Origin of the sequence: Bradyrhizobium sp. RT6a, assembly GCF_040547675.1 — a bacterium.
Classification (GTDB): domain Bacteria; phylum Pseudomonadota; class Alphaproteobacteria; order Rhizobiales; family Xanthobacteraceae; genus Bradyrhizobium.
This window is the reverse complement of sequence record NZ_JBEPQC010000011.1, coordinates 57672-113558: the sequence shown is the minus strand read 5'-3', so window position 1 is coordinate 113558 and position 55887 is coordinate 57672. Positions and strand designations below refer to the sequence as shown.

Genomic DNA, 55887 nt, shown 5'->3' with positions numbered 1-55887 from the left:
CATCCGGCTCAGCCGCCGAAGCTGCATGTGTGGGCCGAGAGCAAATGTCGCTGCAATGGACAACGCCCGAGATTTCGTGAGAGCGGCACGGTCGCCCTCCAGCTCTCATTTGACGCTCGAGAAAACATCCGCTGCGTAGACGACCTTGCCGCCCACGACCGTCAGCAGAGACGCCGTGGCGCCGATTTGCTCGACGGGGACGGACATGAAATCCCGATCAAGAATCGCGAAGTCGGCGAGCTTGCCGGGCTCTAACGTGCCGCGTCGCGTCTCGTCGAAGCAGAACCACGCGCTTCCCACGGTGTAGAGGCGCAAGGCATCTTCGCGGCTGGGTGTTTCGTCCGGGCCGCGCGTTGAGTGTCCGCCGACGGTCTTGCCGTCGAGCATCCATTGCAGCGCCGCGAACGGATTGTAGGATGCGACCCGATGCGCATCCGTGCCGGCCCCGACATGGACCCCAATGCGCAACGCCGTGACGATGGGTGGCATGCTGCGCGCGGCTTCGCCGACCTGCGCCACGATACGGTCGCCTCCGAGATACATCGCGTCCTGCATGGTCCAGCCGACACCGAGGGCTTTCATGCGCGCCAGTGTTTCGGGCGAGGTGTTGTCGAGATGGGCGATGGACCAGCGCAAGGGCGCGAGCGGCGTCTCCTTGTTGACCTCGTCATAGAGGTCCAGGAGGTGATGGACGGATTTGTCTTCCTGCCAGTGGATGGTGACTGTCAGCCCTTGCTTGGCCGCCCAGCGAATGATCTCGCGGAACTTGTCCTTGGCGGCCGCGTCGGGCGCATTGTTGTTGTACATGGCGCCGGTGATCCGCTCGCCTAGTCCGTTGAACCGCAGCATGTCGTCGCCGAATCCCATCGGCAGGAACGGCGTGAGAGTCTTGTACTCCTCGAATTCCGCGCCGACATTCTGGGCGAACAGGCTGTAGGCAACCCGAACCGAAAGCGATTTGTCACGCCAGAGCTTTTGCAAGGCGGCGTAATGGCTGGGATAAATGCTGAAGCCGCCGGGATCCACGATCCCGGTCACGCCAAGACGATTGAGCTCCGTGAAGAACTGCCGGGTCCCGGCGACATTCTCTTCGAAATTCGGCCTCGGCAGCCGATCGAACAGCGCGGAGATACTGACAATGGAGCCGTTGAGCCAGCCCGTGGTGTCGCCCGATGCGGCTGTGATACCGGCCGGCAACTGATCCGCGGAAATCCCGAGCGCTTGCTGCGCTTTGGGCGTCATCAGCACCGCCGAATAGAACAGCTGGATGTAAGCCGGATTGTCGGGAACGGCCGACATCACCTCGGCGAGGGTTGGCCGCCGCCTCTCCGCAAATTGCAATTCGCTCCAGCCACCGGCCACGATGATCCAGGACGCCGGCCGCGCTTGTGCCGCCAGGCGCAAGCGTTCCATGGCCTCGGGAATCGTCTTTGCGCCGATCCAGTTGACCTCGGTCGCGTAGGTCAGGCCGGCGCGCACCGCGTGAATATGGGAATCGATCAATCCCGGAATGATCGTGCGTCCACCTGCGTCGACACGGCGCGTCGCGGGCCCGATCAGGCCTTCCATGGCATCGTTGCCGCCAATTGCGACGATCTTGCCGTCGCGAACTGCGAGAGCCTGCGCAATCGTCGATGCGGGATCCAGCGTCACGAGCTTTGCGTTCGTGACAACGAGGTCGGCTTTTTGCGCGTGAGCCAAACTGGCCCAGCACGAGATCACCAAAATCGCCAGAAGCTTTCGCATGTTCAGTCCCGACATGAGAGAGGCCGAAGCGCGCCACACATCCGCCGCCGGATGGGCTCACCTTCCTGGCTTTCGACCGTTTGACGACACTCTTTTTTGCGCGCTTGGCGCTCGCTTTTGAAGGCTTAACGGCGACTGTTTTGGCGCGCTTGGGCCTCTAAGTTTCGCGCGAGAACACCTTGTAGTTTACGATGCGGGCAGAGACCCTAGTCGATCGAGCAGGGAACATCAGCTTGCCTAGCATTGAGCCAGGGTAATGAGCTCGAAGGGGCGGTTCTGATGCGATGGCTCAGCAGGCAACGAAACGATACGACTAACTCATCGACCGTTATGGTGGGCCCGGCAGGACTCGAACCTGCAACCAGACCGTTATGAGCGGCCGGCTCTAACCATTGAGCTACAGGCCCCGCCGCGAGACGGCCCGCGGGACTGCGCGGCCGGCAACGGTGCGCGGTTCGTTTACAGGGACGGAGGCGGGGGTGCAATGCTGGCTCGGGCGGATGGAAACGCCGGTGCGGCAAGGTCTTGTGATTTTTGAATAACCGAAATTGGCGATGATGCCCTTATAGTCCTGTTTTGCCCGACGGCGCAAGCCCACCTCGCCGAGCCTTCGCCCTCACCCCCTGGCAATCGCGCCAGGGGGCTCGGTTTTCGATTCTGTAACCCATTGTGATCGCTCGATCTTTCTACTGTGCATGGGGTTGTTTTCGCACATTTATTGGGAGGGGTCTTCCGATCCCCTCCGATGTCGCGTGGCGAGCTGTCGGCTCGCGGCAGTTCCGCAGGCCTAGTCCACCGACACGCCGGCGAACTCCACCACCTTGCGCCACTTCTCGGTCTCGTCGGTGACCAGCTTGCCGAACTCGGCCGGCGTCATCGGCTTGGGGATGCCGCCTGTCTCGGTGAGGCGCGTGACCAGCTTCGGGTCCTTCAGCGCCTCGTTGACGGCCTTGTTGAGGATCTCGATCACATCAGGCGGCGTGCCCTTCGGCGCGGAGATCCCGTAGAAGCCGACCGATTCGAAGCCCGGCACGGTCTCGGCGATCGCGGGCACATCAGGTACGCTCGGCCAGCGCTGCGGCGAGGTCACGCCGAGCGCGCGGACATTGCCGCCCTTGGCCTGCTCCATCGCGGAGGGGAGGTTGTCGAAGATCAGCTGCACCTTGTTGGAGATGATGTCGGGGAAGGCGATCGCAGATCCCCGATAGGGCACGTGCACCATGTCGCACTTGGTCATCACCTTGAACAGCTCCGCCGACATGTGCACCGAGGTGCCGTTGCCGGACGAGGCAAAGGAGATCTTGCCGGGATTGGCCTTGCAGTAGTCGATGAACTCCTGAACCGTCTTCGCCGGGAACGCGTTGGAGACGACCAGCATGTTGGTGAGCTGCATGATGCTCGCCACCGGCACGGTGTCGCGCAAAAAGTCGAACGGCAGCTTCTTGTAGAGCGAGGTCGAGATCGCGTTGTTGGGCGCGACGAACAGCAGCGTGTAGCCGTCCGGCGGCGAGGTGATCGCGGCAGCGGCCGCGATGTTGCCGCCGGAGCCGGTGCGGTTCTCGACGATGAATTGCTGGCCGAGGCGGTCCGACAGCCACTGCGCCATGATCCGCGCCACGATGTCGACCGGGCCGCCGGCGGAAAAGCCGATCAGCCAGTGCACGGGACGGTCGGGATAAGCGGCGGAGGCGGGAGGTGCGGCGCCCAACAGCGTTGAAAGGAAAACCAGCCCGAAAACACTGTTACGCAAAATTCGCAACATGACGCCTCCCATTGTTCTATTGTCGTTGAGCTGCATGCTTTCACAAAAACGGGGCGCTGCCTACATCGCCGCAAGTCGATGTTGACGCGCCCCCGCCGGGACCGACCATGAGATTCGCGATCACCCTTGTTCTCGGCGCGGCGCTGCTTTTTAGCCCCGCCGCCGCTCAAACCGGAGGCAACGCCATTCCGACCACGACACCCAGCCTGACGATCAGCTTGGGCACCGCCACGCCCGGCGGCGGCTTTCCGCTCTATGGCAACGCCTTTGCGCAAGCGATGAACGCGGCCGATCCGCAAGTCACCATCGCCCCGCGCAACACCAAGGGCAGCAACGAGAACATTCCGCTGCTGGAGAAGGGCGAACTCGATCTCGCTCTGGTCGCGGGCGAGCCGGCCTATGAGGCCTTCGCCGGCATCGGCCGCGCGCCGGTACGGTTGAAGATTCTCACGGCGATCTATTCCAACCCCGGCATGTTCGTGGTGCGCGCGGACAGTCGGTACAAGACCATTCGCGATCTCGTGGGTCAGCCCGTTGCATTCGGCGCCAAGGGCTCCGGCCTGCCGATCCTGGCGCGCTACGTGCTCGATGGTCTCGGCTTGAAGCAGGACGAGGACTTCAAGGCGATCTATCTCGACCGCGCCGGCGACGGCCCTGCCATGGTCGAGGATGGCCGTGTCGCAGCACTCTGGGGCGCCGGCATCGGCTGGCCCGGCTTTGCGGCAGTGGCCTCGAGCGCCTCAGGCGCGCGCTTCATCGCGCCTGATACCGAGGAGATCGCGCGCATCCGCGCCAAGCATGCGTTCCTCAAGCCGCTCACCGTGCCGGCCGGCAGCTACCCGACACAGTCCGAGCCGATCGCCTCGCTGGGGTCCTGGAGTTTTGTGCTGACGCGCGAAGATCTGCCCGACGATGTCGCCTACCGGCTGGCGAAGACGCTTCACGCTGTCGAGCCGACATTCTGCAAGCAGCTCGCCCAAGCCTGCGAGACCACGGCCGCGAACACGGTCGCGGCCGCGCCGAAGCCGGAGCTGATCCATCCCGGCGCCGCAAAATACTTCCGGGAAATCGGAGTGCTGAAGTAGCGAGCGGCGGCCCGCTTACTTCCTTCTCCCCTTGCGGGAGAAGGTGGCGCGAAGCGCCGGATGAGGGGTATCTCTCCGCGTATTCAGCGAGAGCTGGTCAAGCGGAGACAACCCCTCACCCGGCTTCGCTTCGCGAATCCACCCTCTCCCGCAAGGGGAGAGGGTGCACCGTCAGCGCGACTTCGCTACGCGGTCACTTCTTCACCATCGCACACGCCGGGTCCGGTGGGCCGAACGCCTTGTCGCCCGAGATCGTCGTGAGGATCTTGTAATAGTCCCACGGATATTTGCTTTCCTCCGGCGTCTTCACCTGCACCAGCCAGAGATCGTGCACCATCAGATTGTCATCGCGTAAGCGGCCGTTGCGGGCGAAGAAATCCTCGATCGGCTTTTCCCGCATCTTGGCTGCGACCTTGAGCGGATCGTCGGTGCCGGTGTCCTTGATGGCGTTGAGATAGTGCATCACGCTCGAATAGACGCCGGCCTGCCACATCGACGGCATCTTGTTCATCTTGGCGAAGTAGCGCTTCGACCATTCGCGGGTCTTGTCGTCCAGGTCCCAATAGAACGAGGTCGTCAGCAACAGCCCTTGGGCCGCCTGCAAACCGAGGCCATGAATGTCGGTGATCAGCGCCAGCAGCGCCGCCATCTGCTGGCCGCCCTTGAACACGCCGAACTCGGAGCCGGTCTTGATCTCGTTCATGTTGTTGGGCGGACCCGCCGCAATGCCGATGATCTTTGCCTTGGAGGACTGCGCCTGCAGCACGAAGGAAGAGAGATCGGGCGTTGCCAGCGGCGGCTTCACCGAGCCCAGCACCTTGCCGCCATTGGCGGTCACGACCGCCGAGGCGTCGCGCTCCAGCGAATGGCCGAAGGCATAGTCGTCGGTGATGAAGAACCAGCTGTCGCCGCCGCGCTTGACCACCGCGTCCGCGGTACCGACCGCGAGCGCGCGGGTGTCGAACACCCACTGGATCGCATAGGGCGAGCAGAACTTGCCGTGGAAATCCGCGGTGCCGGTGGAGTGGGTGATGAACAGCCGCTTCTTCTCGTTGGCCATGTTCTGCACCGCGAGCCCGACCGCGGAGACCGGCACGTCGACGATCAGATCGACCTGGTCGACGTCGTACCAGCGCCGTGCAATCGCGCCGCCGATATCGGCCTTGAGCTGATGGTCGCCGACGACGATGCTGATCGGCTTGCCGAGCACGGTGCCGCCGAAATCGTCGATCGCCATCTGCGCCGCCGTCACCGAGCCCTGGCCGGTCGGCGCGGAGGCCGGACCGTTCATGTCGGTGAGCACGCCGATCTTGACGACGTCGTCGGACACCTGCGCCAATGCGGCGCTCGGCAGCAGTGTTGCTGCCACGAACGTCGCTGCAAAGCCGGCAGCGACCGGCAGTCCAAATCTCGTTGGCTTCACGTTTGTCCTCCCCTGATCCGGCGCGTTGGCCGGTATGCCCCGGGTATGGCCCGGCTGAATTGGTTTCTTTTGCAACTATTTGGGGGCGGGCGTCAACGTCAGCCGGCGAAGCGGATCTGTCCGGCCGGCGAGGGATCGTAGCCGGTCAGCTCCTCGGCGCGCTGGAGCAACCGCTTTTCGCTGAGGAACCGGATCAGGCCCTGCATGGCGGGGCGGAAATAGCTGCGCTGCCGCATCGCGAGGTCGAAGTTCTCCCAGACCAGCGGCACGAAATCGAGGCCGGCCGAGCGCGCCGACGCACGCGTCGCGATTCCGCAATCGGCTTGTCCCGCGCGGACGATCTCGGCGAGATCCGGCCCGGTCAGGGCCGGCGTCTCGATCCGGCGCAAATCGCGCGTCGAGGCGCCGGCGCGCTTCAGCAGCACATCGAGCAGCATCTGCGCGCCCGTGCCCTGCTGTCGCATCGCCATCCTGGCCCCGAGCGCGAGCACCTCGGACAGGCCGCGCAGCCGCTTGGGATTGCCCGGCGGCAGCACGAGACCCTGCTCGCGGCGCACGAACGCGACCAGCAATGCATCATGCAGGTCCGGAGCATCTCGCAGGACCGTCGCATTGGCGTCGGCGGCGAGATTGCCGCCAGCATCGAGGCTGTGGAAGTGCATTGCCACGGCCATCACCTCGTCCCGCTGCAGCCGCTCGAGCCCGCGCGCGCTGCCCTCGCTCATCGATCCCAGGCCCGAGCCGGATTCGCGCAGACCCCAATCCAGAAGCTCGTCCTGGCTGCCGCCGACGACCGGCGGCGGCTCGGCGATCAGCATGCCGGCCGGACGCGCCAGTCCGGACAGCACCCAGAGGTCGAGCTCGTGCCGCGGGAAGAGCCACTTTCCGGTCACCTTGGTGCAGGGGATCGCACCGGTGGTGACGAGTTCGTAAAGCTTGCGTTCGCCGAGCCGAAGATAGTCGGCGGCTTCGCTGGTCGTCAGGAATTCCATCCTGCATTCCTATGCAAATTCTTGCTTCTTTTTGACGTTCGACGCAGGTGGAATTCTGCATTTCAAGTTTTGTCCGCCACGACCATGCCCGATCATCTCGTTGCTTTGCAACACATCCTCACGCGCGATCTCTGCTTTGGTGAACGATCCTGAATCGCTCGCGCGATGCCAATCTTGCGGGCAGTCGCTCGCGCAACTGCAATGGACATTTGCCGCCCCGCGCGTTGCCGAGATTTCCCGAATCGTCGGTGCCCGACGCGGAGGGTAAAGTCTGTCGCCGGTAGTGGTTTGATCCGCGCTCCATCTGTTGTTGTTGGCATCCGGCGCTGCAACGAGCAACAGCGTCACGAGTGCGGCGCAATCGATCATCATCATGATCGCGTCATAGCCAGTGGGAACCCGATCATGGCCGTCCGCCGCCTCTCCGTTGCATTTGCGCTTGTCTGCGGCCTCACCGCAGGCGTTGCTGCGTCATCCGCGGAGGACCGCGCGATCGTGCTCGCCACGACCTCAGCGACGCAGGAGTCCGGCCTGCTCGATTACCTGCTGCCGATCTTCCGTGACAAGACCGGCATCGAGGTGACGGTGATCGCGCGCCGCGCCGACGAGGTGCTCGAGGGGGCACGAAGGGGCGAAGTCGACGTCGTGCTGATGCATGCGCGGCCGCAGGAGGAGAAATTCGTCGCCGACGGTTTTGCCGTGAAGCGCTTCGACGTGATGTACAACGACTATGTGCTGATCGGTCCGAAGAGCGACCCCGCCGGCGTCAAGGGCAAGGACATCGCGACCGCGCTGAAGGCGATCGAGGCCAAGGGCGTACCGTTCGTGACGCGCGGGGACCGCTCGGGCACGCATGCCGCTGAGCTCGCGCTCTGGATCGTGGCCGGCATCGACATCGCCCGCACCAAGGGCGCCTGGTATCGCGAAGCCAAGCAGGACATGGCCTCCGCCCTCGACGCAGCGCGCGCGGCGAACGCCTATGTGCTGTCCGACCGTGGCAGCTGGATCGCTTTTCGGGAACGCGGCGATCTCGACATCGTCGTCGAAGGCGACAAGCGGCTGCTCAATCAGTACGGCGTGATGCTGGTGCACCCTTTGAAGTTTCCGAACGTGAAGAAGGAGCTCGGGCAAGACTTCGTCGACTGGCTGATCTCGCCCGACGGGCAGGCGACGATCGCCGGATACAAGGTCGACGGACAACAGCTGTTCTTCCCCAATGCGGACAAATCGGGCGGCTGACGTTCGCATTGCCAGCGGTTGCCAAACCGGGCGATGCATGGTCCATCATGACGCATGACCCAGCGCCTGCCGCCATCGCTGACGCCGCTCGACACCGCGCTCGCCGCGTTGCTGACAGGGCTTGATCCGCTCGCGCCGGTGGAGTTGCCGCTGAGCGAAGCGGCCGGCTGTATCGCGGCGGGCAATCCGCTGCTCGCGGCCCGACCGTCGCGTGACGTCGCCGCCGCGGACGGCTGGGCGCTATGCGCAAATGATCTGGTCGGCGCGTCCTCCTATTCACCGCTGCCTCTCGCAACAGCGCCCGCCTGGGTCGATGCCGGCGACGCCATGCCGGCGGGATGCGACTGTGTGCTCGATGCCGACGCAGTCGAGCTGTCTGGTCCGCTCGCCCAGGTGTTGGCGGAGGGCGTGCCGGGGCAGGGCATCAGGCGCGCTGGAAGTGACATCGACGGACGCAGGGCTGCCGCGGAAGAGGGGTATCCGGTCGGTCCTGGCGCTCTGCTGCTCGCACGCGCCGCCGGACTGGACCGACTGCGCGTGCGCCGTCCGCGGCTGCGCATTGTCAATGTACCAGGCGCAACGGGGACCATGCACTTGATTGCGGACATAGCACGCGCCGCAGGACTGGATGTGCAAACGAGCGAGGCCGGCGCGCGCGATGCGGGATCGATCGCGGCGGCGTTCGGTGCGCACACCTGCGATCTCCTGCTGACGATCGGCGGCAGCGGTGTCGGTCGCAAGGATGCAGCGGTCACGGCGCTGGCCCAGCATGGTGACGTGATCGCACATGGTCTTGCGCTCCAGCCCGGACGCACCGCCGCGGTCGGGCGGCTCGGAACCATTCCTGTCGTCGCCTTGCCCGGATTGCCCGATCATGCGCTTGCGGTCTGGCTCGCGCTCGTGCTGCCGCTCGTCGACCGGCTGGCGGCGCGGCTGCCGCGCCGACAGATAACCTTGCCGCTCGCGCGAAAAATTGCATCCAGCGTCGGCATCGCCGAAATGGTCCTGCTGGCCGAGGAACATCATGCGTGGGTGCCGCTTGCGGTAGGAGAATGGCCGCTCCAGGCAATTGCCCGCGCAGATGCATGGCTGCTTGTTCCCACCAGTCACGAGGGATTTGCAGCGGGCGCGCCGGTCGATGCTTATCTGATGCGGGAATGATATGGGTTTGGCATGACCATGATCCCGCAATCTCAAGTCCGCAGCGCGCTCGAGCAGGAGCAGTTCCTCAAAATCCTTTCCCGCGAGGAGGCCCTGGCTCGCTTCGAGGCCGCGCTGTTCCCGCGCGCGATCCCAAGCGAAAGACGCAAGCTCGCCGATGCACTCGGCGCGTCGCTCGCTGAAGACATCACTGCGCCAATCGACGTACCGCCGTTCGACCGTTCCAATGTCGACGGCTTCGCGGTGCGCTCAGCGGACCTTGCCACAGCCGGCGAAGGCGCGCCGGTTCGCCTCGGATTGAATGGCGAGACCATTCACTGCGGCACCGTACCGGTGCTGCAAGTGGCGGCGGGAACGGCAACGCCGATTGCCACCGGCGGTCCGCTGCCGCGCGGTGCCGATGCCGTGGTCATGGTCGAGCATACCCAGCCGGCCGGATCGGGTGCGATCGAGGTCCGTCGCGCGGCCTCGCCCGGGCAATTCATATCCTACGCAGGATCCGATATCGCGCGCGGCGAGGCGCTGCTGCGCGCCGGCCCGATCATCGGCTCGCGCGAGGTCGGCATGCTGGCGGCTTGCGGCGTTCCCGAGGTGCGCGTCGTGCGCAAACCTCGTGTTGCCGTGATTTCCACCGGTGACGAACTGGTTCAGCCGGGCGAGGTGCTCGCGCCCGGTGCGATCTTCGACACCAACGGCGCGATCGTCACTGCTGCGATCGACGAGAACGGCGGTGAAGCGGTTTTCCTCGGCGCCATTCCCGACGATGAAGCCCAGCTCGAAGCCGCCATGCGCCGTGCGCTGGCGGATGCCGATATGCTGGTGCTCTCCGGCGGCACGTCGAAGGGCGCGGGCGACCTGTCCCATCGCATCATCAGCCGGCTCGGCCAACCCGGCATCATCGCGCATGGCATTGCGCTCAAGCCCGGCAAGCCGCTGTGCCTTGCGGTGTGCGACGGCAAGCCGGTGGTGATCCTGCCGGGATTTCCGACCTCGGCGATGTTCACCTTCCACGACATGATCGTGCCGGTGCTGCGCAAAATGGCCGGACTGCCCCCGCGCTCCGATGCCAAGGTGAGCGCAATCGTGCCGGTGCGCATTGCTTCCGAGCTCGGCCGCACCGAATTCGTCATGGTCTCGCTGGTCGAAGGCAAGGACGGCTTGATCGCCTATCCCTCCGGCAAGGGGTCCGGTGCGATCACGTCATTCGCGCAGGCCGACGGTTTTCTGCGCATCGACGCGCTCGCCGACCAGATGCCGGCCGGGACCGAGGCCGACGTGACGCTGTTCACGCCGCATGTGCGGGTGCCCGATCTCGTCATCGTCGGCAGCCATTGCACCGGCCTCGATCTCGTCACGGCGCAACTCGCGCATGCCGGCCTGACCGTGCGTTCGATTGCCGTCGGCAGTCTCGGCGGACTTGCGGCGGCACGGCGCGGCGAATGCGATCTGGCGCCGATCCATCTATTCGACGACAAGACCGAGACCTACAATACGCCTTACCTCGTCGAAGGACTCGAGCTCGTGCCAGGCTGGCGAAGGATGCAGGGCATCGTGTTCCGCAAGGGAGACCAGCGTTTCGAAGGCCACAGCGCGAAGGACGCCGTCGTCGCGGCGCTCGCTGATCCCTCCTGCATCGTGGTCAACCGCAACCAGGGCGCCGGCACGCGCATCCTGATCGATCGCTTGCTCGGTGGTGAGCGCCCGGAAGGCTATTGGAACCAGCCACGCTCGCACAATGCGGTGGCCGCGGCGGTCGCACAGCACCGCGCCGACTGGGGCATGACCATTGCGCCCGTCGCCCATGCGGTCGGCCTCGGTTTCATTCCCCTCGCGGAGGAACATTACGACTTCGCGCTGGTCACAGCGCGCAAGCAGCGGCCAGCAGTGCAGGCCTTTCTAGATGCGCTCGGCTCGGACGAGGCTCGCGCGGCACTGGAGGGGGCGGGATTCCGGCCGGCGTAGAGCTTGATTAAGACGCCGCATCCAACGCGGCCAGCCGCTCGGCTTCCGCGATATCCTCGACCGTGTTGGCATTGAAGAACGGATCGAGCGGCTCGGTCGGCCACGTCACCGTCGCGAGCGGGTAGCGCGCGGTCCAGCGGTCGATCTTGCGGAGGTCCTCGACCACCAGCGCGTGACGCAGTTCGTCGCGCAAGCCAACGCGCCACAAGCCGATCACCGGATGCGACTGGCCGCCTGATGCCGCGACGGCGAGCTCGGCATTCGCGGCGAGGCGTTCTTCATGCAAGCGCGCGACCAGATTGCGCGGCAGGAACGGGCAATCGCCGGCGGCACTGAGCACCCACTCCACCTCAGGCCGGTTCGCCGCGGTCCAGTCGAGCGCGGCCAGGATGCCGGCGAGCGGACCGGCAAAGCCGGGCACGTCGTCGGCGACGACCTGCAAACCGAACGCGGCGAAGCGGGCGGGATCGCCGTTGGCATTGAGGATCAGCCCGCTGCATTGGGGCGATAGGCGCGCGATCACGCGTTCCAGGATGGTGCGGCCACCGATGGTGCGCATCGGCTTGTCGCCGCCGCCCATGCGCCGCGCGAGGCCGCCGGCGAGCAGCACGCCTTGCGTGGTCGGAAAGCTAATCGTCACCACCTTCACCCTTGCGCTTGTGCTTGGCCGATTCCTCCTCGACATAAGCGAGGTTCTGGTCGTAGACGATGCGCTCTTGCCCCGACAACGCGATGAACCGTTTGCCGCGTGCGCGGCCGACCAGCGTCAAGCCCACCTGCCGGGCGAGATCGACGCCCCAGGCGGTGAAGCCGGAGCGCGATACCAAAATTGGAATTCCCATGCGGACCGTCTTGATCACCATCTCGGAGGTGAGCCGTCCCGTGGTGTAGAGGATCTTGTCGGACGCATCGACGCCGTGGCGGTACATCCAGCCCGCGATCTTGTCGACGGCGTTGTGACGGCCGACATCCTCGGTGTAGCAGAGCGGCTCGCCCTCCCTGCAGAGCACGCAGCCGTGGATCGCACCGGCCTCCAGATAGAGCGAGGGCATCGTGTTGATGGTCTGAGTCATCTGGTAGAGCCAGGAGGTACGCAGCTCCGCCTTCGGCAACGCGACGCTCTCGACCGCCTCTAGCAGATCGCCGAAGGCGGTGCCCTGCGCGCAGCCCGAAGTCTGCGTGCGCTTCTTCAGCTTGGCTTCGAAATTGGTGTGGTGCTCGGTGCGCACCACCACCACCTGGAGGTCGTCGTCGTATTCGACCTCGGTGACCGCGTCGTTATATTTCAGCATGTTCTGGTTGAGCAAATAGCCCAGCGCCAGATATTCCGGATAGTCGCCGATCGTCATCATGGTGACGATCTCCTGCGAATTCAGGTAGAGCGTCAGCGGGCGCTCCACCGGCACCTTGATCTCGATCCTGGCTCCGGACTGGTCGGTCCCGGTCACGCTCTCGGTGAGGCGCGGGTCCTCGGTGTCGGGGACGATCAGGGGCGCTGGGGCTTTGTCGATCTTCATCATGGCCGCGACGTTAGCATGACATTCGGGTCAAGCCGATATAAGCATGCTAGCGAGAGAACGAAATGCCGCCTATTCGTCATTGCGAGCGAAGCGAAGCAATCCAGGCTGCCGCCGTGGATGCATTCCTGGATTGCTTCGCTGCGCTCGCAATGACGGAGGAGAGACTGGTTCCATCAAGGACCGGGTCGCTCGCGGAGACGGAGCTGGAATGAAAGTCATCGGCCTTGCAGGCTGGAGCGGTGCGGGCAAGACCACGCTGTTGACGCGGCTGATCCCGCATTTCAATGCGCTTGGCTTGCGCGTCTCGGTCATCAAGCATGCGCACCACCGGTTCGACGTCGACGTTCCCGGCAAGGATTCCTGGCGCCATCGCGAGGCCGGCGCAGCCGAGGTGCTGGTTGCTTCGTCAAATCGCTGGGCGCTGATGCACGAATTGCGCGGGGCGATGGAGCCGCGTCTGCCGGAACTGTTGAGCAAATTGTCGGCCGTCGATCTCGTCGTCGTCGAGGGTTTCAAGCGCGAGCCGCATCGCAAGATCGAAGTGCATCGCGCCGCCAACGACAAGCCGTTGCTGTTTCCCGATGATCCCGGAATTTTCGGGATCGCGGCTGACGTTGCCATTGAAACCCGACTGCCGACCGTCCATCTCGACGATATCGCCGCAGCCGCGGAATTGCTGCTTCTCGCGGCGATGCCGGTCGAGGAAGCGGTCGCGAAAAGCGCCGCGATGCGCTGACGAGGCACCATGGCGCAACTGTCGGACGATTGTTTTGCCTTCGGCGGACCGATGATGTCGGTCGACGAGGCCGTTGGTCTGATCACGACGCGCGTCAACGCGATTGTCGATCTCGAAACCGTGGCGCTCATCGATGCTGATGGGCGCGTGCTGGCCCGCGATATCGCGGCGCCGCTGCCGCTGCCGCCGTTCACCAATTCCGCTGTCGATGGCTACGCCGTGCGCAACGCAGATATTCCGGACGGCGTTGAACGGGCACTCCCGCTCGACGGCCGCATCCAGGCCGGAGGTCTGGCACTGGCGCCGATCAAGGCCGGCCACACCGCGCGCATCTTCACCGGCGCGCCGATGCCGCCGGAGGCTGAAACCGTCTTCATGCAGGAAGACGTCCGCGTCGATGATACCGGCCGAATTGTGCTGCCGCCGGGGCTGAAGCCGGGCGCGAATGTCCGCCCTGCGGGAGAGGACATTCCCCAAGGCCACATCGCGCTACGCGCAGGCCAGCGCTTGCTGCCGCAACATGTCGCGCTTGCGGCGGCGTTCGGCCTTGTCAGGCTCGACGTCGTCAGGCGCATCCGCGTCGCAGTGTTCTCGACCGGTGACGAACTCGCCTCGCCCGGCGAGCCGCGCGCGGCCTCGCAGCTGTTCGATTCCAATCGCTTTATGCTAATGGCGATGCTGCACCGGCTCGGCTGCGACGTCAGCGATCTCGGCATCTTGCGCGACGAGCGGGCGTTGCTCGCGAATGGCTTGAAGCAAGTCGCAGGCACGCATGATCTGATCCTCACCACCGGCGGCGTCTCGACCGGGGAAGAGGATCACGTCAAGGCGGCGGTCGAGAGCATCGGCTCGCTGGTGTTTTGGAGGATGGCGATCAAGCCGGGACGGCCCGTGGCGATGGGCATCATCGAGGGCACGCCGCTGATCGGATTGCCGGGCAATCCCGTCGCGAGTTTCGTCACCTTCGTGCATGTGGTGCGGCCCACGGTGCTGGCGCTTGCGGGCAGCCTGCCGGCGCGGCCGTTGCCGATCCCGGTGCGTGCGGCATTCACCTACAAGAAGAAGGCGGGTCGACGGGAATATGTTCGCGCCTCCTTGCGGCGCACGCAGGACGGCGCACTCGAGGCAATCAAGTTCCCACGCGAGGGGGCTGGGCTGTTGTCCTCACTAGTCGACACCCACGGCCTTATCGAGCTCGATGAGGAGGTCACGCATGTCGAGCCGGGGCAGAGCGTGGGTTTCTTGTCCTATGCCGATCTGCTCTGAGTCGGGGCGTTGTGCCTTGGCGTTGACGCCATCGGCCCCTCCCGCCATGTTGCGTCGATGACCAGAACGACGCTCGATCTCACCGGACTGAAATGCCCGCTGCCCGCCCTGAAGACGCGCAAAGCGCTGAAGCCGCTGCAGCCGGGCGATCAGCTCGAAGTGTACTGCACCGATCCCTTGTCGGTGATTGACATTCCGAACCTGATCCGAGAGACCGGCGACACGGTGGAGATCACCGAGCGCAACGATGCGCGCATCGTGTTCTTGATAGAGAAGGCCGATCGCTCGATAGAAAACATCAATGGTGCGCTGCCCACTTAACCGGCGGTCACTCGGTTGATACCTACCTTTTGTCTATCGACATCGATCATCACTTCTGCCCCAATTGACGTTCTCCGCCGAGATGCGGAGGTCGAGTCTTGCCTGCGATCCGCGGAGCAAATGGGCCGTCGAAAGAAGCCCGGCCGTGGCGTCGGGCATAGTCCCCACGGTTAGGGGTTAAACGTCTCGGATGCGCGTGATGATCCTGGCGCGCGTCGATCATTATGCGGGGCAGCAGGGACAAAGGCTGCGCTGCAGGCTGAGGAACAGGACCGTCGTGGCAGGCCGCTCAGAAGGGCGGCTTTAGGGGAGGAATGCATGTCTACCATCGAGAGCGCGGGAACACTTTCGGGTGCCGGCGCAGGTTTTCTGGATCGCGAGCGGACCATCGCGACCGCCGGGTTCAATCGCTGGCTGGTGCCGCCGGCTGCGCTGTGCATCCATCTCTGCATCGGCATGGCCTACGGCTTCTCGGTGTTCTGGCTGCCGCTGTCGCGCGCGATCGGCGTGACCGCGCCGAAGGCGTGCGCAGAGATGTCGCTGTTTCAGGAGCTGTTCACGACCAGCTGCGACTGGAAGGTCGCCAGCATGGGGTGGATGTACACGCTCTTTTTCGTGCTGCTCGGTATCGCGGCTGCGGTCTGGGGCGGCTGGCTGGAGCGCGTAGGCCCGCGCAAGGCCGGCTTCGTCTCGGCGCTGTGCTGGTGCGGCGGCCTCTTCCTTGGTGCGATCGGGGTTTACACCCATCAGCTCTGGCTGTTGTGGCTGGGTTCCGGCGTGATCGGCGGCATCGGTCTCGGCCTTGGCTATATCTCGCCGGTGTCGACGCTGGTGAAGTGGTTCCCGGATCGCCGCGGCATGGCGACCGGCATGGCCATCATGGGCTTCGGCGGCGGCGCCATGATCGGCGCGCCGCTGGCGAACCTCTTGATGAACTACTTCAAGACCCCGACCTCGGTCGGCGTCTGGGAGACCTTCGTCGCGATGGGCGTCATCTACTTCGTGTTCATGATGATCGGCGCGTTCCGCTATCGCTTGCCGCCGCCCGGCTGGCAGCCCGAGGGCTGGACCGCGCCGTCGAAGGCCAACGCGATGATCTCGAAGGCCAACGTCCATCTCAACGACGCGCACAAGACGCCGCAATTCTGGCTGATCTGGTGGGTGCTCTGCCTGAACGTCTCGGCCGGCATCGGCGTGATCGGCATGGCCTCGCCGATGCTCCAGGAGATCTTCGCCGGCAAGCTGATCGGCCTGCCGGAGGTGGGCTTCAACGCACTCGATGCGGGGCAGAAGGCGCAGATCGCCGCGATCGCCGCGGGCTTCGCCGGATTGCTGTCGCTGTTCAACATCGGCGGCCGCTTCTTCTGGGCATCGCTGTCGGACAAGATCGGTCGCAAGAATACCTACTATACGTTCTTCATCCTCGGCATCGTGCTTTACGCGCTGGCGCCGACTTTTGCGGCGATGGGTTCGAAGCTCCTGTTCGTGCTTGGCTTCGGCATCATCCTGTCGATGTATGGCGGCGGCTTCGCCACCGTGCCGGCCTACCTCGCCGACATGTTCGGAACCCAGTTCGTCGGCGCCATCCACGGCCGGCTGCTGACGGCGTGGTCCACCGCGGGCATCATCGGCCCCGTCGTCGTCAACTACATCCGCGAGTTCCAGCTCGCGGCCGGCGTGCCGCGCGATCAGCTCTACAACACGACCATGTACATCCTCTGTGCGATGCTGATCGCAGGTTTGATCTGCAATTATCTGATCAAGCCGGTCGATTCGAAATGGCACATGAAGGAGGCCGATGTCGCCAAGTTGCAGGCTGCAAGCGCCAACGCCGCCGCCGCTGGGCCGCACGGCTCCTACGGCATCGGATTTGGCGGGCTTGACGCCAAGGCGGCGCTGTTCTGGGCCTTCGTCGGCGTTCCCCTACTTTGGGGTGTCTGGAAGACATTGGAGAGCGCGGTCAAAATCTTCTGACCGCCGTTGAGACAGAGGCGGGATGCTCATCAGGCGTCCCGCTTCGTTGGCCTTTCAGACATCATAAGGAATGGGACTTAGGGGGATTGAAATGATTCGCACTCGAACTTGCCTTCGCATTTGCCTTGCGGCCGTGCTGCTCGTCGCTGGGCTTCATACCGCATCCGCGCAGACGACAACGACACCGGCGGCGCCTGCTGCAACGACCGAAGCAAAGCCTGGCAAGATGAAGCTCACCATGCAGAAGCTGAAAGACATGAAGGCGAAATGGGCAGCCAACAAGCCGAAGCTCAAGGCCTGCCGCGCCGACGTGAAAGCCAAGGGCCTCGCCGGGGATGACCGCTGGTTCTACATCGAAGAGTGCATGAGCAAGACCTGAGATCGGGTTCCGTCCGACGCTTGCGTAAAGGGGCATGGCGGGCGACCGCCTGCCTCCTAAATCATTCTAGAGACGCTCTAAATTGTCTTGCATCTGGCATACCAGAGACTAGAGTTGCGTCGAATTTGGCTTGGTCGGCGGGGCGCAGGAACTGCTGGTTCCGTTGATCGAGTCGAGAAATGAAGACTGATCGCTGTGGCGATCCGGCCTAAACTCATCACGCATTTGAAGAGAACGCGACGTCTCCATGAGCAGCAACGACGACGTTCACAAGGTTCGCGAGTTCGAACATCCCGGCCAGGGACGGAAGCGCGCCAAATCCACGCCCAAGGGACGGCAGGTCGATCCCACCGCCGCGCACGAGATCGAGCAGCTGCTCGGCGACAGGCCGCGGCGGCGCGACCTGTTGATCGAATATCTGCATCTGATCCAGGACAAGTATCGCCAGATCTCGGCCGCCCACCTCGCCGCGCTCGCCGATGAGATGAAGCTCGCGTTCGCCGAGGTGTTCGAGACCGCAACCTTCTATGCGCATTTCGACGTGGTGAAGGAAGGCGAGCCCGATATCGCGCCGCTGACGATCCGCGTCTGCGACTCGCTGACCTGCGCGATGCTCGGCGGAGAGAAGCTGCTCGCCGATTTGCAGGATGCGTCCGGTCCCGGCATCCGCGTGGTGCGTGCGCCCTGCGTCGGCCGCTGCGACACGGCGCCTGCCGCGGAAGTCGGACACAACTTCGTCGATCACGCTACGGTCGGCAATGTCATGGCGGCGGCGAAGGCTGGCGACACCCACGCGCATCTGCCCAAATATATCGGCTATGAGGCCTATGTCGCCGGCGGCGGCTACAAGCTGCTCAATCGCCTGCGCTCGGGCGAGCTACCGACGGACGACCTGCTGAAGGCACTCGACGACGCCTCGTTGCGCGGTCTCGGCGGCGCCGGATTCCCCACGGGACGTAAATGGCGCGCGGTGCTTGGTGAACCCGGCCCGCGGCTGATGGCGATTAACGGCGACGAGGGCGAGCCCGGCACGTTCAAGGATCGCGTCTATCTCGAGAGCGACCCGCACCGCTTCCTCGAGGGCATGCTGATCGGCGCCCATGTGGTGCAGGCCTCGGATATCTACATCTACCTCCGCGACGAATATCCGGCGTCGCGCGAAATCCTCGAACGCGAGATTGCTAAGCTCCCGCCGGGCGGTCCGACGCTGCACATGCGCCGCGGCGCCGGCGCCTATATCTGCGGTGAGGAATCCTCGCTGCTGGAAAGCATCGAGGGCAAGCGCGGTCTGCCCAGGCACAAGCCGCCATATCCATTCCAGGTCGGCCTGTTCGGCCTGCCGACGTTGATCAACAACATCGAGACGTTGTGGTGGGTGCGCGACATCGTCGAGAAGGGCGCCGACTGGTGGAAGGGCCACGGGCGGCATGAGCGGCACGGCCTGCGCAGCTTCTCGGTCTCCGGTCGCGTCAAGAATCCCGGCATGAAGCTCGCGCCTGCTGGCATCACCGTGCGCGAGCTGATCGAGGAATATTGCGGCGGCATGGCCGACGGTCATCAGTTCTACGCGTACCTGCCAGGTGGTGCGTCCGGCGGCATCCTGCCGGCGGCGATGGACGACATCCCGCTCGATTTCGGCACGCTGGAAAAATACGGCTGCTTCATCGGCTCGGCCGCGATCGTGATCCTGTCGCAAAAGGACAGCGTGCGCGCGGCCGCGTTGAACTTGATGAAGTTCTTCGAAGACGAGAGCTGCGGCCAATGCACGCCGTGTCGCGTCGGAACCCAGAAGGCCGCACTGCTGATGCAGCAACCGGTCTGGAACCGCGCTCTCCTGGACGAATTGAGCCAGGCGATGCGCGATGCCTCGATCTGCGGGCTTGGACAGGCGGCATCTAACCCTCTCTCCACCGTGATCAAATATTTCCCTGACGAGTTCAAGGAAGCGGCCGAATGACGAAGATTACGTTCGAGCTCGACGGCAAGCAGGTCGAGGCCAATGCAGGCGAGACGATCTGGCAAGTCGCAAAACGGCAGGGCCGCGAGATTCCGCATCTGTGCTATTCGCCCGCGCCGGACTATCGCCCCGACGGCAATTGCCGCGCCTGCATGGTCGAGATCGAAGGCGAGCGCGTGCTCGCGGCGTCCTGCAAGCGCACGCCATCGGTCGGAATGAAGGTGAAGACCGAGAGCGCGCGCGCTGTTTCCGCGCAAAAAATGGTCATGGAGCTGCTTGTTGCCGATCAACCGGCGCGCGAGACCTCGCACGATCCGGAATCCAAATTCTGGCACTGGGCCGAAACCACGGGAGTCACCGAGAGCCGCTTCCCCGCCGCCGAGCGTTGGGCGACCGACGCCAGTCATCCGGCGATGCGCGTCAATCTCGATGCCTGCATCCAGTGCGGCCTGTGCGTGCGCGCCTGCCGCGAGGTCCAGGTCAACGACGTCATCGGCATGGCCTATCGTAGCCACGGCTCGAAAATCGTGTTCGATTTCGACGATCCCATGGGCGAGTCCACCTGCGTCGCTTGCGGCGAATGCGTGCAGGCCTGTCCGACCGGAGCGCTGATGCCGGCCGTAATGCTGGACGAGAAGCAGACCCGCGTCACCTATGCCGACAAGAAGGTGGATTCGCTCTGTCCGTTCTGCGGCGTCGGTTGCCAGGTGACCTATGAGGTCAAGGACGAGAAGGTGATCTATGCCGAGGGCCGCGATGGCCCGGCCAACCGCAACCGTCTCTGCGTCAAGGGCCGCTTCGGCTTCGACTACATCCACCATCCGCATCGCCTGACCAAGCCGCTGGTGCGGCTGCCGAATGCGAAGAAGGATTCCAACGACCAGGTCGATCCCGCCAATCCGTTCACGCATTTCCGCGAAGCTAGCTGGGAAGAAGCGCTCGACATCGCGGCCAAGGGCCTCGTCAAGATCCGCGACGAGAACGGCGTGAAGGCGCTGGCGGGCTTCGGCTCGGCGAAGGGCTCCAACGAGGAGGCCTATCTGTTCCAGAAGCTGGTGCGCACCGGCTTCGGGTCCAACAACGTCGACCATTGCACCCGTCTGTGCCACGCCTCGTCGGTCGCGGCGCTGTTCGAAGGCCTGAGCTCGGGAGCGGTGTCCGCGCCGTTCTCGGCTGCGATGGACGCCGAGGTCATCATCGTGATTGGCGCCAACCCGACCGTGAACCATCCGGTCGCCGCAACCTTTATCAAGAACGCGGTCAAGGAGAACGGCGCAAAGCTGTTCGTCATGGACCCGCGCCGGCAGACGCTGTCGCGCCATGCGACCAAGCATCTGCAGTTCAAGCCCGGCTCCGACGTCGCCATGCTGAACGCGATGATCCACACGATCATCACCGAAGGGCTGACCGACGATCAGTACATCGCCGGCTATACCGAGGGGTTCGAGGACCTCAAGGAGAAGATCAAGGAGTTCACGCCGGAGAAGATGGAGCCGATCTGCGGCATCCCGGCGCAGACCCTGCGTGAGGTCGCGCGAACCTATGCACGGGCAAAATCGTCGATCATCTTCTGGGGCATGGGCATCAGCCAGCATGTCCACGGCACCGACAATGCGCGCTGCCTGATTGCGCTGGCGCTGATCACCGGCCAGGTCGGTCGCCCCGGCACCGGCCTGCATCCGCTGCGCGGCCAGAACAACGTGCAGGGTGCTTCCGATGCCGGTCTGATCCCGATGTTCCTGCCGGACTATCAGCCGGTCGGCCGCGACGACATGCGCGGTGCCTTCGAGAAGCTGTGGGGCCAGGATCTCGATCCCGTCCGCGGCCTGACAGTAGTCGAGATCATGAACGCGATCCATGCCGGCGAGATCACGGGCATGTATATCGAGGGCGAGAACCCCGCGATGTCCGATCCCGATCTCCAGCATGCGCGCCAGGCGCTTGCCATGCTCGATCATCTCGTGGTGCAGGATCTCTTCGTCACCGAGACCGCGTTCCACGCCGACGTCATCCTGCCGGCCTCGGCGTTTGCCGAAAAGGAAGGCTCATTCACCAACACCGATCGCCGCGTGCAGCTCGCGCGCCAGGTGATCAAGCCGCCCGGCGATGCGCGGCAGGATCTCTGGATCATCCAGGAGATCGGCAAGCGCATGGGCCTGCCGTGGAATTATGCCGGTCCCGGCGACGTCTTCACCGAGATGGCAGAGCTGATGCCGTCGTTGAAGAACATCACCTGGGAGCGGCTGGTCCGCGAGGGCGCGGTCACCTATCCCGTCGATGGTCCCGACATGCCTGGTAACGAGATCATCTTCACCACGGGCTTCCCGACCGCGAGCGGCCGCGGCAAGATCGTTCCGGCTCACGTCATACCGCCGGACGAGATCCCCGACGCCGAATATCCGATGGTGCTCTCGACCGGCCGCGTGCTGGAGCATTGGCACACCGGCTCCATGACCCGCCGCGCGCAGGTGCTCGACCAGATCGAGCCCGAGGCGGTCGCGTTTATGTCGCCAAAGGACATGCACAGGAAGAAGCTTGCGCCGGGCGATTTCATTCGGCTCGAGACCCGCCGCGGCGCGGTCGAGGTCAAGGTCCGCTCCGACCGCGACGTTCCCGAGAACATGGTCTTCATGCCGTTCTGCTACGCGGAGGCGGCGGCGAATTTGTTGACCAACCCAGCGCTCGATCCGTTCGGCAAGATCCCGGAGTTCAAGTTCTGCGCGGCGAGAGCCGAGCGCGCCGAGTTGCGGGACGCGGCGGAGTAGGGCGCGCCGTCATTGCGAGCGAAGCGAAGCAATCCAGACTGCCTCCGCGGCAAGATTCTGGATTGCTTCGTCGCTTCGCTCCTCGCAATGACGGTGATAAACCTGATCCATGTCCAAAGCCACCCCAGCCACACGCGCGCTCACAGCCGCCAGTGTTCCCTTCACCGTTCACGCTTACGATTACGATCCCGATGCCGAGAGCATCGGCCTGCAGGCGGCTGCCGCACTCGGCGAGGATCCCGCGCGCGTGTTGAAGACGCTGATGGTGCTCGTCGACGGCAAGCCGGTCTGCGTCATCGTCCCGTCCGACCAGGAAGTCTCGATGAAGAAGCTGGCCGCTGCTGTTAGCGGCAAGTCGGCGCAGATGATGAAGCCGCCGGAGGCCGAGCGCCTCACCGGCTACAAGGTTGGCGGCATCAGCCCATTCGGGCAGCGGAAGCCCGTGCGCACCGTGATCGAGCAGAGCGCGCTCGCGCATGATTACGTGTATGTGAATGGCGGTCAGCGAGGACTACAGGTGCGGCTCAGTCCAGGCGATGTGCGGGACGTGTTGAAGGCGATCGTCGCGGAACTGGTCGCCTGAGCGCCGCGCTCTGCTACTGCTTTTGCAACAGCTTCAGCCGACAGCGCAGCGCTTCGCGGATGTGTGTGCGCGCGAGCTGCTCCGCTTTGCTGCCGTCGCGAACCGCGATGGCGTCGATGATGGCCTGGTGCTCGCGGTGGCTGGTCGAGGGGCGGCCCGATACGCTGAACGTGGTTGGACCGAGCAGGGCGATCCAGTCCTGCAACTCCCCCGAAGCGTTGTCGAGATAGCGGTTGCGCGCCGCGCGGCAGATCGCTTCGTGGAAGGCGCGGTTGAGCCTTGCCATTTCTCCTGCCATCTCGGCCGGGTCGGTCTCCGACACTTCGACAAAAGCCTGCTCGATATCCCGGAGCGCATCGATCTCGGGCGCCGAGGCGTGCTCGGCGGCGAGTCGGGCAGCGGCGCCCTCCATGATCTCGCGCATGGCGTAGAGTTCGAGCACCTCGGAGATGTCGAGGTTGCGCACGATCAGGCCGCGGCCGCCGGCAGGTTCGACGAACCCACGTGCCGCAAGCCGCCCCAGAGCCTCCCGCACCGGCGTGCGGCTGACCTTCAGCCGCTGGGCGACCTCTTCCTCGCGGAGGCGGTCGCCGGCGCGGTAGCTGCCGGCCTGCAGCGCCTCGCAGAGCGAGCGGAACACGGCTTCGCCGAGCGCCACGCCGCCGCGCGCGATCGAGCCGCCGGCCTTTGTCGGGCGTCTTGCCATGCATCCCCGTGGGCTCGCGCATCCTGCTCATGCAGCGATGGCGCTTGCTGGATCTCTGTATATCTTTGTATACAAAAGTGCGCAATAGCTAGCCGGATTGACCGGGGCCGCCGGCGGGCAGAATGTCTCCAACTTCGTCGCATCGGGCAGACGGCATGAGCAGCAAATACGATGTGCTGGTGATCGGCGGCGGCAACGCGGCACTGTGTGCGGCGATCAGCGCGCGACGCGGTGGGGCGTCGGTGCTGGTGCTCGAAGGCGCGCCGAAATTCTATCGTGGCGGCAACACGCGCCACACCCGCAACATGCGCTGCGCCCATGACGAGGCGACCGAAATCCTCACCGGCCCCTACACCGAGGCGGAGTTTTGGGAGGATCTCCTGCGCGTCACCGGCGGCCAGACCGACGAGGTGCTGGCCCGGCACATGATCCGCGAGTCCAAGGACATTTTGAACTGGATCGTGGAGCAGGGCGTGCGCTGGCAGCCCTCGCTCGGCGGCACGCTGAGCCTCGGTCGCACCAACTCGTTCTTTCTCGGTGGCGGCCGGGCGATGCTGAACGCACTTTATCTCACCGCCGAGAAGCTCGGCGTCGACGTCGAATACGACGCCGAGGTCGCCGACCTCGTGATCGAGGACGGCATGTTTCTCGCCGCCCGCCTCAAGCGGCCGATCAAGGGCGAAAACGAGATACGCGCGACATCCCTGGTCGCCGCGGCCGGCGGGTTCGAGGCCAACATCGAATGGCTGAAGCAATATTGGGGGGAGGCCGCCGACAATTTCCTGATCCGCGGCACGCCCTATAACCGCGGCTCGGTCCTGAAAATGCTGCTCGACAAGGGGGTGCAGGAGGTCGGTGATCCCACCCAGTGCCATGCGGTCGCGATCGATGCCCGCGCGCCGAAGTTCGACGGCGGCATCATCACGCGTCACGACTCCGTCGTGTTCGGCATCGTCGTCAACAAGCACGCGCAGCGCTTTTACGACGAGGGCGAGGACATCTGGCCGAAGCGCTATGCGATCTGGGGCCGGCTGGTGGCCGCGCAGCCCGACCAGATCGCCTACATCATTTTCGATTCCACCGTGGTCACGAGCTTCATGCCGACGCTGTTCCCTCCGATCGCCGGGCAGACCGTGGCTGAGCTCGCCGGCAAGCTCGAGCTCGATCCGGCCGCGCTGGAAAAGACCATCACCGAATTCAACGCCGCGGTGCAGCCCGGCACTTTCGATCACACCATCCTGGACGACTGCCGCACCGAAGGCATCACGCCGCAGAAGTCGCATTGGGCACGGCGGATCGAGGCGCCGCCCTATCTTGCTTATCCGGTGCGGCCCGGCATCACCTTCACCTATCTCGGCACGCGTGTGACCAGGGAAGCGCGGATGCTGATGGCTGACGGCAAGCCGTCGGCCAACATGTTCGCGGCCGGCGAGATCATGGCCGGCAATGTGCTCGGCAAGGGTTATGCCGCCGGCATGGGCATGACCATCGGCAGCGTGTTCGGACGGATCGCGGGACGGGAAGCGGCGAATTATGCACGGAACTAGGATTCTCGACGAATCGGACCGCCTGATGACGGTCTGCAATTCCTGCCGCTACTGCGAAGGCCTTTGCGCGGTATTTCCCGCCATGGAGATGCGGCGCGCCTTCTCCGACGGCGACCTCAATTATCTCGCCAATCTCTGCCATGGCTGCGGCGCATGCTACGTCGACTGCCAATTCTCGCCGCCGCATGAATTCAACGTCAACGTCCCGCAGACGCTGGCGGTCGCGCGCGCGGAATCCTACGCGGCCTATGCCTGGCCGCAGGCGCTGTCCGGGGTCTTCGCGCGCAATGGCCTCGTCATCAGCATCGTCGCGGCGCTCAGCATGGCCGCCTTCATCTTCGGCTTCGCGGCCCTGAACGACCGCAGCGTACTGTTCGGCGTGCACACCGGCCCCGGCGCGTTCTACAGGTTGATGCCGCACAACGCGATGGCGGCGTTGTTCAGCGCTGCCTTCCTTTATGCGATCTTCGCGCTGGTGATGAGCGTGCGTGCGTTCTGGCGAGACATCGGCCCGCCGATCGGCGGCCGTGCGGACGGCGACTCGATCTTCCAGGCGATGCGCGACACTGGTGAGCTGCGCTATCTCCATGGTGGCGGCGTCGGCTGCTACAACGAGGACAACAAGCCGACCGACCGGCGCAAGCTGTATCATCACCTGACCTTCTATGGCTTCCTGCTCTGCTTCGCCGCGACCACGGTCGCCACGCTGTATCACTATCTGCTCGGCCGCGAGGCGCCGTATCCGTGGTGGGATCTGCCCGTGGTGCTCGGCACGCTCGGTGGGGTCGGCCTGATCATCGGGCCAATCGGCCTGTTCGTCGCCAAGATACGGCGCGATCCTGCACTGCTCGACGAGCAGCGCTACGGCATGGATGTCGGCTTCATCGCCATGCTGTTCCTGGCCGGCTTCACCGGCATGCTGCTTCTGCTCTTGCGGGAGACCGCCGCCATGGGCCCGCTGCTGGCGCTGCATTTGGGTGCAGTGTTCGCGCTGTTCATCACAATGCCCTACGGCAAATTCGTGCACGGCATCTATCGCTTCGCGGCGCTGGTGCGTTATGCGCAGGAGCGGCGCGGAGAAGCCGGGTCTTAAGAGTCAGGCGGTGCGGAAGCGGCCGTCGCGCAGGAAAGCGATCGTCTGTTCGATCGCGGCGGCGTGACGCGGAAGTCCGGTATGGGACGCCTTCACGACGATATGGTCGGCCATGCCGGCTACCATCGTGCTTTGCACTGAGACCCGTCCGTCATTTGGCTTCGGCAGAACGATGAGACCGGCGATGGGATCGATGAAGCGGTTTCCCGCGATCACACCGACGGGATAGTCCACGGCGGGCAGGGCGTCGGTCCGGGGGGTGGACGTGGTGGTGAGCTCGAGTCCGGCGGGTCCGTAGAATGTGCTGTAGAGGCGATATCCGCTCAGGAGATCGGCGACCTCGCTGCCGCCGTTCGGCGTGCCCAGCATCACCACTCCGGCAAGCCGGTCCGGACGGTACTTTGCGATGTAGGCGCGCACCACCAGACCGCCCATCGAATGCGCAACGAAGTGGAGCGGCGCATCACGTTCGGCGAAGCGGGCGACTTCTGGGTGAATATCGTCCGCGAGCGCGGTGATCGGCTTGCGGCGACTGGCATAGTCGATGTTGCGCGTTGCGAAGCCGCTGGCCCGGAGCGCCCGTTCCAGTCTGGTCAGGGACGCCGAGGTTCGCGCGATGCCGTGAAGCAGAACCACTCCCGGGCATCGCGCCTCGCCTGATTGAGGCGCTTCGTGCATCTCGCTTATGCCACCTCGCGCTCTGGCCCAGACGCCTGCTCGCGGGCCATCATCGTCGCGGTGACGTAGTCGGTCTTGCCGGTGCCGAGCAGTGGCACCTTGTCCACCACCATGATCGCCGCGGGAACGGTCAGCTCGGACGCGCCGATCGCCTTGGCCTGGCCCTGCATCGCACTGCGCTCTGCAACCTTCTCCGTCGTCAGGAGGACGATGCGCTCGCCCTTGCGCGGGTCCGGGATCGACACGGCGACCGATGCGGCCTGCGGCCACAGGGTCGTCGCGATGTTCTCGACCGCGGACAGCGAGACCATTTCGCCGGCAATCTTGGCAAAGCGCTTGGCGCGGCCCTTGATGGTGATGAAGCCGGCCGGGTCGATCGCGACAATGTCGCCGGTGTCGTGCCAGCCCTCGGCGAGCGGTTCGAGCACGCCGGGGTTTTCGGCCCTGAGGTAACCGAGCATCACGTTCGGTCCGCGCACCGAGAGGCGTCCGCCGTCCTCGATGCCGGGGACCGGATCGAGGCGGCTTTCCATCAGCGGCGACAGGCGGCCGACCGTGCCGGGACGATTGGCCATCGGCGTGTTCATCGCCAGCACCGGCGCCGTCTCGGTGACGCCATAGCCTTCGAGGATGCGGATGCCGTAACGCTCCATAAAGACCTGCCGGGTGCGATCCTTGACCGCCTCGGCGCCGGCGATCACCAGGCGCAGGGTGCGGAAGTCATAGGCATGCGCCGAGCGGGCGTAGCCGGTGAGGAACGTGTCGGTGCCGAACAGGATCGTGGCGCCGGTCTGGTAGATCAGCTCGGGCACGATCCGGTAGTGCAGCGGCGAGGGGTACATGTAGATCGGAATGCCCGCGAGCAGCGGCATCATCATTCCGCCAGTCAGCCCGAAGGAGTGGAACACCGGCAGCACATTGAACACCTTGTCATTGGCATTGGCATCGACCCGCGCCAGCGCCTGTGCGGCGTTGGCAAGGATATTGCGGTGGGACAGCACCACGCCCTTCGGCGTGCCTTCCGAGCCCGACGTGAACAGCACGACGGCCGGGTCGCTCGCCTGGCGGACGACGCGCGGCGTAGTACCGGCGAGCAGGCCCTTGATCTTGTCGGCCGTGCCGATCGAGGCGCGGACGTCCTCGAGATAGACGACGCGAACTTCCGCGGAGATCGCCGCCATCAGCTTGTCGAGCTTGCCCTTCTCGATGAAGGCCCTCGACGTCAGCACCGTCTTGACCTGCGCAGCCTTCATGGCGGCGAGCACGTTGACCGGGCCGGCCGAGAAGTTGAGCATTGCCGGCACCCGGCCGATGTTTTGCAACGCCATGAAGACGACGGCGACGCCTGCGGAATTCGGCAGCAGCACGCCGACATTCTCACCGATGGCGGTGCCGTTCTCCAGTTTGCGGCTCAAGACCTGCGCGCCCAGGATCAGCTTGCGATAGGTCAGCTTGGTGCCGAGCGCGTCCTCGACGATGACCTTGCCGGTGTCGCGGTCGCGATAGGCATGTCCGAGCGCCTCGAAGAGGGTGTGATTGAGCATGGCGTTCTTCACCATGGCGTCGATCATCACGTCCTGAAGTGCTGCGCCCGCGGCATTGCGGCGCGCCTTGCCCTTGAGCGACGGATCGACCGGAAGCTTGACCGGCGGCAGGATGGTGACGGTCACCCGCGGAAACCACGAGCGCTTGATCTGGCTGCCGTTGAGATAGCTGAGATGCGAACGCTGGGCGCCTTCGATGCGGACCGGGACGACGACCGCGTCGGCCTTGTCCGCGATCATCGCGGTGCCGTCATAGACCTTCATCAGCGAGCCGGAGACGGTGATGCGTCCCTCCGGAAAGATCACCACCGGCTCTCCGGCGGCGACGAGCTTGATGAGGTCGCGCGCAGCCAGCGGCTTGGTGGGGTCCATGGTGTAATGCTTGACCACTCGCAGGAACGGCTTGGCCCACCAGGCCTTGGCGATGCCGGTATCGACCGCGAAGCTCGCGTCGATCGGCAGCACGGCGTGCAGCAGCGGGCCGTCGATCAGGCTGACATGGTTGGGCGCGATCAGCATGCGCGTGCCAGCGGGCGGCAGGTTCTCCAGCCCGCGGACCTCCGTGCGGAACAGCGCGCGGAACAGCAGCCCGCCGAAGTCGCGCACGCCTTCCTTGCCCCACTTCGTCAGCACGAACCAGACTGCGCCGAAGCTGGCGACGCCGAGGCCGAAGAAGATCCAGCCGACGTGCAACCCGCCGGCCTGCAGCAGCGCGACGAACAGCGAGCCGGCCACCATGAAGGCGGCCTGCAATACGTTGCCGGCGGCGATGATGCGGGCGCGCTCGGAGGGGGCGGACCAGGCCTGGACGGCGGCGAAGGACGGAACGACGAACAGCCCGCCGCCGAATGCAAAGGCGACGAAGTCGATCAGCATGCGCAGGCCCGCGAACGAGGTCGCGAAATCGGCAGCGGTGATGCCCTGGCCCTTGGCGGTCACGCCGATCGCCAAGGCGAGGTCGATGCCGGCAAACCCCATCATGATGGCGCCGATCGGCACCAGCGCGAGGTTCGGGCGAACGTGGCTCAGATTCGCGGCGAACAGCGAGCCGATGGCAATGCCGATTGCGAAGATCGCGAGACACAACGTCACCACGCCCTCGGTACCACCGATGACCTCCTTGACCAGCGCCGGCAGCAGCGAGAGCACGATGGCACCCACCAGCCAGAACCAGGAGACGATCACGGTGCCGTCCCACAGCCGGTGGTCGGCGTGCAGCGTCTTCAACAGGCCGAGCGTCGAGGTCCAGGGATTTGCGTTGACCGGCAGATCGGGTGCAGACGGCGTCGTCGCGGGAATGCGGGAGGCGAAGGCCCAGGACAGCAGGGCCAGCACGACCACGGCCGATGCGACCCAGCCCATATGCGCGGAGCCGGCCACGAACTGGCCGCCGGCGACGGTGCCGAGCAGGATAGCCATGAAGGTCGCGCCTTCGACCAGCGCGTTGCCGGTCGCGAGCTCGCCGAGCTCAAGCTGGTCCGGCAGCATCGCGTATTTCACGGGACCGAACAGCGCGGCGATGACGCCGAACAGTGCGAGTGCTGCAAACAGCAACGGCACCGAGTGCAGGAAAAAGCCGGCCGCGGCAAAGCCCGCCGCAAAGATCTCGGCGAATTTGAGCCGCCTTGCGACGACGGATTTGACGTATTTGTCGGCGAGCTGGCCGCCGAGCCCGGACAGGATGAAATAGGGGAAGATGAAGACGGCGCCCGCGACCGTCACCAGCGCATCTCCGTGGCCGGTCGCGGCACTGTAAAGCAGGATGATGACAAGTGCGTTCTTGAGCACGTTGTCGTTCAGCGCCGAGAAGAATTGCGCCCAGAACAGCGGCGCGAAGCGGCGTGACGACATCAAATCCCTGATCATGACTAGTCCTGTTTTGGAAAGGCTGCCTGAAGTTTCATTGTCGGATGGACGTTGGGTCCAGAGGATATGCGACGGGCTATTGTGGGTTGACGACAGTCGCCCCGGCCTGCTCTGCGCGCTTACCTTCCGATCCTGTTGGTCTCCGCGTGGCGTGGTTTGGTTCGCAATGGTTCGGTTGCGGCCTTATCCAGGCAGGCCGCGCCTGCCAGGATATTGCCCCGGGCGATGAGCGAAACCTGAACCGCATCGTCGAAGGCCGCGGCATCGGCTCGAATGTCGAGACATGGTAAGTCCTTCCTTGCGGCTTGATATTGCATTCGGGGCGACCCGAACGTGGCGGCTGCGCTCGCCTCAGGTGAGATGGGCGAGGCGGCGAAACGGCGAGAGGCGGCCGAGCAGGCTAAGGCGGCGGCCCTCATGACGGGCACGGCCGCGGTGGCCCGCCACATCCGGAAGGTCGCGCGGCGCTCGGTCAGGACGCCGGCAATATCGCAGGCATTTGCGATGCGATCGATTGGCCCCATCGCGAACCGCAGGAGGCCGCGGCCAAATCCGGTCACGAGAGCTGTGGCGTCATCGACGAAGGTGGAGGCGATATCAACAGTGAGGGTTTGCATTTTGCAGGTCTCCGGGTTAACTTGAACATTGTTCAAATGAGTATCCTGAAAATGAACAATGTTCAAGACGAATCATTGCGGGACCGAAAAAAATCTCGACGGCGGCAGCAGATCGTGGAGATCGCTCGCAGCATTATTGCAACTAAGGGCCTGAAATCATTGAAAGTCCGGGATGTCGCGGACGCCGCCAGCTGCTCGGTTGGGAGTGTCTATAATGAGTTCGGCGACTTCGACGGGGTGATCCTGACCGTGAATCGGGAGACGGTTGAGGCGCTGACGGTGCGGCTCGGCCAGGTTCCTGCCGAGGATCCCGTTCGCCAGCTCTACGGGCTGGCGGCGACCTACCTCGAATTCTTCGCGGGGCACGCCAATCTGCTGCGCTCGCTGTTCGAACATCGGATGGAGGACGACCGCCCTTACCCCGATGACATCCTTCAGATGGTGATGGACGCCTTCGCGTTGATGCACGCGCCCCTGGTGCGGCTGCTTCCGAATGCAGACGACGTGCAGATCGCGCTGCTGTCACGCACCCTGTTTTCCGCCGTGCACGGGATCATCTCGCTCGGCCTCGAAGAGCGCATGCTGGCCGTGCCACCGCAGATGCTGCGCCAGCAGGTCGAGCAATTTCTGGATGCGCATCTCGCGGGGCTCGGGATTCTGCCACTACGATAAAGCGCTGAGCGCTGCTATGCGCTGGCGGCCTTGCGCTGCCGCGAGGTGACGACGACGACGTCCGTCGTCCCGTTGTCGACCTGAACACGGTTGCGTCCGTTCTCCTTGGCGCGATAGCAGGCGGCGTCCGCGCGCCGCATCGCGTCCTCGAGCGTGGTGTTGCCGTTGGTAATACAGGCAACGCCGATGCTGGCGGTCACTGCAAAGCAACGATCGTCCCAGGCGAAGACGGATAGCTCGAGCGACCGGCGCAGCCGTTCGGCGATATCCACGGCGTCGTACGGCGTGCATTGCGGAAGAATTAAGCCGAATTCGTCACCGCCGAGCCGGGCAACCAGGTCATGCGGCCGCCGCTCCTGTTGCAGGAGACGCGAGATCTGGCAGAGCAGGCGGTCGCCGGCGAGGTGACCGCAGCTGTCGTTGACGTCCTTGAACTGGTCGAGATCGAGCAGGATCAGGCCCAGCGAACCCGCCGCGGTGTCGTCCAACTCGCTTTGCAGGCGGGCCTCGAATGCGCGGCGGTTGGACAAGCCGGTCAGCCAGTCGTGCGACGCCTGCCAGGCCAGGCGCTCCTTCTCGGCCTGCAGGGCGTCCTCGAAAGCCTCTCGTTGTAGCACCAATCGCCGCGTGTGCCAGATCAGGAGCAGGATCAGCGTCATCGCTGTGACGATATTGACGCCAGTCAGCGTCATCTTGATGGCGCGCGAGCCTTCGCCGAGAACGGTGGAGAACCGCTTGGCGTGCACCGTGAACTGAGTGTTGAGCTCCGAAAGCCGCGACGACAATAATTGCAGGCGGTTGCCGTCCTGAACCGGCCCGCTCTTCAACTCTGACCGGATGACCTCGCCGAACACGCTCAGCTCCAGCAGCATCGGGTCGGTGGCAGCCCACTCGCGGATCGCTTCCTTGAGAAAGCTGACCTGTTTGAAGTAGCGAAACAGCCAGATCAATCCCGGCACGTCATCGGCATGGTTGCCGCCTTGCAGGAAGCCGATGCGGGCGGCCTCGACGTCGACCGGATCGCGCTCGAGCGCCCAGCGCGCGAACTCGTCGCCGATGGGAACGGCCAGCGAGGCCTGATATTGCGCAAACTGGCTGGCGTCGCCCGAATGCAGATAGAGATTGAGGAAATAGACGGCGTTCTTCTGCGAGCGCGACCACAGCGCTTCGCCCGCGACATAGGCGCGGACCGAGGACATCACCTCCAGGCTGAACCCGGCGATCGCCGCCTGCAGCAGGACGACCGTGACGAAAGGCGAGACAAGCTTGATGACATGAAGGAAGTTTCGTCCCTTCGTTGACGGCGCTGTTCTGCGAAACACTTTGCGTTCCCCAAGTCGCTCAACGACCCCAGCGGAGCGATCCGCTCATAACGCGGATTACCCACGAAGGGTGCTTAACTCGACTTGAAAATGCCGGGAGACTGCGTCGCAGGGTGAAGGCACTGTGAAGTGGATGCTTGCAGATCGTTGCAAATGCCGTCGAACCGGAACTGACGCGGCATCGGGGAGCTGATGTCTCGCATGCGCCCCAAATGGTTTACCCGATGGAGAGAGATTGGCTTGGCGCTAGACCAGGACCGGCTTGCGCACGCGGCCGGCGTCGCCGAAGACGCGCAAATAACGTTCGATCTCCGAAGGCAGGCCGGTGGCCTTCTCGGGATTGTCGGAGAGCTTGACGGCCGGATGTCCATCGACCGACGACACCTTGCACACCAGCGAAATCGGATCGAGATTGAACGAGCCGTCCGGCGTGCAGCCGACGAAATCATTGGTGAGATTGGTGCCCCAGCCGAACGAGAGCCGCACGCGCCCGGTGAAGTGATGGTAGGTCTCCTCGATCGAGCCCACGTCCATCGCGTCGGAGAAGACCAGCAGCTTGTCTCTGGGATTGCGGCCCTTCTGCTCCCACCATTTGATGATCTCCTCGCCGGCCTGGATCGGCGGCGCGCTGTCGGGACGGAAGCCGGTCCAGTCGGCGACCCATTCCGGCGCATCGCGCAGGAAAGCCTTGGTGCCGAAAGCGTCGGGAAGCGCGATCAGGAGGTTGCCGCCATAGGTCTGGCGCCATTGGTCGAGGATGCGGTAGGGCGCCCAGCGCAATTCCTCGTCGTCCTTGGCCAGCGCAGCCGCGACCATCGGCAGCTCATGGGCGTTGGTGCCGATCGCTTCGAGATCATTGTCCATCGCGAGCAGCACGTTGGAGGTGCCGATGAAGGACGGGCCGAGGCCCTCCTTCACGGCCTCCACACACCAGCGCTGCCAGAGGAAGCCGTGGCGGCGACGGGTGCCGAAATCGGAGAGCCGGAGGCCATCCAGCTTGCGCAAGCGTTCCACCTTGGTCCACAGCTTGGCCTTGGCGCGAGCATAGAGCACGTCAAGCTCGAAGCGGCCGCGGCCCTTCATCGCTGCGCGCGAGCGCAATTCGTTGAGGATAGCGAGCGCAGGAATCTCCCACATCGTGGTATGGCTCCACGGCCCGTGGAAGTGCAGCTCGTACTGGCCTTCGACCTTGCGAAGCTCGTATTCGGGCAGCCGGAATTCGGCGAGCCAGCGGATGAAGTCCGCCGAGAACATGTGGGTCTTGCCGTAGAAAGTATTACCGGCAAGCCAGATCAGCTCTTTCTTGGTGAAGCGGATAGTGCGGGCGTGGTCGAGCTGAGCGCGCAGTTCGCCCTCGTCGATGATTTCGGCGAGCCGGACATGGCGCGACCGGTTGATGACCGAGAACGTCACCTGCTGATCCGGGTAAGATTCCCGAATCATTTGCAACATCAATAGCTTGTAGAAGTCGGTATCAAGCAAGCTGCGGATGATGGGATCCAGCCGCCAGCTGTGATTGTAGGTCCGGCTCGCAATGTCGGTCACTGTCATGGGGGGAATTCTAGCGTGGCGGCCCCGGCGCAACCAGTGGGTTTGACGGGGATCAGGTTTTCGCGGGGGCGGGGTGCGAGGCCGTCGCCGCCACGGTCTCGAGCTGGCTTCTGATCCAGCGATGCGCCGGATCTTTCTGATAGCGCTGGTGCCAGACCATGAACATCGGCAGCTCGGCCAGGGTTCGCGTGCGCGAGGCCAGCGGAATCCGCACCTGCGCGAAGTCGTGCATCACGCCGGGCGCCAGCAGGCTCGGCATGCTCGCCAGCATCTGCGAGCCACGCAGGAAGGACGGCACGCCGGAGAAGCTCGGCACGGAGATCGCGATGTCGCGGTGGAAGCCGTTGGCCGCAAGCCGGCGATCGAAGTCGAGCCGCTCATTGTCAGTGTAGACCACCGTGATGTGACGCGCCGCGAGATAGGCGCCGCGCGTAGCCGGCGCGGCACGCGCTTTGGGGTCGTAGTAACAGACATAATGGTCTTGCAGCAGACGCTTCTGCACGATGTCGACGCCGGACGGCGGCAGCGGCGTGATCAGCAGGTCGCAGCGGTTTTCGCGCAGCATCGCCGGCGAGGGCGACTGCGAGGGGATCACGCGCAGGTTCAGGCTCGTCACTTGCGCGGCGACGTGATCGAAGAACCGCGGCAGCAGCAGGTCGCGCTGAAAGTCGTTCGCGGCGATTGTCAGCGAAAGCTGCGCGCTCGCCGGCGCGAATGTGACGCCGCCGGCAAAGCTCCGCATCTCGTCGATCAGCGCCCGCGCCTTTGCCGCGAGTGCCTGGGCGTGCGCCGTGGCCACAATGCCGCGGCCGGATTTGGCAAACAGCGGATCGCCGACGATCCGCCGCAGCTTGTTCAGGGCGTGGCTGACCGCCGATTGCGTCAGGCCGAGCCGCGTTGCGGCCGCCGTCACCGAGCCTTCTTCCAGCACCGCCAGAAACAGCTCCAGCCCGTGGCCATCGAGCGCCAAATGATCGATTTTGTTCATAGAATTCATTATAATCGATCTATTTATCTTGAGAATAGCCCGGGTCATCATCTCCCGATAAGCCGTGCGCCCAACGGGGCGCCAGAGGGAGAGACAACGCCGATGCATGCCCAGGCGCCAGCCTTGCGGGATCCCCGCCTCAACCGCCCCGAGCCGTTCACGCCGCCGCTCGGTGACGGCGACTTCTTCCAGCGCGACCGTTCCATGCATCCGCCGGCGCACGCGCCAGGCTACAAATCCTCAGTGCTGCGCTCGCCGCGCCAGGCGCTGCTGTCGCTTGAGAACTCGGTCTCGGAGATCACGGGGCCGGTGTTCGGGCACAACGACCTCGGCCCGCTCGACAATGATTTGATCCGCAACTACGCCAAGGACGGCGATCCCGTCGGCGAACGCATCATCGTCCACGGCCGCGTGCTGAACGAGACCGGCCGCGGCGTACCGAATACGCTGGTCGAGTTCTGGCAAGCCAATGCCGGCGGCCGCTACCGGCACAAGAAGGACACGTATCTGGCGCCGATCGATCCGAATTTCGGCGGTTGCGGTCGCGCGCTGACCGACGACACCGGCTACTATTATTTCCGCACCGTGAAGCCTGGACCCTATCCCTGGCGCAATTACGTCAACAGCTGGCGTCCCGCTCACATCCATTTCTCGGTGTTCGGCTCGGGCTTCGCACAACGTCTGATCACCCAGATGTACTTTGAGGGCGATCCCCTGATCCCGGTCTGCCCGATCCTGACGACGATCCCGGACAAGGATGCGCTGGAGCGCCTCGTCGCGCCGCTCGACCTCAACGCATCGACTCCGTTCGACTCGCTCGCCTACCGCTTTGACATCGTCTTGCGCGGCCAGCGCTCCACTTACTTTGAAAATCGCACCGCAGGGAACTAGGTCCATGCCGCAGCCGCTCAACTACCTCAAGGAAACCGCCTCGCAGACGGCCGGGCCCTACGTCCATATCGGCCTGATCCCGGCCATGGCCGGCTTCGACATTTTCGAGAAGAATTTTTGCAACGTGCTGGTGACGCCGAACACGCAAGGCGAACGCATCACGCTGGAGGGCAGGGTGATCGACGGCAGCGGCACGCCATTGCGCGACGTGCTGCTGGAGATCTGGCAGGCGAACGCGGCCGGCCGCTACAACCATCCGGCCGATCGGTCGACCGGCGCGCTTGACGAGGAATTTCGTGGCTGGGGCCGCGCCGGCTCCGACTTCGAGAGCGGTCTTGTCACCTTCGAGACCATCAAGCCGGGCGCGATCATCGACAAGACGGGCCGCAAAGGCGCGCCGCACATCAATGTCTGGATCGTCGCGCGCGGTATCAACATCGGTCTGAATACGCGCCTCTATTTCTCGGACGAAGCGGCCGCCAACGCCGCCGACCCCGTGCTCAACCTGATCGAGCAGCCGGTCCGGCGCTCGACGCTGATCGCAAAGCGCAGCGAACGCGCCGGCAAGATCGTGTATTCTTTCACGATCAATTTGCAGGGACCGGAAGAGACGGTGTTCTTCGACGTGTGATCGTCTCAGGTCTCGTCGCCGTGGAGCCGCGCGCGAAAGGCGCGCGGTGACACGCCCGTGGCGGCGGCGTAGACCCGGCTGAAATAGGCGGGGTCTTCGAAGCCAAGTGCATAGGCGATCGTCGAGACCGGCAAATTGGTGTAGACGAGGTTGCGCCGCGCCTCGCGGATCAACCGGTTGAGGATCAGGTGCGAGGCGGTGTCGCCGGTTGCTGCCCGCGTCACCCGGTTGAGATGGGTCGGCGTGATCGACAGCGCGCCCGCATAGTCCGCGACGCTCCAGCGTTCCAGATGATGCTGTTCCAGCAGCGCCTCGAAGCGGCGGAATAGTCCGCTTTCAGCCGTTCCGACGTCACCGCTCTCGCTGGTGAGCGCGCGGGCCACCAGCCCGATCATGGCCGCCGACAGCGCACGCAGCACATGCGCCCGGCCGAAATCGCGCGCGGCGTGTTCGGCAAAGATCTGCTTCATGGTGGTCCGGATCTGCGGCGTGCCGCGTATCACGGCCGAGCGCGACAAGGCACCGCGCAGTCCTTCGGAGGCGAGCAGCGCTTCGTCCAATATTTCCGCGGCGATGGTCAGCACCCAACCCTGGGTATCAGGCACGAAACGGAAGCCATGGACGTGGCCGACAGGCACGTTGACGATTTGCATCGGCTTCAGCTGCACCACGCGCCCGTCGAGCGTGGCTTCGCCGCCGCCGCGCTCGATCAGTAGCACCTGGTGCAGCCGGGCATGGCGGTGCACAGCCAGCGTCCAGTCGTGCAGCACCGAGCGCGACGCTATCGTCTCGCAATGCACGACATCGGGCAGATCGCCGGACTCGCCGAACAAATTGTAGACCCGGATTGCCGGGGCGGGGGCTGCGCTTCTCATGTTCGAATAGTACAAGACAAAGACGAAAGCCTCCATCGGTCGGCGGTGCTGAATCTGCAAGAAAGTGCCGAGGAGGACGCAAAAATGAAAGTTCAGGTCTGTATCATCGGCGGCGGGCCGTCCGGGTTGCTGTTGTCCCAGCTCCTGCACCTCAAGGGCATCGACACGGTCGTACTGGAAAAATACAGCCGCGACCACGTGCTTGCCCGGATCCGTGCCGGCGTGCTCGAGCACGGCTTCGCCAGGCTGATGCGCGAGGCTCAGTGCGGCGAGCGGATGGACCGCGAGGGCGAAATCCACAAGGGATTCGAGATCGCCCATGACGGGGTGCTCTCCCAGATCGACCTCCACAAGCACTCCGGAGGCAATTCGGTGCTGGTCTACGGCCAGACCGAGCTGACGCGCGACCTCTACGAGGCGCGCGACCGTCTCGGCGGCAACGTCGTGCACAATGCCGAGGACGTGATGCCGCATGACCTGACCTCGGACCGGCCTTACGTGACCTATCGCTCGAATGGCGAGACTGTCCGGGTCGATTGCGACTATATCGTCGGCGCCGACGGCTTTCACGGCGTCAGCCGCAAGTCGATCCCGAAGGACGTGCTGCGGGAATACGAGAAGATCTATCCGTTCGGCTGGCTGGGCGTGCTGTCACGCACGAAACCGGTGTCGCCGGAGCTGATCTACGTGAAGCACGAGCGCGGCTTCGCGCTGTGTTCCTTGCGGTCGCAAGTACTGAGCCGCTATTACGTCCAGGTGCCGCTCACCGACAAGGTGGAAGACTGGAGCGACGATGCGTTCTGGGCCGAGCTGAAGCGTCGTTTGCCGGACGAGGTCGGCGGCCGCCTGATCACGGGACCGTCCATCGAGAAGAGCATCGCGCCGTTGCGCAGCTTCGTCGCCGAGCCGATGAGCTACGGTCGCCTGTTTCTCGCCGGCGATGCCGCCCACATCGTGCCGCCGACCGGCGCGCGCGGGCTGAACAGCGCGGCCTCCGACATCTATTATCTCTACCACGCCATGCTCGCGCACTATCAGAACGGCGATGATTCCGGGCTCCAGGGCTATTCCGCCAAGGCGCTGGCGCGGATCTGGAAGGCGCAACGCTTCTCGTGGTGGATGACGATGCTGCTGCATCGCTTCCCCGACCGGCTCGACTACGAGGACCGGCTCCAGCAGACCGAACTGGAATATCTTCTCTCGTCCGAGACGGCACAGCGCCTGCTCGCGGAGAATTATGTGGGGCTGCCGTTTTAGCGTGGAGTGGACCCGAAAAGCGGTGCGACGCTGCGCTACTTTCCTTCTAGGATGTTCACCGGCGTCCAGTCCGACCCCGGTGGATTTGTAGCGAGCACAATCGCGCGCTTGCCAAAAAGCGCTGACGCCGGATCCATTTCCGCCGTTTGCCCGAACGCATCGGCCGCCTTCGCAAACTCCCTTGCCCGCCAGCACGCCAGCCCTTCGGCATACGCGGCGGCAACCTTCGTCTGCCCGGCACTCTCCGTGCCCTTCTCCGCGATTGGCTCGAACACCTTGATCGCCTCGCCGCGTCCTATCACTTTGATGGCGTCGAGCTCGCGCCAGGTGAAAGTATTGCCTGTCTGCGCGACAGTCGTTTCCGAGGCCATGATTGCGGTGCCGTAGTATTTGTTGGCGCCTTCGAGCCGCGAGGCGACGTTCACGGTGTCGCTCATCACGGTGTAGTTGAAGCGGCGGCGGGAGCCGATATTGCCGACCACGGCCTCGCCACTGTTGAGCCCGATGCGGTGCGACAGGCCGTGGCCGGCGAAAGCGGCGCTGCCGGCGTTGAGCTCTGCCAGCTTTTCGTGGCATTTCAGCGCGGCATGGACGGCGTGGCGCGCATGCGCGGGATCGTCGGCGGGCGCACCGAACATGGCGACGATGGAATCGCCGATATATTTGTCGACATAGCCGCCATGGCTCTCGATGATGTCGGTCATGGCCGACAGATATTCGTTCATCAGCGTCACCAGTTCGCCCGGCGTCATCGTCTCGGCGATGGAGGAGAAGCCGCTCAGGTCGGAGAAGAACATGGTGACGTTGCGCATTTCGCCGCCGAGCGCCGGCATCTTGCCGGAGGCAACCATGGTGTCGATCACTTCGGGGGCGAGATAGAACGCAAAGCTCTTGCGCAGGAAACGCTCGTCGCGATCGGCCAGCACGAAACGGTAGCCGATCATCATCGCGAGCGCGGCAAGGCTTGCGAGTGCCGGCTCCGTCAGCGGCAGCGCCAAGGCATGGACGAATGCACCAACGGCCACAGCGGCGTAAACGGCGGTGAGGCCGAACCAGGCGATCAGTGCGCCACCCGGTGCGAGCACGCAGGCCGCGCAGGCCACGATCGCTGCGAACACCATGGTAAGAATGCTCCGCAATGGAAAGCCGAGCTCGGTCACCGCATCGCGTTCGATCAGATTTCGTACCGCGTTGGCATGCACGAAGACACCGGCGATGTCGCTGCGGGCCTTTTGTGCGGTGCTTGCCGGGGCGGGCTGGGCGCATCGTGGCCCCGGCGTTCCGTCATGTCCGCCGGACAGTCGCACCGAGGTGAGTTTGCGATCATCGAAATTCAGGGCGGTGCCTAGCAGCACGACTTTGTCGCCGAAGGCGCGGCGAAAGAAATCGCGATCGCCCTTTTCGACGCAGGCCCGAAGATCGGTGAAGGAGAAAGTCGGGATGTCGCGGCCCAGTCCTCGAAAATTGAGCGTCAGTGTGTTCGGTACCGCGCTCGGAATTGCATAACCGGACAATTCGGTCGCTCCGGACGGTCCAATCTCTGGCTTTCCAGCGAGCGCGCGCGCGGCGAGCTCGACCGCCATCGCGGGGACCGGCTTGCCGTCGATCGAGAAGCTCAGCGGCATCCGCCGGATCACGTCGTCGGTGTCGGTATGGACGTTGAGGGCGCGGATATTGTTTCTCACCGCCAGTTGCTGCGCGCGGTCCGGCCTTTCCTGATGGTCGTTGCTCAGGATCTCGCCGAGCACCAGCTTGCCGCTGTCGGCAAGCTTCCGCAGGGCGATAAGATAGTCCCGATCGAAGCCTCTCATGCGGCTGCCCAGCGACGCGTCGCCGAAGGGAATCTCCGACTGCTCGATCGAGCTCGGGAAGATGACGTCGAAGCCGATCGCCCGGGCGCCGCCGTCGTCGATGCTGCCGAGAACCCTGCCGATCTCGCGCGTCCAGGTCTGCGTTGGCGATCCCTTGAACGGCGGAGTGTCGTAGGTCTCGCCGTCGATGGCCACGACAACGACCGGTGATGTCGCGGGATCGCGGTGGTCGCCGACGAGCTTGCCGCGCAGTGCCGTGAGGATGTCGAGCGACAGGCCCTGCAGCGCCTGGAACGGCGGAGACGTGACGACGGCGCCTGCAAGAAGCGCAATCAGGATCGCTGCAACGATGTCCCGTCTGCCGATCCGCCGCATCGCCCCGTCGCTAGCCGCCTATTCGAGCCGCAGCAGGCGTCCGACGATCGGCGTCGGCGACGACGTGGCGCTGGAATCGACCTGGAAGGCGTAACGCTTGGTGCCGAGGATGGCGAGATAGCTGCCGCCCGGCGTCAGCGACTTCCCGGCCTTGGCGAAGTCATAGAACTTGCCTCCGACCATGGTCTCGCTCTTGAGCGGCACGCTGATCGTGGGCTCCTTGCCATCGGTGCGTTCGATCACCAGGGTGCTGCCGCTCTTGGCCTGCACCAACGGTGCGACTCCGTAGAGCGTCGGCAGCTTGGCCGGAGCGCCACCCTTGGCGTCCGACCGCATGGTGCGGAAGGTCGTCGCGGCACTCTGGTTCGCCTCGCGCTCCGACAGTTTTGCCGCGTTGGTATCGCAGGGCACCTTTTCCCGCTTGACCTCGCCGAGCTGCACGGTGCTCTGCTCGGTGCCGACCATGACGACGCCTTCGCTGATGGTCTCGCGCTGGCACGATTTGAGATAGCTGAGCGTAATGGTTGCCTTGGGCCCCAGCTTGATGATCTTGCCCGGCGCCACATAATCCATGAACGCGACACCGTCGACCTTGCCTTGCACGTCCTCGACGATGGCGGCCGGGCTCTCCGCCAAACCCGGGGCAGCAAGACAGCACGCGCCGACAACAGCGCCGATCAGGCTTTTCATGGGAATTCTCATCCAATTCGACCGATACTTGCCCGGTCCCCATCCAGGCCCGATGCTTAGCAGCGAAACGCCCAGGCAAGTGTGACCGGAATCACTCTTAGATATTGGTGCACTCTATCAGGAAGAGGTTCAAATCAGCGACCGGAGAAAACAGTGCGCCGGGAAGCTGTTGGCCGGATGGATAATTTCATTCGGCTGGGACGGCCTCGACCGGGTGGCCCTCCGCTGCACTCTCTATATCCACAATGGGCGGGAGCGTCGCCTCGGTCTTCTGATATGGCGTCGCCTGCTGACCGGCTGCAATCTCGACCACTTCCTCCCAGCGCGACAGGAAGGCTAGCTGTCACGAACTGGCTGAGTTGATAGCGGTTATATGCAAGCTGCCAAACGAGGTCGGCAAGCCGATCGTTTTTAGCGCGATATGCAACGAGGTCCAGCTTTCTTGCCCGCTGCGCGGGGGAGCGTGCGCTCGCCCGCGTCGCTGCGCGTCGGCAGCAATTTGACTGGCTCGCTTTGCAGGACGTTAACCGTGGCGGAATGCTCCCCGCGCGGGTCATTGTCGCGCCCCAGAGTTGGTTGCAAATACGTTTGGGTTTTACGGTGGATGTTTCCATGCTGAGAGACGGCAAATATGCGGCCTGGTTCAGGACCCCGCGCGGTCAGGGCACCGGCGTCGTGCATCTGGCGGAGGGACGAATCTCCGGCAGCGACAGCTTCTTCACGTATGGCGGCTCTTATCGAATCGACGAGCAGCGCTTCACGGCGGTTCTGACCACGCGGCGACATGCCGAGGGGCCGCCGACTGTGTTCGGGCTCGACGAAGTCGAGGTCAAGCTCTCGGGCGTGTGCAGCGGCGCGATGGCGACCTGTTCCGGGACGGCCGAGCAGGCGCCCGGTGTGACCTTCGAGGCGACGCTCATCTACAGCCGGGACGAGGCGCCGGCCGTTGACGCCAGAGGTGCGGTCGTGAAGCTCAATGCCGACAAGCTGCCCAAGGGGCTCGACGGCCGTTCGCGATCGCGCCATCCGTTTGCGCCGGGATCGCTCGGGTCAGAACGGAATAGACCATAAGGCAACGTCTTATCCCGCCCGATCGACTTCGACGATGTTGTCAGGGCTGCTTAAGCGGATGAGCCCTCTGGTGCCAGGCCCAGGCGGTGCGGATCACAGTCGGCAGATCCGAATGTCGCGGTACGAAATTCAGCACTTTTCGCGCTGCGGAGGGATCGGCGACCAGATAGGTGGGGTCGCCGGCGCGGCGCGGTTTGACGGTGTGGGGCACCTCGCGCCCGGTCTCCTGCCTGATGGCGGTCAGGATTTCCCGCACCGAAAAGCCGGAGCCGGTGCCCAGATTGAAGCTGCCGCCGGCATTCCCTTGTTCGAGCAGTTTCAGCGCCGCGACATGCGCGGCGGCGAGGTCGGTGACATGGATGTAGTCGCGGATCGCGGTGCCGTCGGGCGTGTCGTAGTCCTCACCGAACACGGCAAAATCGACATGGCCCTGTAACGCCATCATGGCGCGCGGAATCAGGTGGGTTTCGTTATCACGCAATTCGCCGATGCCGCCGGCTGGATCGGCGCCGCTGGCGTTGAAATAGCGCAGGCAGAACGCGCCGAAGCCGTAAGCCGACCGGTAATCGGCCAGCATGCGCTCGATCATCCATTTCGATGCGCCATAGGGGTTGATTGGCGCGCAGGGGAAGTCTTCCGGCAGTTCCTTGGAGTCTGCATTGCCGTAGACGGCGCCGGTCGAGGAGAACACGATACGATGGCAACGCGCATTGCGCATCGCCTGCAATAGCGACAGCGTGCCCTGCACATTGTTGATGTAGTACTTTTGCGGGTCGGTCATCGACTCGCCGACGAGGCTCGCCGCCGCGAAATGCATGACCGCCGTGATTTTGTGGTCGGCGAAGGCGCGCGCCAGCGTGGCGCCGTCGAGCAGATCGCCCGTTACCAGCGGGCCGGCGACGAAGCCGCGATGGCCTGTCGACAGATTGTCATAAACGACGGGCTGATAGCCGGCCGCGGTCAGGGCGCGGCAGGCATGCGAGCCGATATAGCCCGCGCCTCCCGTAACGAGGACAGTCGGTCGGTCGGTCATGTCTGCTTACCTCGAGGTGAAATCAACGATCATCCATGCGCCCGCGGCCAGCACCAAATCGGCACACAGCACGAGCACCGCAAGCGTCAGCAATGCAGGACGTTTGCGGCGAAGCCGGCTTAAAGCGGTGCCGAAGACGGGGACATGCCGCGTGGCGCCACGGGACACGACATCACTCAAGGAGAGGGCTTCCGAGTGACCTGTCCCAATGCGATTGCCTCAGTTCAACAGTTGATCGATCTGGTGAGCATAGATCGATCTTCGCTGTATGCAACCCACCGGGGGCTCGGCACGATTGTCCTTCTTCGTTTAGCTCGCATTGACCCTATCGCTGCGAAACGGTGGGCAGGCGCATCGCGGCAACCGAAGCTTTAAGCACGAAAAATAAGCTGAGGCCGAGTAAAGGAGAGACTGAAACATGGCACAGATCTGGATGACTTATGACGAACTCGCCGGGCTCAGTGGCTGCACGCCTGCCGAGGCCAGAATGCGGGCCATCCATTTGTCACTTGACCGCCGCAAAAGCCGCGATGGCGCAACCCGCGTCAAGCTCGATCTGGCGCTGACGGCTAAATTTCTCGCCTCTGTCCGGGACGCCGATTTTGATCTGGACGGCGCCATCGAGGCGCTCCAGGCCACCCATCGCCAGATGGCAGAACTCCTGACGCCGAACCAGTTCCCGGGCCGGCGCCGCTCGGCTTAGCCGCCCGCATGCTCCGAACAGCTCGCCTGGAACGGGCAAGGCCGAGGCGACCTACGATACCGAAGCGAAAACCCTCACCTATACGGTCAGCTTTGCCGGCTTGACCGGGCCAGCCATGGGGCACATTTCCATGCCCCGTGGACTCCGGCAAGAACGGCGGCAGCGTGCTGCCGTTCAAGTCGGTGCAAAGCCCGATTCAGCGGAGCGCAACGCTCACTGAAGCTCAGGCTGCGGATCTGCTGACCGGGAAATGGTACGCGAACATTCATACGACCGCGAACCCGGGCGGTGAACTACGCGGACAAATGATGAAACAAGGAAGGCAGCTTCCCGATGCAGACGTGCAGGCCATGCATGTGCTCAGGAGGGAGGCCTCGGTAAGAAGGCCAGGATTGTTTGAGCGAGGAGGACCCCGACGGTCCCGCCTGCTGCTTTTTGCAGCACGTCTAGGAAACCCGGATCACGATCGGGCGTCATTGCTTGCAGGATTTCGAGCCCCATCGCGACCGCCACGACAAGCGCGCAGGCGAGGGTGAGCCGACCGGGCAACAGGAAGGACAAGAGAAATCCCAGCAACCCGTAGGCGCTGAAGCGCTCGATCACGACGACCCAATATGCCTCGTGATGACCGATAAGCACGGGTCTGCCCGCCAGTCTCGCAAGCGTGGCATAGATGATGAGCGCGAAGCAGATTCCTGCGGCTGCGATGAGGTGGTTGCGGCGCATTGGACGACCATAGCGGGATGGGAGCCAAGCCGCGTTGAAAGATGAGAGTATCGTTAAGGCTGACCAACCCGTTGAATCTCGGGAACGGCCGTGGGGCGGAGACCTTTACTTCTCCGCTCTCAAGTTCTAGCGGCCCATTCGATGGCGGAGGGAAGCGGGTGCGGGATTGTAGGGCGCAATGGGAGCCTGCCGGGTGCTGCCACCATGCTGTGGCCGGGTGGCTCGCAAACGCAAGACCACGAAGGCGATATTGATAGCCAACCAGACCAGGATGACGGAAATGGCTAGATGTGCCACGGCCAGACCTCGCGATGAAGTTGAGATCAACGCAAAGGCGCGCGTTCTGTTCCCTGGCGAACAGGGCTAAAGCGCCTAATTCAGCCGCTGGAATTCAGGCCTCCCGCGCCAGCGGCCTCATTCCTGCAAGGCCATATGGTTTACCAGCAAGGTTCAACGAAGGAGAATTGTCTGATGGTTCGGGAATTGCCGACGATCCTAAAGACCGAGCATATGGTGGTCTCCCCCTGGCTCGAGGTCGTGGCCCGGGATGTGAGGGTCTCCGCGGAGTCTGCCGTTGAAACCTATTATGCAGTTGCGCAACCTGACTATGTAGTCATTCTGGCGATGACGCCGGACTCGCGCGTTCTCCTGGTGCGTCAGTATCGTCCGGCGATCGAGCGCTTCTCGCTGGAATTGCCAGCGGGCGTGGTGGATCCTAACGAAGACCCGCCGGAAACCGCCACGCGCGAACTCCTGGAGGAGACTGGCTATCCCACGATGAGCGTCGAGCTCATCGGCAGATGTGCGACCTGCTCCAGCCGGATCAGCAATACGACTCATTCGTTCTTCGTCAGAACCGGCGGTCGCGCGCCCGGATTTGTGGAAGAGCCAGGTGTCGAGGTCAGCTCCGCCTCGCCGGATGAACTTCGCAGCCTCATCCTGTCGGGCGAATTCGGCGAGCAGACCCATTTGGGGGTGCTGGCTCAGGCATCTGCGAGAGGGCTTCTGGTCCTCTAGCCGGTTTGGCGGCCTCGCAGTCATCGAGAGATCGTTGGTCGATCGTCGCGCGGTTGAGCTGCGCCCGAGCGGAGATGGAACGCTGCGCGCTCGACGCAACGCTTTCGCTCTAGCCCTTCTTACCTGTCTTTGGTTTCAGCGAAAGACCAAGGCGCAAGGCCATGCGCTTGATCGCATCGGGCGAGCGTCCGAGCTGTTTCGCCGCCTCCTCCAATGAAGCCGAAGACTTGGCCAGCTCCATCAGCCGGCGGTCTTCCTTGAACGACCAGGGCTTGCGCGCCATAACCGAAATCATCCTCTCGTCGCGACAAAGACAAAGCCGCCAAGCGGACCCATCGCTCGACGGCTTTGCTTGGGTGGGGCCGAGCTTGGGGGAGCCCGGTGCGACGATGGGATAAGCGATCGGTGAGAGTTCGCAACAAACAACGCGGATTAAGCTAACCGCTCAACCTTACCGGGACAAAATCGGGGACCCCGTATAAGCACGGAGGTTTCGTTCAGCAGAGCTGCGGCAAGCATCCTTTGTAAATACATCGAGGCTGATGCACAGCAACGTGCGTCGGCTGCACGAACCCGGAAGCCTGATGGCCAAGCGATCAGTCCACCATTGGTCGCTTGATCACGGCTAAGTCGTGACGGCATAAACGCGATGGGGCACAGGTTCTTCGCCTACAAAGCCAAGCGTGTCAGCTACGCCATCGAAGCGCTGCAGAATGGACTGGGTCTAATTGCCCGGCACTGCCCAGCGGCGACTCATTGTTGCCGCCCGATCCCAAGTTCGCGTTGCAGTTGCGGTGTGAGCCCCATAGCGCCTTCAGTTCGTCCTTGGCCCGTCCCCAGATTTCTTGGTGTAGGTGCGGGACTGGAAGGCGAGACTGGAGATGTAGTTGTCGAGATCGTCGAACGTGGTGCGCTGCCGGCATATCCGTTGCGACTCCCGTTTGAGTAGGTCCCCTGAGCATGAGCGGATGCGGAGGTGCCGAGGAGCGCGGCCCCCGCCAGAAGCACTGCGAAACGGTTCATTGAGTTTTCCATCTGGTTGATGCGCCACCACTATGAACCCAGAGCGCGGCGATGCCAAACCATACCTGGGCCTGTTGTGGAGGGGCACCACGGCGCTGAGAGCGCGACTGCGGTGAACAAAGCTACGGTTGATTGGGATCATGCTTGGTGCCCGCCTGGCGACGGCCGCCGGAATGCGCAATCCCAGAATATCCCAGCGAAACGAACGACAATAAAGCCCACCAGCCTACGTGTTGAAGCGCTCAATGCAAACAGCCACCAACGTCAGCTGCCGCGACGACCACCGGACGCAAGTCTTTGGAGCGGTGGAGAGTTGCGATTGTCTGAACGCACCAAAAACGACGGAGGCTTCGATGGTCGTGACGGCCGAACGTAAGGTTCCAACTTGAGATAGTTCGCCCGCCGCCGCCGCGAGATCGCTGAACGGGTGACGTACCCCGCCGCAAATGAGGTCATCGCAATCAGAAACAAGAGCAGAAGACCCAGCATTGAGGGAAACCCCGTGAACGAGTTACTGACCATTGTACGCACGCGGGTCAGCCGAGATAAGGCAATTTCGCGGAATCCTTGTGACGTTTTTCGCCACAAAGAGAGCCAGCCGATAGGAGGCGGCTCTCCACTGTTCAACAAGGGGATGGATCCATGTTCGCTGGACGGCGCCGCTCCCGGTTCGCGCAAAGCCGCCCCGTCTGCTCTCTCGTTCGAAATCTGGGTTGAGCAAAGGCCAACTTGCTTCGTGGCGAGGAGAGGCGCGTTGATCGAATGAAGTCGGTGGCCTTAAAGGATTTCTCCGCAGCGTCGTTTTCTGGAGTGTGTATCTTCGGAACCTGGTTGCGCGCAGGGTTAAACACGACTCGTCTAAGGTCGTTCGGGAAGGTCGCATTCACACCGAGATTCTTGCTTCGTGTCTTTCGTGTCATGAGATCGCCGAATTCAATTTGATATGCTTGAGACTGGAGAGTGCAAGCACCGACATGCTACAAGAAACACAGACAATATCGTCGTTCGCAAGGCTTCGAGACCGTATGTTCGAGGTCGGATTTTTCAGCCTTGCGATGATCGCGATGGCAGGCTGGCTGTATTTCATCACGCTGTTGCTCGTGAGGCTGTCTCTATGGTGCTTCGGTTGAAGTGCGCGCGATCAGTTTCTAAGCACTGTGCTGCCCAAGATATTATCGCCGAGCTGAGAAAATCAGCGACACTCATCACGATGTCGACACAACTGCGCGACCACAATGCTAGTAGTTGGAAACGTCTTGCATATGGAAAGATTGCCCAATGGTGCTAGTTGCGGTTTTGGCTTCGATCTTCTTTGCCGGTTTCGGCGGAGGCTACGCAACCCGGGCCTGGCGATCGCGCAAACGCAACGAGCGCCGCCGGCTGTACTCGCACTATCGTTCCGCGACAGCCGGAGAGGCTACATCATTCGTCCGAGCGCGGCGTGCATCATGAATGTTTGCAACTTGGGATGGGCTGTTCTGTTTTCGCGACACGTGCGAGCAGAGCAAAAATAGGCTCGGTGACCTCTCACGTAACCACATTCGGTTACGTTAACGCGCGCGTTCTGTTGTTCGTGCGGTTCGCGGTCGGTACTGCATGTGGAAGCATATCGTTGCTCCGTACCCTTGAATTTGGACATTGATCGATGGCCCGTTGGGGGACATATGGGATAATGCCGACGTTCTCGAGGCCCGACCGGTCCGTGGATCACTAAAGGGGGAGCGCCATGACGAGCCTGAGAAACAACGCCCCGCGGCGGTATCTGCCTGATGCTGCGGGCCAGCGCGTCTTGATTGGCTTGACGGTTGAGGAAACCTTCGAATTCGAGCGCCTCGAGGGCCGGGCCGAGTTCGGTCAGGCTAAAGGTCAGGCGCTTGACGACGGCGTGCTTTGGGCGGCCACGGTGCAGGAGCGCTGGCTCGAATTGTATCAGAAGCATGAGAGTGCCTGGAAGGCCTGGATGGCACGAAGCCGGGCCGAGCAACCCAGAAGCTTTAAGGTTTATTAACCATCGCCGACCCATTTTCTAGTCTGGCTTTGAACCGGAAAACGCACGCATGTTCCAGCTGTTCCTGCGGGCCCGCACGCAGAATTTCCTGAAGGACCGTTTTGGCGGCGAACGGGGATTCCGCGCGCGTTCGCCTGAACGGGATGCTGAGACCGACCGGACCCGCATAGAGCCTATCCTGGTCGCGATCGAGGAAGCGCTGCACGCGGCCGAGCGGGAGCAATCGGGCCTGAACCGTCGGGTCGAAGATGTCTTGGCCCGGGCCGCGGTGACCTTCGGCAACGGTGATGATGAATATCTCGAACGCGAGGCGTTGGATAACCATCATCAGGATCTGTTCGATCGGGAGATCCAGAGCGGACAGCGCCGGTTGAAAGAACTCTGTTCTTCCATTGCGCACTACAAATTCATGAAGGCAGCCGTGCTGAGCAGGTTTCCGAATTCCCGGCCAGCGAACGAAGGGCGTTTGGCTGGAAACGTGCAGCGCTAGGCCTTTAGAACTCGTCACTCCATTGCATCAAGCAATGCCGCAGCAACGCGTAACTGCCGAATGTAACGGCCGCGCCCAGCACGAAGGCGCACGACAGCAACTGGATGGCGAACATCGAACCTAGCCCCGTTCGATGAACGAGGCTATACCGCCGCAGTTAAACGGAGCTTAAGGCTGCGTGGCAAACTAGTAGGTCAAGACCCGCTCAGGATCCAAGGGGTTCACGTAACGCACATAAGTGCGGACCGGCCCATAGTAATAGTGAGGCTCATCCCTCGTGCGCGGATCAAATGTGGCGGGGTAGGCCTGTTGCAGCGACCTGTGCCGAACCTGCGCCACCGTGGGACATCCGCAGCGGGGCCCGCAGTACGGATTGGGACCTCGGTCAATGTACGGAATACGCGCCGCGGTCCTTTGCGCAGGCACGGCGTAGTCTGCGGCGTAGGACGGTGTCACCAAGGTCCACATGCTCAGGGTGAGCGTAAGTAATCCGAGAATTGATCGCATTTGGGGTCCCCCAGTTGTGTTAATCTTAGACGCTTCGCGAGGAACGGGCAATATGCTCCAAACTGGGTCGGCTGGCCAAACTCCTTCGCCCGCAGCAGGCCCGCTCGACTAGCCCCCGAGCACGTTGAGAAGCGCGGGATCGATAGCCCGGATCGCATCTTTCAGGAATTCTTTGCCCCGGGCTGAGGCTTGCCGATATGCGAACACCAGGGCGCGCGTTTGTTTCGGCTCTCGCGTTAACATGAGGCGGACGTCACCTTGGACTAGATCCCTCACATCGGGGCTGGCGAGGGCATCAAACCGGGTTGCAGAAGCAAGCCTCAGAGGCATCAATCGGCCTTCGCTCGGTGCCGTGAGATAGACCATCTTCAAGGATTCGATCGCTGCTGGACCCTCCGGATCCTGCCGGGCTTCCAGCACTGCCAAGGCGAGCCATAGCTCAGCATCATATGGCGATATGGAAACAACATGCTTCAGACGCGACCGGGCAAGTTCGCTCTGGGCCCGAACCCTGTTATCGCCTCTTGGCAGTTGCATTACTTGGAGCGCAAGAAGTAGAGCCTGATTGCCTTCGAGGTCAGAGCGCAAGGGAGAGATCACTCCAACCCATTCGGGTGGAGCGTTTGAGCTGAGACTGGCCTTGGTTGGGTCCTCTGGAAAATCCGGCCGCTTCGAGCTGGTCAGTTCTGCGGCCGCTGATACGATCCCAAAACAGCCGACGGCTGCCGCAAGGCCCAACAGAAGGACGCGAACTAGGGTCGTTGAATGCATCAAATCTCCAAAGCAAAAACGACGTGTCATTGATTTACAAGGCAATCATACTGTCGTCCTGAAGTGTTAACAGGGTCAAATTTCCGGTCGCATAGGCGCCCGTATCGATATTGACCCGATTCGGTCTTATGTCGGGCTGCTGGACGGGGGTGTGGCCGTGGACGATGTATTTCCCGAAATTTTTGTTGCTCTCCAGGAATTCGTCTCGGATCCAGAGCATGTCCTGTTCTTGTTGGTTCGCCAGGGCGACACCAGGCTTCACTCCAGCATGGACAAAAAAGAAATCTCCGCACACAAAGCGCGCCCGCAGGTTGTTGAAGAAGTGCAACTGATGAGGCGGAATTGCCTGCGATAATCGTCGAATGAGTTCGTCTTGTTCTGCCGGATCAGGATTGAGGGAAGGTCTAAGTCCATACGAGGCTAAGGTTTGGAGGCCGCCATATTGTTTCCAATCCTGAAGCTGCGAAGGGGCATGCAGAACGTCTAACAGGAAGGCTTCATGATTGCCTTTCAGGAAGATCGATTCATGCTTCATGCCGCGTTCCATCAGCAATTCGATGGTCCGATTCGAGTCAGGCCCTCGATCGATGTAGTCTCCGAGGAAAACGTGGATTGCGCGCCTTGAACCTATTGTGGTGAGATCGCGGTCGATGACGGCAAACATCTGCTGAAGCAGATCGGCGCATCCATGAATGTCGCTTATCGCATAGATGCGAATGCCCTCGGGCACCGTCGGCATTCGGCTTTTGTTCCTCGATCTCGACAATCTGAGCATTTGCCGAACTTGTCGCCTTTGCAGTCTTTGGGGCTGACGCCCGAATGATTCAGGTCAGCTCACATAGTTAACGGGATCGCAATGTCCTGCTTGGCTTTTGTTTCTAATTGAATGGCGGGATGCCGCAAAATTTCAAACCCTTCGCGTTAGCTTCCTAGCCAATAAGCATGCGGGGAGCAACTAATGCGCAGAATCATCACTATCGCCCTCGGGGTCATCGCAGCCGGCTCCATGTGGCTTGAGCCGGTCCAGGCCGGACTTGTGGGAATGCCAATGGGGCTTCAATCCGCAATCCAGCGCATCAAGCTCGAAACTCCCACTCTTCCGCCGATGGCGTTTACCCAATTTTGTCTTCGATACCGAGGCGAGTGCCGCACGCGGCCGATGTTTCGGGGCGGGCCGGTCCGGCTGACCGAGGAGCGATGGGCAGATCTCAAGGAGATCAATCAGGTGGTTAACCGCGGAATTGCCCCGGAGAGGAATGAACTCGGCGTGGCTGGCGAGCAATGGCTGATCAATCCAGCGCGGGGCGATTGCAACGACTATGCGGTCAGCAAGCGGCATGAATTGCTGGAGCGCGGTTGGCCGGCTCGCGCCTTGCTGTTGAGCGAGGTCATGGTCAATTCCGGTGAGCATCACCTGATTCTCGTGGTCCGGACCAATAGCGGAGACTTGGTGCTAGATAACATGACGCCGCAGATCAAGCCGTGGTCGCGTGTTCCTTATCGCTGGGTGCGGATGCAGATGCCCAACTCCAAGCTCTGGGCGACGATCTCGAGCGCCAGGGTCTGAGGTCGCGCTTACAGGGCGCTGGTCCGCCCGGTGCTTTGCGCAAAGCCCAGCCCGATCAATCCTGCAAGAATGATCTGGACCGCCGGGTTCAACATGCTCGTGTCGACAAAGCTCTCGCAAATTGCGACAAGCACAAGGGCGCAAGTTGTGCTGGCAAAGAACGAGTCCCGTCCGCGTCCAACGGCTCCGCGCAAGACGAAAAAGAAGACCTGAAGCCCAAATAACGCCAGGATTGGCAGGGCTAAGCGACCCCATTCGATCGCAACCAGCGCTGCGGTTGAAGGGGCGCGCGGCGCAATACCAACAGCATAGTCCTGATAGATGCGGGCAACCTGGGCGAATGTTCCGACGCCATTGCCGGTCCACGAGCTGTCCGATATGGCACGCCGTGTGATCGCTACAGAGTCTTGATTCTCGCTTCGGCTCCGAGCTAGCAGATCCGCCCATGTCGCGGGTCGTTCCTGGGATAGCGTCGCTGCACCAGCCATCATGATGAGGAGGCCGGCCAGGAGCGCCGACGGCCAAGACCGATATCCAAGACGGCGGACGGCTGCAATGAACAGCATGATTGCAAATCCCAGCGCCGTTAGCATGTGGACTATTCGTTCGAGCGTTGCCAGGTAAGCAAGAGACATCATGAGACCGGCAATGCCCGGGACAATGCGCAGCAGGAATGGGCCATTCAGTGGAAAGAGAGTGCCGGCGCGACCAAGCTGGCGCTCCGCTGCCATTGCAATCGTTGCCGTGTTTGCGAGCGCTGCAATGACCCCAACGAGGGCAAGCGAATTGTTTTCTGCCAGACCGAGATCTAGCAAGGCTGTTCGGGCAAGCACGATCTGACTCAAACTCGCGAGCACGATAAACGTCGCGACGCCAGTCAGAACGACCAGCAAGACTTCCGCCCTTTTGCGATCTTTTGCCAGCAGGATGGTGGAGAGCAGCAGTGACAGGAGGGCCGAATACCACATCAAGCCGCGCAAAGTATTTCCCAGGTCGACCGTGATTCGCCCCGCCAACGACGGTTCATTTAACGCGACGGCTGTTGTGGGCCAGATGGGATTCACGAGGGAGAATGGAAGGGGAGCAATTTGCGTCACCATCCAGAGCATCGGGAAGAGCGCCGCCAGCATAAACCTGCGGAGCGGGGTGAGTGCAGTAAGATCGGCCAAGCTCGCCGCAGCGGCCGCGGACACCAGCATGAGCGGGGCCAGCAGATACACCGTATGCTGGACGAAAATGCCATCGGTGAATGGCGTTGCGGCAGCTGCAACCAACAGGATGATCAGAAGGGAAAACGCGAGCGGCAATGGAGAACTTCAAGGGGGATGAGGAAAGTGAAGAAAGCTGATGGCCGGGGCGATGCTTCACTATCGCATGGGTGGTCCGCCTCGCCAAACTCTGTTTTGGGCGGGACCCCTGTCAGATATGCCGGTCGTCGTGAGCCGATGTCTGCCGATAAAGCGCGGCCACCGACGCTTTCCGAGAAACAGTTTGACGGGGTGAATAGCGAGCCATCAATGTGCCTCGTGCCAGCAGGCCGAAGGCGTAGCCAAATTGTGGCGCGCAGCCTGCCAAAAGTGCGTATCCGACTGCGGTTGCAAAGCCCTGATCTTGGGCAAGTTGAATCGAGAGCGTGGCAACGATCGCGATTAGGCAGAAGGGCACAAGAATCCAGACGCGAAAGCGCCACGCGAGGACCGCGCCCGTAAGAAATAGCAAGATGGCGACCGGGGTCATTGTCTGTCTCCGTCGCCACCATTCCACCCATTTTCTTAAGGAATCGTCACTCGTTCCCCCCGGATTCAGCGCTAGCGCCCTGCACAGCTTTCCATCAAGGTGCGGACCGCGGCCGCCAGTCCGGTAACGGGAATGACCCCCCGAATCTGACCGGCCTTGCCGTCGATTTCGACGTTCAGCTCCGTTGCGGATTGCCAATCATTCTGCACGAGCTCTGATGCACTCTTCGGCAGTAACAGAGCCTCGCCGGCCTGGGTGACGGATGCCTCAAATTCAGCAGCTCGGCCGTTCGGGGAGGTGAGGACGATCTTGGGACGATCGGTGCGCGACCAACGGTCCAGAAGAATCACGATCACGTCGATCCTCTGGCGCTCTTGACCACACTGAAGGCTCAGGCCAGCGAGGCCGATGTCCGACTTCCCCGAATCGGCAACGTGCATGACCGAGATGGCATCCTGTCCCCCTGTCGGGCTTTTGGTTTTCACCAGCTGCCAGCCTTGGGCGAGTGGCACAATGCCGCTGCTGCTGCGCAGCTGCTCGGAAAATTGCCTGTCGCAATTTCTCTGGTCTTCAGAACCAAGTCCTGGACCGCACTCCCGCTTCCCGCGAGGGGGTTGACCGAAAGTTTCGCCGGTTGTGGCCAGAACGATTAACGTGAATGCCAACGCGATCGTCAGCCGGTTCAGAATGGTGATGGAAAACAATGGCTTGACTCTGAGCTCATCATGTTGGCAGTAAGGGACGATTATAGAGCTTTTAATTTCAGTTTTCTGCATAATTCTGCTGCATTGCAGCGGCTAGAGTGATTCTTGGCGGCGGTGGCCTGTTTGTTTTCGTAGGAGGCGATTTTTGATCCCGCGAACTTCACTCTCAAAACGAGGCGAGGCGACGTCCTCCAAGCTGCCTGATGCCCCTGACGTCGGTGCGGCGACCGGCGGTGCATTAGACGGCCGCTGGTTTGGCTTGAAAATACCCTACTCAAGCCTCGCGTACTTCTTGGCAGTCCTGGACGCTGCCGTGATCGTATTGTCGAGCCTTGTGGGCGCCGGGATCTATCAAACGCTCGCAAACGCCGAACTTAACCTGGAGCCGGTGGTGGCTCAGGGGATTGTCGCAGCGATGCTTTATGTGATCATCGGACAGGCCACCGGTCTGTATGATCTGCGGGCGGCTCTTGCAAAGAAGCGGAGGGATATAGGGCGGATTCTTGGCCAGTGGACCCTGGTGTGCCTGCTGCTGACCTCCTTGG

Annotated in this window: 51 protein-coding genes, 1 tRNA gene and 1 pseudogene (1 of these 53 cut by a window edge); 26 read left to right on the top strand and 27 right to left on the bottom strand. The window is 63.1% G+C overall.

Annotation, left to right across the window (positions count from 1 at the left end; all coding sequences use genetic code 11):
* Nucleotides 1–105 precede the first annotated feature (105 nt).
* The 3 genes from ABIC03_RS35835 to ABIC03_RS35825 form a co-directional block, all read right to left on the bottom strand.
* On the bottom strand, nt 106–1746 hold the full coding sequence (locus ABIC03_RS35835) for an amidohydrolase (RefSeq protein ID WP_354065219.1): 1641 nt from the start codon (nt 1744–1746) through the stop codon (nt 106–108).
* A 331-nt stretch (nt 1747–2077) separates the two neighbouring features.
* Nucleotides 2078–2153 (bottom strand) — tRNA-Ile (locus ABIC03_RS35830).
* A 380-nt stretch (nt 2154–2533) separates the two neighbouring features.
* The gene (locus tag ABIC03_RS35825; RefSeq protein ID WP_354065217.1) at nt 2534–3508 is read right to left on the bottom strand and encodes a Bug family tripartite tricarboxylate transporter substrate binding protein; all 975 of its coding nucleotides are present in this window, start codon (nt 3506–3508) and stop codon (nt 2534–2536) included.
* Nucleotides 3509–3615: 107 nt separating this feature from the next.
* Between ABIC03_RS35825 and ABIC03_RS35820 the strand changes: the two genes are divergently transcribed.
* A complete protein-coding gene (locus ABIC03_RS35820; RefSeq protein WP_354065215.1) occupies nt 3616–4593 on the top strand; it encodes a TAXI family TRAP transporter solute-binding subunit in 978 nt (325 codons plus the stop codon).
* A 193-nt stretch (nt 4594–4786) separates the two neighbouring features.
* Here ABIC03_RS35820 and ABIC03_RS35815 read toward each other — a convergent pair whose 3' ends face one another.
* The 3 genes from ABIC03_RS35815 to ABIC03_RS35805 all read right to left on the bottom strand — a co-directional run bounded on the left by ABIC03_RS35815 (nt 4787) and on the right by ABIC03_RS35805 (nt 7383).
* Nucleotides 4787–6016, bottom strand: coding sequence for an ABC transporter substrate-binding protein (locus tag ABIC03_RS35815; protein WP_354065213.1), 1230 nt, complete (start codon nt 6014–6016; stop codon nt 4787–4789).
* A gap of 98 nt (nt 6017–6114) precedes the next feature.
* The gene (locus ABIC03_RS35810) at nt 6115–7008 is read right to left on the bottom strand and encodes a substrate-binding domain-containing protein (protein ID WP_354065211.1); all 894 of its coding nucleotides are present in this window, start codon (nt 7006–7008) and stop codon (nt 6115–6117) included.
* A 9-nt stretch (nt 7009–7017) separates the two neighbouring features.
* Nucleotides 7018–7383, bottom strand: coding sequence for a hypothetical protein (locus ABIC03_RS35805; protein ID WP_354065209.1), 366 nt, complete (start codon nt 7381–7383; stop codon nt 7018–7020).
* 30 nt (nt 7384–7413) lie between these two features.
* On the opposite strand from ABIC03_RS35805, the gene ABIC03_RS35800 reads away from it, so the two are divergent.
* The 3 genes from ABIC03_RS35800 to ABIC03_RS35790 are packed head-to-tail and all read left to right on the top strand — an operon-like array spanning nt 7414 to nt 11370.
* The gene (locus tag ABIC03_RS35800) at nt 7414–8247 is read left to right on the top strand and encodes an ABC transporter substrate-binding protein (RefSeq protein ID WP_354065207.1); all 834 of its coding nucleotides are present in this window, start codon (nt 7414–7416) and stop codon (nt 8245–8247) included.
* A 54-nt stretch (nt 8248–8301) separates the two neighbouring features.
* Nucleotides 8302–9408: a molybdopterin-binding protein gene (locus ABIC03_RS35795; RefSeq protein WP_354065205.1), complete on the top strand. Its 1107-nt coding sequence runs from the start codon at nt 8302–8304 to the stop codon at nt 9406–9408.
* Between the two features lie 12 nt (nt 9409–9420).
* Nucleotides 9421–11370, top strand: coding sequence for a molybdopterin biosynthesis protein (locus ABIC03_RS35790; protein ID WP_354065203.1), 1950 nt, complete (start codon nt 9421–9423; stop codon nt 11368–11370).
* 7 nt (nt 11371–11377) lie between these two features.
* Here ABIC03_RS35790 and mobA read toward each other — a convergent pair whose 3' ends face one another.
* On the bottom strand, nt 11378–12055 hold the full coding sequence (mobA, locus tag ABIC03_RS35785; protein WP_354065201.1) for a molybdenum cofactor guanylyltransferase MobA: 678 nt from the start codon (nt 12053–12055) through the stop codon (nt 11378–11380).
* Nucleotides 12000–12890, bottom strand: coding sequence for a formate dehydrogenase accessory sulfurtransferase FdhD (gene fdhD, locus ABIC03_RS35780; protein WP_275172111.1), 891 nt, complete (start codon nt 12888–12890; stop codon nt 12000–12002). The genes mobA and fdhD overlap by 56 nt, the downstream gene beginning before the upstream one ends.
* Before the next feature lie 208 nt (nt 12891–13098).
* Here fdhD and mobB point away from each other — a divergent pair, with 208 nt between their 5' ends.
* The 8 genes from mobB (at nt 13099) to ybaK (ending at nt 22871) form a co-directional block, all read left to right on the top strand.
* Entirely contained in the window at nt 13099–13626 is a 528-nt protein-coding gene (gene mobB / locus ABIC03_RS35775) for a molybdopterin-guanine dinucleotide biosynthesis protein B (protein WP_354065198.1), read from the top strand.
* A 9-nt stretch (nt 13627–13635) separates the two neighbouring features.
* Nucleotides 13636–14892, top strand: coding sequence for a molybdopterin molybdotransferase MoeA (locus ABIC03_RS35770; RefSeq protein ID WP_354065196.1), 1257 nt, complete (start codon nt 13636–13638; stop codon nt 14890–14892).
* 57 nt (nt 14893–14949) lie between these two features.
* Entirely contained in the window at nt 14950–15213 is a 264-nt protein-coding gene (locus tag ABIC03_RS35765; RefSeq protein WP_007606513.1) for a sulfurtransferase TusA family protein, read from the top strand.
* A 318-nt stretch (nt 15214–15531) separates the two neighbouring features.
* Nucleotides 15532–17187 carry an OFA family MFS transporter gene (locus ABIC03_RS35760; RefSeq protein WP_354065193.1) on the top strand — a complete coding sequence of 552 codons (1656 nt, stop codon included), beginning with the start codon at nt 15532–15534 and terminating at the stop codon, nt 17185–17187.
* A gap of 91 nt (nt 17188–17278) precedes the next feature.
* Nucleotides 17279–17566, top strand: coding sequence for a hypothetical protein (locus ABIC03_RS35755; protein WP_354065191.1), 288 nt, complete (start codon nt 17279–17281; stop codon nt 17564–17566).
* Between the two features lie 247 nt (nt 17567–17813).
* Nucleotides 17814–19523, top strand: coding sequence for an NADH-ubiquinone oxidoreductase-F iron-sulfur binding region domain-containing protein (locus ABIC03_RS35750; RefSeq protein WP_354065189.1), 1710 nt, complete (start codon nt 17814–17816; stop codon nt 19521–19523).
* On the top strand, nt 19520–22288 hold the full coding sequence (gene fdhF / locus ABIC03_RS35745) for a formate dehydrogenase subunit alpha (protein ID WP_354065187.1): 2769 nt from the start codon (nt 19520–19522) through the stop codon (nt 22286–22288). The genes ABIC03_RS35750 and fdhF overlap by 4 nt, the downstream gene beginning before the upstream one ends.
* 109 nt (nt 22289–22397) lie before the next feature.
* Nucleotides 22398–22871: a Cys-tRNA(Pro) deacylase gene (ybaK, locus tag ABIC03_RS35740; protein WP_354065185.1), complete on the top strand. Its 474-nt coding sequence runs from the start codon at nt 22398–22400 to the stop codon at nt 22869–22871.
* A 13-nt stretch (nt 22872–22884) separates the two neighbouring features.
* Here the strand turns inward: ybaK and ABIC03_RS35735 are convergent, their stop codons facing one another.
* Nucleotides 22885–23577, bottom strand: a complete 693-nt coding sequence (locus tag ABIC03_RS35735; protein ID WP_354065183.1) for a GntR family transcriptional regulator — start codon at nt 23575–23577, stop codon at nt 22885–22887.
* Nucleotides 23578–23732: 155 nt separating this feature from the next.
* Between ABIC03_RS35735 and tcuA the strand changes: the two genes are divergently transcribed.
* Together tcuA and tcuB are read left to right on the top strand one after the other, a co-directional pair.
* Nucleotides 23733–25124, top strand: a complete 1392-nt coding sequence (gene tcuA, locus ABIC03_RS35730; RefSeq protein WP_354065181.1) for an FAD-dependent tricarballylate dehydrogenase TcuA — start codon at nt 23733–23735, stop codon at nt 25122–25124.
* Nucleotides 25111–26217 (top strand): tricarballylate utilization 4Fe-4S protein TcuB, encoded by a 1107-nt coding sequence (gene tcuB, locus ABIC03_RS35725; protein WP_354065179.1) that lies wholly within the window; start codon nt 25111–25113, stop codon nt 26215–26217. The genes tcuA and tcuB overlap by 14 nt, the downstream gene beginning before the upstream one ends.
* Before the next feature lie 3 nt (nt 26218–26220).
* On the opposite strand, the gene ABIC03_RS35720 is transcribed toward tcuB, so the two are convergent.
* The 3 genes from ABIC03_RS35720 to ABIC03_RS35710 all read right to left on the bottom strand — a co-directional run bounded on the left by ABIC03_RS35720 (nt 26221) and on the right by ABIC03_RS35710 (nt 30988).
* A complete protein-coding gene (locus ABIC03_RS35720; protein ID WP_354065177.1) occupies nt 26221–26895 on the bottom strand; it encodes an esterase/lipase family protein in 675 nt (224 codons plus the stop codon).
* Between the two features lie 5 nt (nt 26896–26900).
* A complete protein-coding gene (locus ABIC03_RS35715; RefSeq protein WP_354065175.1) occupies nt 26901–30305 on the bottom strand; it encodes an acyl-[ACP]--phospholipid O-acyltransferase in 3405 nt (1134 codons plus the stop codon).
* Nucleotides 30306–30424: 119 nt separating this feature from the next.
* Nucleotides 30425–30988, bottom strand: a complete 564-nt coding sequence (locus ABIC03_RS35710; protein ID WP_354065173.1) for a hypothetical protein — start codon at nt 30986–30988, stop codon at nt 30425–30427.
* Here ABIC03_RS35710 and ABIC03_RS35705 point away from each other — a divergent pair.
* Nucleotides 30974–31594, top strand: a complete 621-nt coding sequence (locus ABIC03_RS35705; RefSeq protein ID WP_275172223.1) for a TetR/AcrR family transcriptional regulator — start codon at nt 30974–30976, stop codon at nt 31592–31594. The two genes, ABIC03_RS35710 and ABIC03_RS35705, sit on opposite strands and share 15 nt — an antisense overlap.
* Nucleotides 31595–31608: 14 nt before the next feature.
* On the opposite strand, the gene ABIC03_RS35700 is transcribed toward ABIC03_RS35705, so the two are convergent.
* The 3 genes from ABIC03_RS35700 to ABIC03_RS35690 all read right to left on the bottom strand — a co-directional run bounded on the left by ABIC03_RS35700 (nt 31609) and on the right by ABIC03_RS35690 (nt 35464).
* Complete coding sequence (locus ABIC03_RS35700; protein WP_354065171.1) at nt 31609–32916, bottom strand: GGDEF domain-containing protein; 1308 nt, start codon at nt 32914–32916, stop codon at nt 31609–31611.
* 246 nt (nt 32917–33162) lie between these two features.
* On the bottom strand, nt 33163–34467 hold the full coding sequence (gene pncB / locus ABIC03_RS35695) for a nicotinate phosphoribosyltransferase (RefSeq protein WP_354065169.1): 1305 nt from the start codon (nt 34465–34467) through the stop codon (nt 33163–33165).
* Between the two features lie 52 nt (nt 34468–34519).
* On the bottom strand, nt 34520–35464 hold the full coding sequence (locus ABIC03_RS35690; RefSeq protein ID WP_354065167.1) for a LysR family transcriptional regulator: 945 nt from the start codon (nt 35462–35464) through the stop codon (nt 34520–34522).
* Between the two features lie 93 nt (nt 35465–35557).
* Between ABIC03_RS35690 and pcaH the strand changes: the two genes are divergently transcribed.
* Nucleotides 35558–36346 (top strand): protocatechuate 3,4-dioxygenase subunit beta, encoded by a 789-nt coding sequence (pcaH, locus tag ABIC03_RS35685; RefSeq protein WP_354065165.1) that lies wholly within the window; start codon nt 35558–35560, stop codon nt 36344–36346.
* Nucleotides 36347–36350: 4 nt separating this feature from the next.
* Entirely contained in the window at nt 36351–36977 is a 627-nt protein-coding gene (pcaG, locus tag ABIC03_RS35680) for a protocatechuate 3,4-dioxygenase subunit alpha (RefSeq protein ID WP_354065163.1), read from the top strand.
* Nucleotides 36978–36982: 5 nt separating this feature from the next.
* On the opposite strand, the gene ABIC03_RS35675 is transcribed toward pcaG, so the two are convergent.
* Entirely contained in the window at nt 36983–37888 is a 906-nt protein-coding gene (locus ABIC03_RS35675) for a helix-turn-helix domain-containing protein (RefSeq protein WP_354065161.1), read from the bottom strand.
* Between the two features lie 48 nt (nt 37889–37936).
* Here ABIC03_RS35675 and pobA point away from each other — a divergent pair, with 48 nt between their 5' ends.
* Nucleotides 37937–39109 (top strand): 4-hydroxybenzoate 3-monooxygenase, encoded by a 1173-nt coding sequence (gene pobA, locus ABIC03_RS35670; RefSeq protein ID WP_354065159.1) that lies wholly within the window; start codon nt 37937–37939, stop codon nt 39107–39109.
* A 35-nt stretch (nt 39110–39144) separates the two neighbouring features.
* Here the strand turns inward: pobA and ABIC03_RS35665 are convergent, their stop codons facing one another.
* The gene (locus ABIC03_RS35665) at nt 39145–41295 is read right to left on the bottom strand and encodes a CHASE2 domain-containing protein (protein WP_354065157.1); all 2151 of its coding nucleotides are present in this window, start codon (nt 41293–41295) and stop codon (nt 39145–39147) included.
* An 18-nt stretch (nt 41296–41313) separates the two neighbouring features.
* Nucleotides 41314–41985 (bottom strand): hypothetical protein, encoded by a 672-nt coding sequence (locus ABIC03_RS35660; protein ID WP_354065155.1) that lies wholly within the window; start codon nt 41983–41985, stop codon nt 41314–41316.
* Between the two features lie 612 nt (nt 41986–42597).
* On the opposite strand from ABIC03_RS35660, the gene ABIC03_RS35655 reads away from it, so the two are divergent.
* Nucleotides 42598–43056: a hypothetical protein gene (locus ABIC03_RS35655; protein ID WP_354065153.1), complete on the top strand. Its 459-nt coding sequence runs from the start codon at nt 42598–42600 to the stop codon at nt 43054–43056.
* A gap of 40 nt (nt 43057–43096) precedes the next feature.
* Here ABIC03_RS35655 and galE read toward each other — a convergent pair whose 3' ends face one another.
* Both galE and ABIC03_RS35645 read right to left on the bottom strand, forming a co-directional pair.
* Nucleotides 43097–44089, bottom strand: a complete 993-nt coding sequence (gene galE, locus ABIC03_RS35650; protein ID WP_354065151.1) for a UDP-glucose 4-epimerase GalE — start codon at nt 44087–44089, stop codon at nt 43097–43099.
* Between the two features lie 6 nt (nt 44090–44095).
* Nucleotides 44096–44269, bottom strand: a complete 174-nt coding sequence (locus ABIC03_RS35645; protein ID WP_354065149.1) for a hypothetical protein — start codon at nt 44267–44269, stop codon at nt 44096–44098.
* Between the two features lie 238 nt (nt 44270–44507).
* On the opposite strand from ABIC03_RS35645, the gene ABIC03_RS35640 reads away from it, so the two are divergent.
* Both ABIC03_RS35640 and ABIC03_RS35635 read left to right on the top strand, forming a co-directional pair.
* Nucleotides 44508–44792 carry a hypothetical protein gene (locus tag ABIC03_RS35640; protein WP_354065147.1) on the top strand — a complete coding sequence of 95 codons (285 nt, stop codon included), beginning with the start codon at nt 44508–44510 and terminating at the stop codon, nt 44790–44792.
* 16 nt (nt 44793–44808) lie between these two features.
* A pseudogene (locus tag ABIC03_RS35635) lies at nt 44809–45088 on the top strand (CHRD domain-containing protein); the annotation flags it as partial.
* A gap of 64 nt (nt 45089–45152) precedes the next feature.
* On the opposite strand, the gene ABIC03_RS35630 reads toward ABIC03_RS35635, so the two are convergent.
* On the bottom strand, nt 45153–45518 hold the full coding sequence (locus tag ABIC03_RS35630; protein ID WP_354065145.1) for a VanZ family protein: 366 nt from the start codon (nt 45516–45518) through the stop codon (nt 45153–45155).
* 471 nt (nt 45519–45989) lie between these two features.
* On the opposite strand from ABIC03_RS35630, the gene ABIC03_RS35625 reads away from it, so the two are divergent.
* Nucleotides 45990–46535, top strand: a complete 546-nt coding sequence (locus ABIC03_RS35625; RefSeq protein WP_354065140.1) for an NUDIX hydrolase — start codon at nt 45990–45992, stop codon at nt 46533–46535.
* A 109-nt stretch (nt 46536–46644) separates the two neighbouring features.
* Here the strand turns inward: ABIC03_RS35625 and ABIC03_RS35620 are convergent, their stop codons facing one another.
* Nucleotides 46645–46818: a hypothetical protein gene (locus ABIC03_RS35620; protein ID WP_275172072.1), complete on the bottom strand. Its 174-nt coding sequence runs from the start codon at nt 46816–46818 to the stop codon at nt 46645–46647.
* Between the two features lie 2466 nt (nt 46819–49284).
* Between ABIC03_RS35620 and ABIC03_RS35615 the strand changes: the two genes are divergently transcribed.
* Both ABIC03_RS35615 and ABIC03_RS35610 read left to right on the top strand, forming a co-directional pair.
* Nucleotides 49285–49566, top strand: coding sequence for a hypothetical protein (locus ABIC03_RS35615; protein ID WP_275172070.1), 282 nt, complete (start codon nt 49285–49287; stop codon nt 49564–49566).
* A gap of 49 nt (nt 49567–49615) precedes the next feature.
* The gene (locus ABIC03_RS35610) at nt 49616–50056 is read left to right on the top strand and encodes a hypothetical protein (protein WP_354065138.1); all 441 of its coding nucleotides are present in this window, start codon (nt 49616–49618) and stop codon (nt 50054–50056) included.
* Between the two features lie 615 nt (nt 50057–50671).
* On the opposite strand, the gene ABIC03_RS35605 is transcribed toward ABIC03_RS35610, so the two are convergent.
* Nucleotides 50672–51334 carry a hypothetical protein gene (locus ABIC03_RS35605; RefSeq protein WP_354065134.1) on the bottom strand — a complete coding sequence of 221 codons (663 nt, stop codon included), beginning with the start codon at nt 51332–51334 and terminating at the stop codon, nt 50672–50674.
* Nucleotides 51335–51368: 34 nt separating this feature from the next.
* Entirely contained in the window at nt 51369–52073 is a 705-nt protein-coding gene (locus tag ABIC03_RS35600; protein ID WP_275172064.1) for a metallophosphoesterase family protein, read from the bottom strand.
* Nucleotides 52074–52292: 219 nt separating this feature from the next.
* Here ABIC03_RS35600 and ABIC03_RS35595 point away from each other — a divergent pair, with 219 nt between their 5' ends.
* Complete coding sequence (locus tag ABIC03_RS35595; RefSeq protein WP_354065132.1) at nt 52293–52901, top strand: transglutaminase-like cysteine peptidase; 609 nt, start codon at nt 52293–52295, stop codon at nt 52899–52901.
* A gap of 8 nt (nt 52902–52909) precedes the next feature.
* Here ABIC03_RS35595 and ABIC03_RS35590 read toward each other — a convergent pair whose 3' ends face one another.
* From ABIC03_RS35590 to ABIC03_RS35580, 3 genes are all read right to left on the bottom strand, one after another.
* Nucleotides 52910–54208 (bottom strand): O-antigen ligase family protein, encoded by a 1299-nt coding sequence (locus ABIC03_RS35590; protein WP_354065130.1) that lies wholly within the window; start codon nt 54206–54208, stop codon nt 52910–52912.
* 112 nt (nt 54209–54320) lie between these two features.
* Nucleotides 54321–54638, bottom strand: a complete 318-nt coding sequence (locus ABIC03_RS35585) for a hypothetical protein (protein ID WP_354065128.1) — start codon at nt 54636–54638, stop codon at nt 54321–54323.
* Between the two features lie 71 nt (nt 54639–54709).
* Nucleotides 54710–55414 carry a hypothetical protein gene (locus tag ABIC03_RS35580; protein ID WP_354065126.1) on the bottom strand — a complete coding sequence of 235 codons (705 nt, stop codon included), beginning with the start codon at nt 55412–55414 and terminating at the stop codon, nt 54710–54712.
* Between the two features lie 73 nt (nt 55415–55487).
* Here ABIC03_RS35580 and ABIC03_RS35575 point away from each other — a divergent pair, with 73 nt between their 5' ends.
* Nucleotides 55488–55887, top strand: the beginning of a protein-coding gene (locus ABIC03_RS35575) for an undecaprenyl-phosphate glucose phosphotransferase (RefSeq protein WP_354065124.1). The gene runs 1112 nt beyond the window's last position; the window shows 400 of its 1512 coding nt (coding positions 1–400); it begins with the start codon at nt 55488–55490; its stop codon lies off the right edge, out of view.

Bases quoted from the DNA above. Each gene is read 5' to 3' on its own strand.
- ABIC03_RS35835 (WP_354065219.1), bottom strand. From the start codon at position 1,746: ATGCGAAAGCTTCTGGCGATTTTGGTGATCTCGTGCTGGGCCAGTTTG.
- ABIC03_RS35825 (WP_354065217.1), bottom strand. From the start codon at position 3,508: ATGTTGCGAATTTTGCGTAACAGTGTTTTCGGGCTGGTTTTCCTTTCA.
- ABIC03_RS35820 (WP_354065215.1), top strand. From the start codon at position 3,616: ATGAGATTCGCGATCACCCTTGTTCTCGGCGCGGCGCTGCTTTTTAGC.
- ABIC03_RS35810 (WP_354065211.1), bottom strand. From the start codon at position 7,008: ATGGAATTCCTGACGACCAGCGAAGCCGCCGACTATCTTCGGCTCGGC.
- ABIC03_RS35805 (WP_354065209.1), bottom strand. From the start codon at position 7,383: ATGATGATGATCGATTGCGCCGCACTCGTGACGCTGTTGCTCGTTGCA.
- ABIC03_RS35800 (WP_354065207.1), top strand. From the start codon at position 7,414: ATGGCCGTCCGCCGCCTCTCCGTTGCATTTGCGCTTGTCTGCGGCCTC.
- ABIC03_RS35795 (WP_354065205.1), top strand. From the start codon at position 8,302: ATGACCCAGCGCCTGCCGCCATCGCTGACGCCGCTCGACACCGCGCTC.
- ABIC03_RS35790 (WP_354065203.1), top strand. From the start codon at position 9,421: ATGACCATGATCCCGCAATCTCAAGTCCGCAGCGCGCTCGAGCAGGAG.
- mobA (WP_354065201.1), bottom strand. From the start codon at position 12,055: ATGTCGAGGAGGAATCGGCCAAGCACAAGCGCAAGGGTGAAGGTGGTG.
- fdhD (WP_275172111.1), bottom strand. From the start codon at position 12,890: ATGATGAAGATCGACAAAGCCCCAGCGCCCCTGATCGTCCCCGACACC.
- mobB (WP_354065198.1), top strand. From the start codon at position 13,099: ATGAAAGTCATCGGCCTTGCAGGCTGGAGCGGTGCGGGCAAGACCACG.
- ABIC03_RS35770 (WP_354065196.1), top strand. From the start codon at position 13,636: ATGGCGCAACTGTCGGACGATTGTTTTGCCTTCGGCGGACCGATGATG.
- ABIC03_RS35765 (WP_007606513.1), top strand. From the start codon at position 14,950: ATGACCAGAACGACGCTCGATCTCACCGGACTGAAATGCCCGCTGCCC.
- ABIC03_RS35760 (WP_354065193.1), top strand. From the start codon at position 15,532: ATGTCTACCATCGAGAGCGCGGGAACACTTTCGGGTGCCGGCGCAGGT.
- ABIC03_RS35755 (WP_354065191.1), top strand. From the start codon at position 17,279: ATGATTCGCACTCGAACTTGCCTTCGCATTTGCCTTGCGGCCGTGCTG.
- ABIC03_RS35750 (WP_354065189.1), top strand. From the start codon at position 17,814: ATGAGCAGCAACGACGACGTTCACAAGGTTCGCGAGTTCGAACATCCC.
- fdhF (WP_354065187.1), top strand. From the start codon at position 19,520: ATGACGAAGATTACGTTCGAGCTCGACGGCAAGCAGGTCGAGGCCAAT.
- ybaK (WP_354065185.1), top strand. From the start codon at position 22,398: ATGTCCAAAGCCACCCCAGCCACACGCGCGCTCACAGCCGCCAGTGTT.
- ABIC03_RS35735 (WP_354065183.1), bottom strand. From the start codon at position 23,577: ATGGCAAGACGCCCGACAAAGGCCGGCGGCTCGATCGCGCGCGGCGGC.
- tcuA (WP_354065181.1), top strand. From the start codon at position 23,733: ATGAGCAGCAAATACGATGTGCTGGTGATCGGCGGCGGCAACGCGGCA.
- tcuB (WP_354065179.1), top strand. From the start codon at position 25,111: ATGCACGGAACTAGGATTCTCGACGAATCGGACCGCCTGATGACGGTC.
- ABIC03_RS35720 (WP_354065177.1), bottom strand. From the start codon at position 26,895: ATGCACGAAGCGCCTCAATCAGGCGAGGCGCGATGCCCGGGAGTGGTT.
- ABIC03_RS35715 (WP_354065175.1), bottom strand. From the start codon at position 30,305: ATGATCAGGGATTTGATGTCGTCACGCCGCTTCGCGCCGCTGTTCTGG.
- ABIC03_RS35705 (WP_275172223.1), top strand. From the start codon at position 30,974: ATGAACAATGTTCAAGACGAATCATTGCGGGACCGAAAAAAATCTCGA.
- pncB (WP_354065169.1), bottom strand. From the start codon at position 34,467: ATGACAGTGACCGACATTGCGAGCCGGACCTACAATCACAGCTGGCGG.
- ABIC03_RS35690 (WP_354065167.1), bottom strand. From the start codon at position 35,464: ATGAATTCTATGAACAAAATCGATCATTTGGCGCTCGATGGCCACGGG.
- pcaH (WP_354065165.1), top strand. From the start codon at position 35,558: ATGCATGCCCAGGCGCCAGCCTTGCGGGATCCCCGCCTCAACCGCCCC.
- pcaG (WP_354065163.1), top strand. From the start codon at position 36,351: ATGCCGCAGCCGCTCAACTACCTCAAGGAAACCGCCTCGCAGACGGCC.
- ABIC03_RS35675 (WP_354065161.1), bottom strand. From the start codon at position 37,888: ATGGAGGCTTTCGTCTTTGTCTTGTACTATTCGAACATGAGAAGCGCA.
- pobA (WP_354065159.1), top strand. From the start codon at position 37,937: ATGAAAGTTCAGGTCTGTATCATCGGCGGCGGGCCGTCCGGGTTGCTG.
- ABIC03_RS35665 (WP_354065157.1), bottom strand. From the start codon at position 41,295: ATGCGGCGGATCGGCAGACGGGACATCGTTGCAGCGATCCTGATTGCG.
- ABIC03_RS35660 (WP_354065155.1), bottom strand. From the start codon at position 41,985: ATGAAAAGCCTGATCGGCGCTGTTGTCGGCGCGTGCTGTCTTGCTGCC.
- ABIC03_RS35655 (WP_354065153.1), top strand. From the start codon at position 42,598: ATGCTGAGAGACGGCAAATATGCGGCCTGGTTCAGGACCCCGCGCGGT.
- galE (WP_354065151.1), bottom strand. From the start codon at position 44,089: ATGACCGACCGACCGACTGTCCTCGTTACGGGAGGCGCGGGCTATATC.
- ABIC03_RS35640 (WP_354065147.1), top strand. From the start codon at position 44,508: ATGGCACAGATCTGGATGACTTATGACGAACTCGCCGGGCTCAGTGGC.
- ABIC03_RS35630 (WP_354065145.1), bottom strand. From the start codon at position 45,518: ATGCGCCGCAACCACCTCATCGCAGCCGCAGGAATCTGCTTCGCGCTC.
- ABIC03_RS35625 (WP_354065140.1), top strand. From the start codon at position 45,990: ATGGTTCGGGAATTGCCGACGATCCTAAAGACCGAGCATATGGTGGTC.
- ABIC03_RS35620 (WP_275172072.1), bottom strand. From the start codon at position 46,818: ATGGCGCGCAAGCCCTGGTCGTTCAAGGAAGACCGCCGGCTGATGGAG.
- ABIC03_RS35615 (WP_275172070.1), top strand. From the start codon at position 49,285: ATGACGAGCCTGAGAAACAACGCCCCGCGGCGGTATCTGCCTGATGCT.
- ABIC03_RS35610 (WP_354065138.1), top strand. From the start codon at position 49,616: ATGTTCCAGCTGTTCCTGCGGGCCCGCACGCAGAATTTCCTGAAGGAC.
- ABIC03_RS35605 (WP_354065134.1), bottom strand. From the start codon at position 51,334: ATGCATTCAACGACCCTAGTTCGCGTCCTTCTGTTGGGCCTTGCGGCA.
- ABIC03_RS35600 (WP_275172064.1), bottom strand. From the start codon at position 52,073: ATGCCGACGGTGCCCGAGGGCATTCGCATCTATGCGATAAGCGACATT.
- ABIC03_RS35595 (WP_354065132.1), top strand. From the start codon at position 52,293: ATGCGCAGAATCATCACTATCGCCCTCGGGGTCATCGCAGCCGGCTCC.
- ABIC03_RS35585 (WP_354065128.1), bottom strand. From the start codon at position 54,638: ATGACCCCGGTCGCCATCTTGCTATTTCTTACGGGCGCGGTCCTCGCG.
- ABIC03_RS35580 (WP_354065126.1), bottom strand. From the start codon at position 55,414: ATGCAGAAAACTGAAATTAAAAGCTCTATAATCGTCCCTTACTGCCAA.